This window comes from Vibrio sp. 10N.261.55.A10, assembly GCF_041470825.1.
Lineage (GTDB): Bacteria > Pseudomonadota > Gammaproteobacteria > Enterobacterales > Vibrionaceae > Vibrio > Vibrio crassostreae_C.
Window position 1 is genome coordinate 1 of record NZ_JBFRNC010000042.1, and the last position, 57,319, is coordinate 57,319.

Sequence of the window (57,319 nt, forward strand, 5' to 3'; positions counted from 1 at the left end):
CGTGGCACTGCAATTGACCAACTTGGTGAAGGGCAAAGCTTAACCGATACGATTACAGTCCATTCAAAAGATGGTACAACACACGATATTGTCATCACCATTCACGGCAGTAACGACAGACCTTACTGTTCATCTGAAGTGGTGCTTGCAAATGGCAGTGAAGATACACGCCAAACCTTAACCACCGCGCAACTATTAGCGAATACCGTCGATGTGGATGCCAATGACGCCGGTAAACTAACCATTGAAAACCTGCATGCTGACCATGGCTCTATTCTAAACAATGCCGATGGTACGTTTACGTTTACCCCAGAAAAAGACTACAACGGCGCGGTGCACTTTAGCTATGACGTCAAAGATGCACACGGTGGTGTAACACACACCGGCGCAACCACCAACTTAGCTGCGGTTAACGACAACCCTGATGTGACGCCTTTAACCGACAGTGTCAGTGAGGGGGCCGATAATCATCACACCCTCAATCTGCTAGTAGGTGCCACAGACAAAGACGGCGACGCTTTAACCATCAGTCACCTTGAATATGCCATCGATGGTCAACCTCAGTCGGGCCAACTTCCAACGGGCATTACCTTAGATACTGATGGTCATACATTAATTGTTGATGCCACCAATCCCGCATTTAACCATTTGGCCAATGGTCAGTCGCAACAAATCGCTATCACTTATCAAGTAGAAGATGGCCATGGTGGAAGTACGCAACAAACCGCCACGCTTACGATTGCCGGGACAGATGATAAAGCCACACTGGTTTCTAATGTCATTCAGCTCACTGAAACACAAGCGCTGGATAGTGAATTTAAATTCTATAGAGGCCAGCTTCAGCTAATTGACCCTGATAGTGGTGATAACACTCAGTTTGTTTTTAGCGGGAAGTATTTAGGCCAAGGGTTTGAGCCTGGTCACCTTGATGTTTGGCCTAATGGCACTTATCAATTCAGATTAGAAGCTGTTACCAATCGTCATGCGGACGATCTCATTGGTAGCCTACATGCTGGCGAGTCGATGGAGCTCCCCTACGAAATCGAAACCAATGATGGTCAAAAGCTCACCATTATGGTGAAGGTGACCGGTGAAGATAACCAAGCAAAAATTGAAGTAACGCCCTACTCCAGCCTCAATAATCATGTTTACGAAGATCACACTTCCTTTGGCAATACCACTAATCAGCTCAGCAGTGGCGGCACGTTACACGTGATTGACCCCGATCACGACCAAGCCGGTTTTATTGCACAAACCATCACCACCGCCGAAGGTGGTCGGTTCAATATCAACGCAAAGGGCCATTGGTCATACGATATTGACAATGATAAAGTCCAACATTTAGGCGCAGGGGAAAGCTTCCAGCAAACCTTTACCGTTGAATCTATTGATGGCAGTGCTAAAAAAGATATCACAGTGACCGTTCATGGCACCAATGATGCGCCAATTGCCTCGGCTGAAGTGCGTTTAGCGAATGGCTTAGAAGATAGCAAAATTGTCCTCACCCCAGCACTGCTACTTGCTAACACAACTGATATCGATGATAACGATATTGGCAAATTATCCATTGAGAACCTACACGCCGACCATGGTTCGATATTAATTAATGGCGATGGCACCTTTACCTTTACGCCAGAAAAAGACTATAACGGCGATGTCCATTTTAGCTATGACGTCAAAGATGCCCACGGTGGTGTGACCCACACCGGTGCATCAACAACACTCTCGGCAGTTGGCGATGCTGCGATCTTCGCCGGAGATAAAAGCGGTCAAATAACAGAAGATCGCCACGTACAAGGTGATGCCCAACATACGATATTTGTCACTGGCGTGTTGAATGTTATCGATCCTGATGCCGGTGAAGATCATTTTTACGACACTCGTAATGCCCATGCGATCAGTGATCCCTATGGCGGTCATCTGACCATTGGAAAAGCCGGTGATTGGGCTTATTCGGTTCCCAATGCCAATATTCAGCACTTAGCGGCAGGGCAAGTCGAGCAGGTTCAATATGAAGTAACGACCGCTGGTGGTGATAAACAAATTATTACCATCAATGTGCATGGCACTAATGATAAACCAACAGTTTCTGAAGTTATCGCAGGTGCACATAACATTGATGAAGATGCTGCAAATGCGACCTCTGGGCAAATTATTATCAGCGATGTTGATCATAGCGATCAACATTCTGTCAGTATTGATAGCCAACATCAGCCACAGTATGGTTCTGTTACCTATAATAGCAATACACAAACTTGGGTCTACACACTTAATAACAGCAATAGCCATGTTAATGCTTTAAATAATGGTGAACAATTGACCGATAAGTTTTCTCTATTAGTCGATGATGGACACGGGGGCATTACAACTCAAGAAGTTGAAATGCGCATTGATGGACACAGCGATGTTCCACCAATGCCAACCCTAGTTGCCCCTGCAAAAATTACCGGCAGTGCAGGCAATCAGGACCTGCATGCCTCAATCGGAATTCCTCCAATTATTCACCAAGGAACGCCTACGCCAATGACAGGCTGGGGAATATCAGATCACCACGGACACTCTCTCACTGCATTACACGGTCAATTTGGTACTTTGCATGTCAATCCTGCAACCGGAGAGTTGAGTTACGATTACCAACAAACTTCATCAGGCGTCGTTAAGACACATACAGGAGGCTCTTACGGTAGTGGTACAGACGAAACCGACTCGTTTGTTTTAACCCTAGGAGGCGATCAAAACTCACAAGTCGCGGTGCACCTACATTTGCACTCGCAATCCGTCCATGGAAACAGCGGACATCACATTGACCAAACCACACTAACTGGCATGGATTTATCGCCAATCGCTCCACCACCTCCTCCAGCACCCGGCATGAGCCAAGCGGATGAACCGGATGCCTCTTTCAGCACCCCTGATGAAGTTACTCTTAATTTTGATGAGGTGACGGCAAACCTAGAACATACAGCGATAGGCGAACACGAACAGCGTTCTGGTGCCCATGCTTACCTAGACGCTCTGGGTATTAATGCTGACTCGCCGTCTATAGATTCACCGTCACACAATGTACCAGTAGCGCATGATATCGATATCATTTTCAGTGATGCCGAGAGTGCTTATGGGGCTGAGCAAACTGACGATGGTATGAGTGATGGGCTGTCTCACCATACCGATAACCCATCTATTGATGATTCTTTACACCATCATAATGACGTTGACGGACTGCCTGACATAGACCCAAATAACTAGAACATCACCCCTTCGGTTAGATAAAAAAAGGAGCACGGCATGTGCTCCTTTTTTATGCAAGCCAGAGTGGAGGACTTTACCTCTCTCCAAACGCCACGCTAACATTGGTATAAATCGGTTTCCATAAGTATTGGAACACCGACTTCTCGCCAGTTGTGATGTCTACTTCACCCGTCATACCCGGCAGTATGGAAAAGCTTTCAGGGTTATCACGGAAGTAAGGCGTATCAACCGACACTACAACTTCATAATAGATCTCGCCACGTTCGCTTTGACTTGTGGTCGGTGAAATACTCTCTACCGCCCCTTTTAAAGCCCCAAAGCGGCTGTAATCAAACGCATCAATCTTGACTCGAGTGGGCTGCCCAACACTCACAAAACCAATATCTCTTGGGGACAAACGTGCTTTGAAGTCAGCGTTCCCTCCGACAGGCACAATTTCAACTACCGTGCCACCCGGCTGAATAACACCACCATCCTGCGTGCTTGGTATGCTTTGCACCAAGCCTTGTAGCGGTGACACTAACATAGTGTTCGTCAATTTAGCTTGGCTTGAACGAACTCTAGCATTCAATGCTGATAAGTCAGATACGGCTTTAGAACGATCATCGCTCACTTTAGCTTTCGCTTCCGCCAGAAGCTGTATGATTTTTTGGTCATTACTGTCAGCTTGTCTAATCAATACCGACTTCTTACCACGAGCTTCTTCGATTTTCTGTTCGATACTGGCCAATTTTTGTCGCATTTCAAGCACACGTAAACGTGAAATGTTACCCGCTTTATAACCCTTATCCAGTATGTTCAACTCTTGCTTAGTCGCATTTAACTCTTTCTCATAACTCGGCAAGGCCTTTTCTACGCTACGAAGCTGCTCTGCAATTTGCTCGCTCTCTTTCTCAAGCACCACACGCTTTTGGAAGTAGAGGGCTTTTTGCGCGTTCAGCTGCGCTTTTTGCTGGCTGACGATCTCTGGGTAATCGACCTCAAACTCAGCAAGGTTAGGCTCACGTTGCTCAAGCAGCGCATTCATACGTTCCACACTGGCTAGAAGCGTCACTTGTTGGGACTTTAGCTCTTCAAGGGCGGTACGCTGAAAAGTGGCATCAAACTCAACAAGCGGCTGGCCTTTCTCAACCAACTGCCCTTCTTTAACGAGAATTTGCTTTAACTTCCCGCCAATCGCGCTTTGTAATACTTGCTTCTCGCCTTCTGGAATCACAGCACCTTTGGCTTTGGCGATTTCATCAACTTGAGTGACGACAGACCAAGTGGCAAAAGCAATAACACATAAGGCAACCGACCATGTGGCCAGCGCCAATGTACGAGCCGTATTTTGTGATTCAACAAGTTCACCGTAGCGCTTGCCCTTCTCGATAGATTGTTTAGTCATTAGCGACTCCTTGCTTAGACTTTGATTGTTCTTGTTGGGCTGCATTTTGTTGAGCAGACGCCTCTTGAGTTGACGGCTGTAGCTCTTGAGATAACGGTTGCTCAGATAACTGCGGTTCTTGAGAAGCTTGAGGCTCTGAAGGCTGTTCCTGCTTCGAAGACTGCTCCGGCTCTAATGGACCGGCATAAACCACTGCACCTTCATTTAATACCACCACTTTATCGGCAAGCTTGATTAAATCCGGATCGTGGGACGTGTAGATCACCGTTGCTTTTCCTTTTTTCGACTGCACAAACTCACCAAATATACGTTTAGCATTTGGGTGAGCATCAGGCACAGGGTTATCCATTAAGAACATTGGGTAGTCATAAACCAGCGCTTTCGCGTCAATGAGGATCTGCGCGACGCTGCCAGACAACATGTCAAAAAGGCTGTCCGGCTGAATACTGCTGATGGAAGTATCGAGCCCACCTGATAATGTCTCGAACCAACGCTTTCCGCCCACCATTTCAATTGCAGATATCATTTTCTTATCTTCGACTTTGTGACCGTCGTTTAGCCACTCTCGAATACTCAGCGTAAGCAAATCAGGATATGCGGCTCGAATGAAACACCAGTGGCGATAAAGCTGCGGGTCGTATTGAACGAGGTTAACGCCTTCAAGCTCGACCATGCCATTTTGGATAGGCTGCAAGCCAGACAGCACTTCAATTAATGTTGATTTACCGCTCCCAGAAGGGCCGGTAATCGCGACAACTTCACCGGCTTCAATATCAAAACTCACACCATTCAAAGCGGGGCGACTCTGTTTGGGATAGCGCAGCGTCACTTGGTCTAATTTCAAGTTAGGCGCTACCACGGGTAACGGGTGATGCTGGTAACTGAATTCACGCTCAGACGGCTGAGACAAAATACGGTTCACTTGCAGCTTGGATTGATTAAAGCTATTAAAACGCATCGCGCTGTTTGCCAACACCTGAGCAGGACCCGTCACCTTAGATATCAACATCATTGAAGCAATCAAACCACCGGGCGTCATCACTTGTTCAAAAATAAGTCCTATGCCTAACCCCATCACGGCGAGTGTCGAGCCCACACCAATGAAATAGTAAATCGAGGTGTACCGACTCTGGAGAACCGATTGATTAAAGGTCACTGTTGAAGCAAGAAGATTGGCTTTTTTGAAACGTTGAATCCAGTGCTCTGAGAATCCAGCACTGCGAATAAAGGCAAGCTTAGATGACAGCTCATTAGTCATGTTTTGACGATTCGTACCTGCGACTGTCGATTGCATCGAGCGCTTGCTGCTAGAGCGTATCGAGCGTTTTGCTAGCAAGTAATAAAGGATTAAAGAGACGACTGGAACCAGTACCAACCATCCGCCTAAAACTCCTATCGCTAGTACAAAAATTAGAATGAATGGTAGGTCAAATAACGCATTTCCTAATGGCCCCGATAGCACACCTGAAATACGCTCTGACAACATCACTTGGTTTTGCTGACTAGAAGAAGCTGTTTGCTGATTTTGAGCATAGCTATTACGAAGCAGACGCTGCACGAGGGATTGAGAAATCTCGCGGCTGACTCGGTTGGAAACTGAAGCAAACACTCGGCTACGTAATGTTCTCAACCAACCCATCATCACAAACAACAACGCCGCGCCAATGGCGATACCTTGCAACTCATGCCCTGCATCACCACCAATCACATGGTCATAAATCGACATCGTGATGAAGGGAACAGCAAGCGCAAATAAGTTAGTGATAAAGCTGACCAATAACAATTTAGGAATGATGGGGCGAAACGCATGTAACCTTTCACCAACCCAATCAGGAGAGGCCTTCTCTAATGGTGGCCCTTCGATAACAATACAAAACTGAGGGACATCGGTGATGTCGTTATTGGCATTAAAGGCAACAAATTGCTTGGATTCCAAATGACCAGAGACCAGCTCATGTTCACCAAGTACCAGTAAGACCAATTTATGTTCACCAACTTCATCTAGGTTGGCAACCAAGCGATAAGGCAGTGCAAGCCTGTCGAACAAGGCAAACATATCGTCGATTGATTCAATGCCATTTTCATCGACCCATTGATGTGCGAACAACTGGATATTAGCATTAACTTCCAACTGCTTAAGAACGGAAAGGCTCTCGGTTTCTAAATGATTCATCACCTCTTGTCGACCGCTGGTATCTGCACGGTTGTTCGTACCTGAAGGGTTACCAATATCTAAACGATTCATACGACGGCCTCCTGATTGCTCTCGCTGTCGACCGTAATAGCTCGACTTTCCACTGTAATGATTCGAGTAGCAAATTCGCGAAGCTTCGAATGGTAGCTCACCATCAGTATCGTGCGTCCTGCCGTTACTTCTTCTTCCAACACCTTAGCTAGATTCCCAAGGGCGTCTAAATCAAGTGAAGAATCCGGCCTTTCCAACATGATTATGGGTTTATCACTTGCCAATTGAGCCGCGATATTGAGCATTTTCACGTTACCCATACTCAACAAAGAAGCACTCGTATGGCCAATTTGTGTCTCTAGTCCATCGGGTAATCGAGTAATCTCTTTGGTTAAACCCAAACGCTTTGCATAGTCACTGGCGCTTTGCGTTTTCTCAGGGTCAAACCCGCACAAGTTGTCGAGAATAGTACCCGACACCAACTGCCCTTTAACGCCACAGTAGGCAGCAATATTGGTTACGGATGCGATTGAAACTGCAGCTCCGTTAATGAAGCACTCACCCGCTTTTAGATCATCAATACCTGCAATCGACGACAATAAATGACTGTTGGTGTGGCGATCCTCACTCTCTAACAAAACCAACTCACCTTTATTCAGTGTGACATCTGCATGAGAGAGTTCACCATATCTTTCAACGGTCGCTTGCTTGATTTCCAACGTCTCAAAGTCAGATAAGTGGTTCTCAACTTGCTCAGAATCTGAAGATTCCGATAATGATAAGTCACTCAATTTTTCTATTGCCTGATTGGCACTGTGTATTGAATTAAGCTTGATTCTAACCCCAACCAGAGCACTCAAAGGCGCAACCGCTCTGCCAGATAAGATAGAACATGCCGCCAAGCCACCAGTAGTTAACTGACCATCCAACACCCACAAGCTCCCCGTAATTACGAGTAAAACTGACGTGGCTAATGCGGCAAGCTGAATACATTCTTGGGCAAAGGCGTTCTGTTCTTCTTCTCTCGCTTTAGACTGAGAGCGAACGTTATTGAGGGATTTAAACTGATTGAAGATTCGAGACTCAACAGCCTGACGTTTGATTCCTTGAATGGTTTGGCTCAGTAAAATCAAGAACGCTTTTCGCTCCTGCTCATCTTGGGAAGCTTCTTCACTTAAGCTTTTAACGCGAATAGAAGATAACCAAACGATTCCGAGAGTAATCAGCCAAACTGCCAAAGGTATCGCCACCAGCTCACCGCCGATGTAAGCCACCAAGCCCAAGAAGATCAAGGCAAAAGGCAAATCAATAAAGCCTGCAATCACACCACCGGAATACCAATCTTTGACTTTGGATACAGAACCAAGCCCCTCTTCCACGCCGCCAACACCAATGTGGCGGAGATGGCCTGATGAAGCCGTTGTTACTCTTTCAACCAAAGTTTGATAGGTCGCTTTCTCGGTATTGCTGGCCGCGGCTGACAAAAGCCAAGTACGCACAAACCGGATCAATGCTTCCATGGCAACAGCCAACGCTGCACCCGCCAACAACAAAGTGGCAGTACCGTAACTTTGGTTAGGTAAAATACGATCGTAAATTTGCAAAACCGTTAACGGAACGGCGAGAGAGAGAAGATTTATGAGTAAAGAAGGCAGTAGGACTTTTCCTACCACCCCTTTGTTTTTCATTGAACTTGCGGGCATACACAATCCTTATCCATGCTTATGAAATAAGATTGGTACACCATGTTGAGTATTGCAAGGTAACGGACTGATTTAACGTGTTTTTCAATATAAATATGACACAGATCTTTCTACACAAATCTGTGGCTATACCCGTACCTTAAAAACGCACCTTACAAATGCTCCTTACAAACAATTGTCGTAATCCGTTATCGCCTGCTTTAGCTTTGAAAAGTCTGAGTTACATAAATACGGTTTCAGCGCTTCAAATTTATCTGAGGGCCACTCGTATATTTTGAATGACATGAGTTCGTCAATAACGGACTCATCAAAGCGGTATTTGACGACTTTAGCTGGAGAACCACCGACAATACTGTATGGAGCGACGTCTTTAGTCACCACACTATTCGCTGCGACTACAGCGCCTTCGCCAATCGTCACACCGGGCATCACCATCGCTCTCATGCCTAACCAAACCCCATCTTCAATGTGAGTATCGCCTTTGCCAATGTAGGCGTCGTCGATGACATCCATAAATGGATACAGTGAAAACCAATCAACTCTGTGTGTATGGTTGCCACCCATTAAAATCACGACCTCTGCGCCAATACAGACATAATCACCGATATAGAGTTCGTCGATTTCCCATCGAGGCTCCCACTGGCGGCTGACTTCGTCGCCGTGTAAATAGCGCACTACCGATTGTTCAAAACCATTATCCCAGCAATCGCTGTAATAACTGTGTTGACCTTTTACATGAATATTGGGGTTGGTTACGACTTCATGCAGCAACTCGAATTTGGACCAATGCTTCTTTTGCATTTTTACCTCTGAATGATCTATTTAGTTTTATTCGTTAACGATCAAAATGTTCGACTGTGCGAATCCAAGGTACACAAACTAACGCCCTATAAACACAGGGTTCACTGGGATTAATAGTGAGTATCACGCTTAAATCATAGCAATGTCGCTAAAACTAAAGAGGCGTCAGTGGATTCGAGGTTGCTTAAGAAGAGGAAGTAGTTTCAAAGTTTGCTCAGTTTTTATCGATAACTTGGTTGGATAATTTACAGGCGTAGTGTATCTGTTTAGTCGCACCAATTTGACAGGAAGATGTGATTAATAAGGTTTCAAATATCGTTTCGTGGAATACGGCATGAACAAGAGCCTGCGCGATTACACAGGCTCAAACTTAGACTCGCTATAAATTTCGGCTCACGCTTGGAGCTGGGTTCAGCGACTACATTCGAGCAAGCTGTGCTTTTCTGTCTTTATTCACCACACAAAAGTTACCGCGCTTAGTACGACATTTAGAGCATCGTTCGCATTCAACAGGGCTTCTATCCCCTTCCTTCCAACGCTTAACTAAATGGGGTTCAGAAAGCAGCGGTCTTGAAAGCGCGAAGTACTCAATGCCCGTGTTGTTTGCGATGGCTTCAATGGCATCGAAATCCGTCAATCCACCAACCGTGATCACTGGGATATTAACGTCTTGGCTGATCGCGTGACCATACTCATGGAAGTAGCCTTCAGCTTGAATGGTAAAACCATCGTGCGACTCGCCAATCATAGTGTCTGCTTTACCATGAATATTACCTGACACGACAATGCCATCCACGCCCACTTGTTCAAGCTTTTTACAGACAATACGTGTTTCATCGAAGGTGACACCACCTTCAAAAAACTCCGAAGCTGTGAGCTTAACTAAGATAGGGAAATCATCACCCACCAGCTTGCGCGTCGCAGTATAGATCTCTAACAAAAATCTCATGCGGTTTTCTAAGCTACCGCCGTATTCATCTTCACGTTGGTTGTAATAAGGGCTTAGAAATTGGTTAATCAGGTAAGTGTGAGCGGCATGAATTTCAACGCCATCAAAACCTGACTTCTGTGCTCTTAATGACGCTTGAGCAAAGGCATCAACAATGTAGTCGATCTCGTCTTTGGTCATCGCTTTGCCTAGAGTTTGAGTTCCTTTTTCTGGAACCTCACTTGGTGCGTAGATCACTCGCTCGCCAAGATCATGAGTGGTTTTGGTGCCACCATAAGCCAGTTGCATCACGATTTTAGAGTCGTTGTCATGAACAAGTTGAGTCAGCTTTTTGTACTCTTCAATGAATGAGTCGTTATACATCCCCATCATGCCCGCATTCGGTTTTTCTTCTTCAACGATGTTCGCGTAACCCGTCACGATCAGGCCGACTTCGCCTTGAGCCAACTCTTCGTAGATAGCGTACAGTTTATCTGTCATATGCCCATCTTCGGTGGCCATATTTTCCCACGTTGCACTTCTCATGAAGCGGTTCTTTAGTGTCATCTTGCCAATGTGGGTTTCTGTAAACAAAGTGCTCAAGTGTCTTCCTCTCAAAATCGTGTTACGCAAGTTACCCATTAAGCATGGGCACTGATTCAGGCGGATACTACAGAGAATAAGGCAGCGAAAACTTAATCTAGATTAAGAGAGCGGCACTCTCATGTGAGAAAGATATAGAAAGCATCCAAAAGAGATAAAAAAGATTGGAGAAATGGTAACAAAAGAAAGTCGCTAAGTTTTAATAAGCGACTTTGTTCAATTTAATCTGGACTAAGTCAATGGTTCTTACGAGAGGTGTCCACCTGCGAATTTCTGCCTGCTAACAGTTATTTGAACTCATAGGTGTAAGACGCGCCAACACTGTTATTTTCACCGAAATCGTCCTCAGCAAAAATAGTGAAGAAGTTGAATGATTGAGCGTCACTCAACTTGTAGCTAGCACCGACGCCTGCCCAATACCCTGAATAATCATCAGACCCCATTGAACCGCCACCGAAGCCCATGATAGACCATTCATCAGTAATCGTTTTTAAACCAAACGCACCAATGTAGCCACCGTGTGTTGAGCTCGACATCAATACATAGTCAGAACCAACATTATCATCATCGAAAACCGCTACTTCGCCGTCATTATAGCTGTAACCAGCCATAGGGAAGATTTGCCAACCGAACGGCTCAATGTCGAAATAACTCAGTGGTATAAACGTACCAATACTGTAGTTGTTCTTATAAGCATTGTTGTCGTATTCAGAGCGGCTAAAGTTGAAATTGACGATCCCCATAGGCAACAACCATGAACCGCCTACTCGCCACTCTTCACCGTCAGCATTAACACGAGCGTTGATCATTCGCGCTTCATCAAGCCCAATAGACCCAGAGAACTGCAGATCTTCGTTATAAGCAACGCCAGCTTTGGTTACGATTTTAGTCGGATCATCAGGGTGCTTCTCTTCAGCAAAAGCACCCGTTGAAAATAAAGACACTAAAGTAATGATTAGTAGATTACGTAATGTCATTAGAAGGTCGCGCTAACACCAACAAAGTGGATACGGCCATCGAATGAACCGTCAACCATGAATCGGTCCATATCTACTGAACCCAAGTCAGCATATTCGTAGAACACATCAATTAAGATATCATCCCAGTAGGTAGATGCACCCACTGAGTAGCGATACTGCTCACCAACGGGAAGATCAACATACTGCATTGTCGGGTCGTCTTGTGGAGAAGTTTCGTAAGAGAAACCTGCTTTCAAACGCCAGTCTGAGTTAAGTTGGTAATCTGCACCAACTGCAAACTTCCATACATCGTCCCAATCGCGCAATAGTGTTTGATTAATTGGAAGGTTACCATTTTGGTTTGTACCCAAATCTAAAACAGTGCTATCCCATTGACTCCAACGATGAAATTGCACACTAGCTAATAGATCAAGCTGAGTATTAAATGCATAACTCAAACTGGCATCAACAATTTCAGGTACATCTATACCAGTATTTAATGAACGCTGGCCGCCAGTAAATACATTCACATCATTGTTAAATTCATGTTCGAGTTTAGAACGATAACTAGCACCCAATTTAAGCTTGTCTGTCGGTGTGTACATTACGCCAAGGTTATAGCCATAAGCCCAATCAGTGTCTTGCTTAGCTGTAAAAAGAGAGGATGATTGCTGTAATGCAGCCCAACTTAATTGTACACCCGCCCCAACCGACCACTGGTCATTCAGTTGGTAACTCAGTGATGGGTTCACTTGCATTGCAGTAAGAGTGATATCTTCTAGAAGTGCAGCACCCGCCCAATCACTGCCGTAATCAAGGCTAGAGCCGCCAACAGCGCCAAGCGCGATACCAAGGTGTAATTTGTCTGTGACTTGATGAGCGTGGAAGGCACCAAATGACGGCATTACGGAATGAGCTTTACCATCTGGATTACCACCGTTATCTTGATACTTCATTTCAAGATCGAATGCCATGGTGTTGATGGTCGTTTTGCTTTCGCCCATGTGAGACATAGTGGCAGGGTTTGTCCACATCGCCGCTGCAGATCGAGTGTAAACACCATCACCAGCGCCAGTAGTACCAGCGTTGGCAACGACAGCTTCTTGCAAAAACAGGCCACTTGCGAATGCATTTAAGCTCGTAAAAATTGCAGTGGCAGCTAGAGAGTAAGTAAAAGTTTTGTTCATCAGAGCGCTCATTTAGCCTTAGACATTAAATTGCTCTAAGGTTACCGCAAAGCTCAATAAACAAAGGGAATATCCATTATTCCTGTACAAGCGCTATTTAAACTTTCTGGCGACGTAAGGGCGTGGTTTGTCTCGATGAATTTCACGTTGAGCAGCAATCGCCCTGTTCTTACCTAACCCAACCTTTATCTGATACCAAGTTTCGCAGAATACAGCCATGCCCGGGCTTGACCACCAAGTCTTGTTGTAGAGCTTCTTGTTAGCAGCGACGACATCTGGCGACCGATTCGCACACTCAAGTGCCAACGCATAGGCTTCAGCGTAAGGATCTTCGGCAATCTTGGTCACCAACCCATATTCTTTAGCGGTTTCACAGTCGATCACTTTGGCCGTCATCGCCATTTCAAGGGTGTGATCTTTACGCATCAGCTCTCTAAAAGCGATAGCGCCTCCCATGTCTGGAATCAGACCCCACTTTGCTTCCAATATAGAGAAGTTCGCATCCGGGCTAGCAATTCTAAAATCACCCCCACTGACCAATTGCAGGCCGCCTCCCCAACAACGACCATGAATCGCAAAAATGACAGGGCATGGAATATCTCGCCAACCCAATGAAAAGCGTTGTGCAGCGTTAGGCAATGTCGGTAGCCATTTAAACAAGAGCTTCATCGCCCCAGATTTACTGGTTAATAGGGACTTAACATCAAGCCCTGAACAAAAATCAGAACCCTCACCTTTTACTATTACGGCACGAATCTCGGTGTTCTTTTTCAGCTGAGTCACCATGTTATTCACGCCTTGAAACATTGCCATATCAATAGCATTGAGCTTATCGGGTCGATTCAACACAACCGTCGCAATTTGGTTTTTATCGATAGAACAAGTAATACGATCGAGGTTTGGCATGGTGGCTACCTTATCAGTGGTCAGACCTTTAGGTTATACATTTTATTAACATATGCCAAACTTGCACATTAGGAAGCGAGACCTGTGTTGCTTAACGTCTTTCCCTTTACACAAACGACATCAACAAAAAAGCAGTGATGGATCGCTCCATTCACTGCTTTTCATCCGTAGCTTTTATCGCCAATGGCTTTGATTGCCAGTAGCTTTGATTAGCAATGGCTTTCGGTCATGAGCAAAACCTATGTTCTTCGAGATTTCAGTAGCAAGAAGATAAAGTAGCTGCCAGCAATAATGGAAACTAACGTCCCTGCCGCAAGCTGCGCTCGGAACACTACCACTTGCCCTAAGCAGTCAGAAAATAGCATATATTCTGGTAACTTAAACCAAAGCGCTGAACATTAAAAAGGCCATTGAAATTCATCATTTCAATGGCCTTCTCGTTCCTACTAGCCAGGCAGCTAGCTAATTACCTAAGCAACTAACTGAGCTGAGACTCTCTCGCTTCTTGGCTACTGAAACCACGCAAAATGTTAAACAGGGTAATCAATGTGAACAGCATGATAACGAGCGATAAATGCCACGCTTCCCCTAACCCTAACTGAACCAGGCCCATACTCACAATTGAAGACACCACCATCTGCCCGCCACCAGACATCGCAGCCGCCGCGCCAGCGTTCTTCTTATAAGGCAACATCACTAACGCCTGAGCACAAGGTAACGCAATACCATTACCAAGGATCATCAAGAACTGGCCAAGCATGAGATACAAAGGTTCGAGTGGACAGAAGAACAGCCACAAGGCCGCAGCAACGTGCAATACAGGTGTGCATAACAGAGTTTTCTTGTTACCCAGCATAGGGCGAATACGGTTACATAAGCCTGTTCCGCCAAGCATGCCTAATGCTGGAATCACCGCCCACATCGCGTATTCATCTGACGTCATACCAATCTGGTTTTGCATGATAAATGGCATCACCGACACAGTGGTGATCATCAAGCTAAAGTTAAGCCAACCGATACACGCAAAGCTCATAAAATAACGAGAAGTGAGTAGCTCTTTATATTGAGAAACCATTCTCTTAGGCGAAGGGATCGCCGAAACCTGAGTGACGGTTTCCTTAAATTTGAACGCTAACACCACCCAAGCTAATGAGACATAGCCAAGTAGCGAGATAAACACCATGCTCCAGCCAAAATGGAAGTTAATGAATCCACCGATAACGGGCGCGATCAAAGGTGTTATAGACGCAACCATAGCAATGTAAGACATCGCCAAAGGCAAGTCTGCCCCACTGAATCTGTCTCGCGTAGAAGCACGAGCAAGTACCGCGCAACAACCGGTTCCTAAGCCTTGCAGGAATCGCCCCATCACCATGCTAGTAAACGAATGGCTGAAGAAGATGATCATCAATAACCCAAGCATGGCAATCAACAAACCGCTTAGCAGTACCTTCTTGCGTCCCAAAGCATCGGAAATAGGGCCATAAATAAACTGGGAAGGGCCAAAGCCTAATAAATACACACTCACCAAAAGCTGGGCTTGCTCTAGCGAGACATCAAAATCTTTTGCGATCCAAGGCAAAGAAGGAAACACCAAGCCCATACTGAGCTGGCCGATACTGATGACCAAGCACGCAAGTAAGATCGATTTAAAATCAAATCCACGACTCATCGTTTAATAGGTCCGTTCGAAGAAAAATCGTGCGTATCTAACTCACAACATAAAAACTGAGAAAATAGCGAAAATGCTGCTGGTGAGTTGTTCATAATGCTCCGACGGGATCAAATAGAGAAAGGCACAGTAAACATACGTGAGCTTGTATAATCATACAATAGGCGTTCAACTAAATATGTGAATAGTCACTTTTCAGCAACCTCGGCTTTCCGCCAATCGGTCACAAGCGCTAGACTAACACTAGATGCTCATAATCAAGGGATTTCAATGAACACTCATCACCGTATTTTTTCATGTGCTTTGGCGCTGCTTGCCTCTGGTCCTATAACGTCAGCCTTTGCATGGCAGGCAGAGAAGATCACCGACGGACTCGTGATCCCTTGGGGACTGGCTTATGTCAACGATAAGTCCATGTTAGTCACAGAAAAATCAGGCGTCATTAAACATGTCGATTTAAAAACAGGCAATCAAAACACACTGTTCAGGCTGCCCAATGTATGGGCGAAAGGCCAAGGTGGATTATTGGATATCGCACTCTCCCCTTTTGAAAACGGAAAGTTCTACGTCACTTACAGTAAAGACGTCGATGGTGAAGGCGTAACGACACTGGCTTTTGCTAATTACAGCAATAATGAAGTCACCAATTGGACAGATGTGTTTGTATCTAAATCTAGAACGGACACCGGACGTCACTTTGGTAGCCGTATCACCTTTGATGATAGCCACCTGTATTTTTCAATCGGCGACCGTGGTGATCGAGACAACGGCCAAGACACCATGACTCACGCCGGATCAATATTACGACTGAATGCCGATGGAAGCACACCAAGCGATAACCCATTCACGGATAACAACAAAGTGCTCAATGAAATTTGGAGCTTTGGCCATCGTAATCCACAAGGTCTGTATTACGATTTCCCGACTCAAAAGCTTTGGTCGATTGAACACGGCCCTCGCGGTGGTGATGAAATTAACCTAATAAAAGCGGGTGCCAACTATGGGTGGCCTGTCACCTCACACGGAAAAGAGTATTGGGGCCCTATCAGCGTTGGCGAATCGGAAACCAAAGATGGTATTGAAGCGCCAAAAAAAGTCTATGTTCCTTCAATCGCTCCGGGCAGTTTGCTTGTTTACCAAGGAGACAAATACCCAGAGCTGAAAGGCAAACTGCTGGCTGGCGCACTAAAACTTACTCACATCAATATTGTGACAGTCAATGAACAAGGTGAGGCAATCGAGGAAGAACGCATTTTAGAGGACTTGGGCGAAAGGATAAGAGACATCGAAACTTCACCAAACGGAGACATCTTCTTCAGCACTGATAATGGCAACCTGTACCGCTTGAAAAAGTAGCCGAGACCTCGTTCAAGTAAAGGCACTTACCTTACAACGACATTTATAAATATAAGCCGTTAAAAGTGGGCTCAACGCCCAGTTAGCGGCTTTAAATTTGCAAAAATGAATGCGCTAAAACAGTGCATTTACTCCAAATTCGTCATCAATTTCGACCACCTTTTTCACAAAAACTACAACAAATCACCATACAACTGTAACTCCATGATATTTAAGGAATGCAAAGTTTGACTACCCCCAAGTTTCTGCAACCTTTCCCTATGTATTCGATTGACTATCCCCTGATTTGATTTAGACTCGTTCCCGGCTAGAAAGAAAGTTCTTTGTATATAAACATTTCGTTGGATTACTAGTAACCCCGTTGTGTTGTACGCAATAGCAATAAACTTTTCCGCGCTATCAGTGCCACAATTGGCTCAAAATAAAAATTTAATTTTAGGATATCATCATGTCTAACACAGTTACTGGTACAGTAAAATGGTTCAACGAAACTAAAGGCTTCGGCTTCATTCAACAAGAAAACGGCCCAGACGTATTCGCACACTTCTCTGCTATCACTGGCGACGGTTTCAAAACTCTTGCTGAAGGCCAAAAAGTTGAGTTCGTAGTATCTCAAGGTCAAAAAGGCCCACAAGCTGACAGCATCAAAGTACTTTAATTTAGTATTTTAAAGCTTTCTAAAAATAGCCAGCCTCTGCTGGCTATTTTTTTACCCGCTATTCAGAGATTTAAGGTAATATTCCCCTTCACTATTTCTACCTAAGACACCCTCTCAATGGCTCTTAAACCGACAATCTATAAGTTTCACTAAAATACGCCACTCCCCGCCCTACCTAGCACTAGCCACATACACCATTATTTTCAAACACTTAATATAAATAACAACCTAGAAGAACTTTAATAAACTGCTATAATCTCTGAACCTTGGTACACCTTTTGTACCCCTCAAATCACCCTTTTGGTACACCTCAGAGGCATACGTTCATGGCATCTTATAGTATTGAAAAGCGAACTCTAGCGAGCGGTGAATCTCGCTACAAAGCCACCGTTACCGTGAAACATCGAAGCAAAATTGCTCAACGTTTTTCCAAAACTCATAAGAAGAAAACGCTCGCTACTGCCTGGGCAAAAAATGAAGTCCGAAAGATAGACGAAGGTGAAACACAAGACCGTTCTGTGCCCATTGGCCAGCTGCTAGACATGTTCATTGAAAACAAAAACCTCTGGGACAATACTGGCCGATCGAAACAAACCGTATTAAAAATGCTGCGTGATTGTGACATAGCAAAAATCTATTCCGATGAGCTAACCACTAAAGACTTAATTGAGCATTGCCAAGATAGATGCAGTACGGGAACCAAACCCTCTACCGTTTATTCCGACATCTATTTTTTACGTTCAGTATTCAAACGAGCTAAACCTGTATTCAACGTTGCCGCGAACGTGAACACATTCTTAGAAGCAACACCCATTCTTTATGAAATGAAGCTCATCGGTAAATCAGAGAAACGAACAAGACGCCCTACTACCGATGAAATGGACCTGTTAAAAGAAGCACTAGAAGAGCGCGAGCAGCGCAGAGAGAACAAAATCCCCTACTCTATACTTTTGGACTTCAGCATCCTGAGCTGTATGAGGGTAAGCGAAGTGTGTGGTATTCGGTGGGAAGACTTGAACAAAGAACTTAGAACAGTGATTGTACGCGACCGAAAAGACCCACGTAAGAAAGAAGGCAACCACATGGTCGTTCCTCTACTCGGTGAAGCATTCGATATTGTAATGAAGCAAGAGCGTAAGGGAGAGTTGATATTTCCTTACAACCCACGCTCAGTTGGTCGAGGCTTTGTTGAAGTGTGTCAAAAGGTTGGAATTGGAAACCTACGCTATCATGACCTACGCCGTGAAGGTGCAAGCCGCTTGTTCGAAAAAGGCTTTACCATTGAGGAGGTTGCTCAAGTCACGGGTCATAGAAACCTAAATACCTTGTGGCAGGTTTATACCCAGCTGTTCCCACATAAATTACACGAACGTAAAATATAAAAGTGATTAATGGTTTGTAGTGAATATAAAAATATTGACTCGAAGGGACCTATTTGTGCTCACAAATAGAATCCCTTCCCAGTGGTGAACAAAAGCTATTCAACCTATCAAGGTCCTGGACAAAAGCAAGTTGGTCTAAAAGCGCTGACTCTGATTGTTTAGATTAGAAAAAGTATCTTGATACCCTAAACTTAAACACTCGCTATGTGCTTGATCACAACTCTTCGAACTTAATAACATTACCATACCCAAGAATTTTCTCACATTCTTGTCTAGCTTCACTCTCAGTGTAAGCACTAACAGTAACTGTTTTACCATTCTGATCAACTGCAACAAATGTTCTCATTTAGAAATCCCCTCATAGAGCCTGACACTTACCGTAACCTTCTCGACTCGAAGAACGCCTTCAGGGAAATAAATTTCAGCTAAACTTTTAGCTTTTTCAATTGAATTAGCTGAAAAGAGTTTTCGCTCACCTGTTTTCCTACAAGTCGCTTCGAATTTTAGAGTTTCATCACATCTTACCTGTTTTTCATTAAGCAACTGCTGTCTATAGGAGGCCTCGGCTTCATGCTCTTGTTGTGCTTCAATGTTTAATAGCTCAGAAACAGCTTTAGTTGGTTCATGGTCTTGAGATTCATATAAACCTGTAGTGAGTAACTCTAAATGCTTACTTGCTGAAAAATAATCGTCAAATCTGATAGAGTGTTCCGGCTCTTCTTCACTCTTCCACTCTATACGATGGATTCCATCACCAAAACTTTGATATTCATCTAAAAATACGTTTGTCACATCAATATCAAATTGAGAATTTGATAGAGCAAGAAGTTGAATTACTTTGTAACAATCGTCACTCTCATATTTAACGTAGGTTTTTACAACCTTATAATCTAACATTAAAAACTCCATTTCTATCAATAAATTAAGGCACCGGACGCAGTATTGATTAGTGAGCAGCGCCTACAGTTTGACCTAAAAGATTATGCCATAAACACAAAAACTGACCAATCCAAAATCGGCAAACGTTGTAAATCTGCCTTAAACGCCTTATAAGCCCTTGTGGAACTGGTCTGAGTCTAAAACCGACTGTTTATATCCAGCAGCATCAAACGTATAAGTTTGTTCCCAGAAAGTCACAGAAACATCTTTGCCATACTTCTCAGACACTTGAAACTTATTCATTGTTCTGGCGATGGTCTCAAAGTCCTTACCAACTACAATATAGTAACCATCATCATTGCATGCATATCTGTAATCATAAGTAACTGATGAAACAGAAACTTTCATATCAGACCAATCTGTAGATCCAGCACATTGTGTCGATTTGATAAGGAACCGTTGCAACGATTCCCCTTTATTCCAGAAAAAGTCACTAACTACATTAATGTTTTCTAGTGAGGATTGTTTTTGGTCGGTAGCCCAACTGTAAGTAGAAGAAGTTTTATCTATTTGACCGATAACATATGCACCACTACTAAACATTAATGTGAAAGCAGTTATAGCAATGATTCTTTGTTTTGTACTGTACATTTAAGGACCTCCTTTGAATCTAAGAAACAGTATGCCACATAGTATGTATGACCTATAAAGCTTATTAAGGGGTAAATGTGAGTTTCGAAAAGTTAAATCATTTAACTAGGGCTCAATGTAGTGGATGAGCAAACTTAGCCTCATAGCTTGAGTTTTATGATAAGAAAAAGTAAGTAAAAGTGAGCCTTGCAGAAAAGTTAACGTAAAACATAATGGGGCACTTTCGTGCTAGAAAGTACCACGGGTAGAAATTCAACCTGAGCAGTTTTCTGGACAATTCCGTTTTAGAAAATAGGTAATTTAGCAAAGCGTGAATTATTAAACATATGGAAAAAGTCGCTTAGCTTTGTGTCCAGGTTGATTGGAGCAGATCAATGCAGTGCAATCCTCTCATAAATTCGGTGTTGGTATTTTTAAAACACTAAGCTAACTGAATAAGTTATCTATTTGAGGAGTTATCAATAGCTGCTTTTAAGTCGGCAATATCACTCTTTAGGTCAGAGATTTCATTGCGAAGATTTGTGATCACATGCGTGTCTTGCTTTTCAGTGTCTTCTTCTAAGAACCAAGATGCGACAAAACCTGTAAACGTGCCGAATAAGCCTACCCCTGCGGTCATAAGGACAGCCGCAACAATTCTTCCTTCATAGGTCACCGGATAAAAATCGCCATAACCTACTGTCGTAATCGTAACGAAAGCCCACCAAAGCGCATCACCAGCATTAAGGATGTTAGAACCATCGGTACCTTTCTCAAGCTGAAGCATGGCGATAGCACCAAAGATAACAAGTATTACTGACACCGCGGACACTAAAGAAAAAGTACCCTGAGTCTTGTTGCGAAATAAATAGTAAATAATCATTTTCGTTGATCGAACAGCCCTTAATAACCGAAGGACTCTCACCACTCTTACAATTCTTCCGTAACGGAACATGTCAAGCATTGGGATACTAGATAGCAGATCTATCCACCCCCATTTCATAAAAAGTTTTTTACTTTCAGCCCTCTTTAGCCGAATGAAGAAATCAGCAAGAAACACCAAACATATAATGTTGTCGGTAATTGCAAATATTTCAGTCACATAGTGTGGTAGCTTGAATATGCTCTCAGCAAACAATGCCACTAATACGTATATTGAGAGAACCAAAGTAAAGAATTGAAAGGGACCAAAATCAATGGCCTCCTTTTCTATTGATTTATTTATCATTTGCTTAACCAATAAAAAAGGCGACCCTGAGGTCGCCTTTGCTTTTCTAAATCACCGCCTTCATGACAGTGGTAATAACTTTCCCGATTACCGCGAACTCGTCGAGTTTCTCCTCATTCACGATAAACGAATCATATTCTTCTTTATTGTCTGAGATGACGTTATAGCCCTCAGCCATGATGTCGTACTTCAGGCGTTTTATGTAAACGTGCTTACCAATGCGAACAACATATACACCATGCTTTACTGGATGATCGAGTTCTCGGGTATCGACTAATACTTCATCACCGTCACTCAAAGTGTCTTCCATTGAGTCACCGTGGCAAATGATGATACGAGCATCTTCTTCTGTCAGGCCGAAACGTTTTAACCATAAGCAAGGCAGGAATTCGGTTCTAAGTTGGTACTCGGTATCGTTTTGAGCACCAAACCCACAAGAAGCATAAACGTTGTACACAGGTACAGCGCACATATCGCCTATTTGGGAAGTGGCTTTCACAGACTTAACATTCGAAATCTCTGTGACATTCTCATCGGTATTGCGAGAAGTTCGGCTAGCAACTTGCTGGTTAGTATGCCCGCTACCAATATCCACTTGCCCTACTGACATATCTACTGAAGTCGAAACTACGCTAGGTGCTGATACGGTTAATAGATATTCAGCCTCATCAAGATCCGTGACGTATTTCTCAATTACCTGCTTTTTAACATCAGGGTGAAAGTTGGAAATATGGTATTCAAGAGCCCTACTACCACTAGCAGACTTCCTGCTTAACCAATTGTTTCTCTTAGCTTTTTGACTAACCCCGGTAGCAGAATTTGCCATTCCATCTAGCCCGACTAACTCAACACTCAAATACCATTCTTTCATACAAACACTTTATAACGTTTGACAAACAGCAATCGATAGTGGGAATATATTCACACAAACAAACGATTACAAACAAGGATTATCTTCGATTGTTAGCAGACTCGCGAAGATAAACACGGATTAACTAAGAACTATAGCATGTCATTGCTGTAGTGGAAATGAGGCTAACCCTATGAATACTCAATATGCGTTGCATGCTGTATTTGGCTCCCCAGTAGTAAAACTTTCTGAGATCTCTGAACAATATTTTGGAATGAAGTACGCGACAGCCAAAGGCAAAGTAAGTGCTAATGAATTCCCTATCCCTACCTTTCGACTCCATGAAGAAACAGAAACGAACAAAGGCACTAAAGCTCCACTGTTTGTTTCTATTGATGATTTGGCTTTCTACATTGACCGTAAGCAAGCTGAAGCTAAGCGCGAGTGGGAATCTGTCTATGGCAAGTTTGGTCACCACTAAATAGCGACATCTTTTCATCTAACCACTTTTCTTATGTTTCATAGTGAGTATCAGACATGGAAGTGAACCAGACAATGTGCGTCTTTTTAGCGGATGTACAAGAACAGTACAACGAAGCATGCAGCTTGTTTCGAGCACGACACCGTAACGAGCTAACAGAAATAGCCAAAGCTTGTGGCCTTAGGTCAAACATGTTGCGCAACAAGCTGAATATCGAGCAACCGCACGTACTTTCTTTACCTGAAATGATGGCAATTTCTAAAGCTACGGATGACTACGTAATTTTAGAAGTTGTACTTCGCCAGTTAGGGCTAGTGACCGCTCATATTCCTGAAGGTGAAAGAGAAACGTTTATTAAACGTGCTCTAGACAACTCTGTGATTGCAGGAGAGATCTCTCAGCTCGCGTTAGACACGGCAGGCCAAAGAGCCCTGCCTCGATCAACTCGAAACTCAATTATCAAAACGGCACAAGCTGGCATTAGCAACTTGGTGCTACTCATCAACGACCTAGAAGACCGCACAAGTGGTGCACACCCTTTCTTATGTATGGGTGTGGACTTGATAGCCAACGGTGCGCCTTTACCTGGTCTTACTTAACTTTCTACAGGGGTGTAGTTATGGGTAACAAATCCACTTATTTAATTCAGATACTGACTGAATCGTTCAGTCAAATCGCTGATCGTTTTCACGCTAGCAGTGAAGATCAACAGCACGAAATTCTCATTCAGTTAGATGCTATCGCCAAGAAACAGACGTTAGTCGAATCACATAGAGCTCAAGCAGAAGTGCTAGCCGATATGAAAGAAGCGATGCAAGGCGATCGTGCTCGCGTGTTCTTCTCGCATTCGTTCGTCAGTTGGTATCGCTCTGGTCAAAGTGAAAAAGCAAAACCTCAACTGCATCACTGGTCGCAGCTCGATATGAGCAATCGCCGCCTGTACCTAGAAATGTTAGGACTACGCGACTTGGGCCGTTGGGATGATGAAGCGTTATACCAGTTCGAACAGTACTGCTTAGAAGTAATCGGAGGTTAGGCATGAAAACACAATCAATCAATATCCAAATTACCACTGTTGATGAAGCGCTTCATTGGCAGAACGTAGCGACTCTTAACATCAATAAGTTCCGCTCTAACCCTGTTGAAGGGCAAGAGAACTATCAAAGCAATCTAATACGCATGTGGAATGATGTGCATGCGCAAGCTGGCTTAGCGCTTATTGCAATGCAAGAAGTAGAGGTGGCGTGATGGAATATTTTGCCCTTCGTTTATTTGGTGATGGCGCTATGAAGCGTCACCCCGAAACTTTTGAACCAGAAGCTACTCAATTGGGTGATTTTGATTCTTTGGCAGATGCCGTCAAGCAAGCTTGCGTTCAGCTAAATTGCAACACCGTTGGTAATGAACGTTCTGGCGTTCTTAGCCAAGGTGAAGGCGCTGGCGGTTTTATGGTTGTGGATACACAGGAGCTAGCAGCGGTATGAGTTTTTACAAGCAAGCGCAAAAACAGGCAGTAGCAATAAAAATTGGTGATCGCTTCTTCTGTGGTTTTGGGAAGAAGCAGCGAGTTCAAACAGCTTGGAGTCTTGCAGGGGCAAATCTGTATTTAAGTGCTTATGACGACAAGATAAAAGAGATTCTCGTTACGTTAGAAGAAAAGAAGAAGAAACCAGAAGTGATATTTGTTGAGGTGGCAGCATGAGTGATGTGACTTTTAGACCTGCTAAATCGACGGCTGACTTGCCTATCACTTCTCCAATACACAAGCCCTGCCCTGATATGGCGGGAATGGAGAACCCAGATCCAAAGAAACGAGAGCGAGCGCGCTTTTTAGTGTCGAAGTTGCGCGAAAAACACGGCATTAAAAAGCGTGTTAAGAGCAACTCTCAGCCGATGAATTATGTATGTAGTGAAAAAGGGTGTGTTGATCCTTGGGGTTCAGTAAGTAATGCGAACCCAGGGGATGTGAAGCAATAAGCGATGAAGATTGAAACTCTGTACCATGTGGCCGGAGCCGTCCGGCCCATTGATGAAGTTAAAATTGCTAATGCCAGCTATGAAGCTGGTTTTTTAGGTTCCAAAATTCCTCACTACACAGAATACGAACAACAATTGCTCGATTCTGGTGTGGTTAAATCTCTTCCTGTTTACGACCGTGTTTTTAATCAAAAATCAAAGCACGTTACAGATGTTAAGTTGGCAACTGAACATTTCAAAAGGCTAAATTCAAACTCCAAACCCGACCGCGAAGCGGCGGCCGAAAGGCCGGAGACACTAGGCTTGTCCAAGGGCGCAAAAGTCCGACACGAGAAAAAGCGCTTAAAGTTGGCTCGAATCAACAAGCGTATAAGGGTTATCGGGCAGCCCATTGGCACTAAGACGGAGCTTGATAGCCGAATGGGCCATGAAAGCTTTGATGCGCTATACGCAAGTACAGAGCGAAATACCGCGCGAGTTTTACCATTGAAGCATGAGAAAAGGCCCCCTTTCGAGAGGAAGCTATCACCAATCTCTCTTCAACTGCAAAAACGAGACTGGTCAGGGCAAATGCGCGCTCAAATTGTTACCCAGACGCCTGCAGGAAATGCACCCGAGGCTAATTCGGGTACTCGTTATACGGAAAAGCTAACACCAAAGAGCGTTTCGAACATGTTCGAGAGTGGTGCCTATGTTGCTCAATGCCATGAAGGGTTTACGACATTTCTGACTTTGACTTTTACACCGGCACAACGTCACGCCATTTTTGGCGCAATGGATGAAGGCATCGATGCTGACGGCCCGTTCACTCCAGTCGAGTTTGAACGAGATACCGGTGATCTTATTCCTGGCAAAGACGGCCTGTATACACAGTTACCAAAACAACCATTCAAAATCATTAAACCACTTGATACCAGTATTGGGCGCGAAACTTCCCGCTTTCTCGATGGCAGCAAAAAGATGTTTCACCGAGGTTGGTACACGGAAGGTGGTGACTACGTTCCTGGACAGTTCAAGGCGAAGCCTTCGCCCTTTGGTCCTGATAGAGAAAAAGCTGATTTTCATTATATGTGGGTAGCCGAAAGCCCAATGAATGAAGATGGCGAACCCAACCCGCACGTTCACTTATTGTTGAATTGGACGGTCGATAAAAAGCATTTCAAAGACTGGGCTAAACGTTTGGAGTCGCTATGGGGTCATGGCATGGCTCACATCGAAAGAATTAGACAGCCGAAAGCAGCCAGCACTTATCTCATTAAAGCGGTGGGCTACGCGGCCAAAGGTAATAACGCTGACCAAGGTTTAATTAAGGGGAATCGTTACAGCATAGCAAGAGTCTCACGTGCACCAAGTTGGGAAACTCTTGCCTCGTTTGAAGCTGACAATATTACTGCTGTTATCCGTGAATTGGGTTACAAGCTTGAGCAGTGGAAAAAGCCTTTGCTGCGAACTATCTCACGTATCAATAAGCAAAAAGCTCAAACCGTGAAAGCGTCGAGTATCGCCAAGCAACAAGGCAAGCCTGAAGAACACCTGAAAAAACTGCAGTCGCGAATTATTCGCTTAGAACATGCGGCCAAGAAAACCACGCAAGAAATGAAGTCACGCCAAATGCATGCTTCTAGTGGTAACCGGTTCTCGATAACTTTTGACGGCGACGAAGCCAAAGAACGGATGGACAACTTCTTGATGTGGGCAGCTGGTGCTAGAGGTTGGTCGATGACTTGTCGTGATATCGATTGTAGCGATTTAAAGCAAGAAGCAGATGAAACTTATCAAGCGCAATATCACCACTTCTTAGAACGGCGGGCTTATTGGCGATCGGTTCTTGGTGAACCTTACATACCCGAAGAACCCGATGAGGATGAAGTGAGTTATTGGCAAAGTGCCAAAGCAGATTATTTGGAAGGGAGATTACAATAATGCTAATGCCATGCCCAACATGCGGATGCAAAACCCGAATTGTTACTTCACAAGAAATGTCAAACGAGACACGGAAAGCCTACTGGCAGTGCCTCAATTTTAACTGTGGCGTTCGCTTTCATACGCTTACTTCTGTCGAGGGGATTATCGACTCAGTTGGAGTGCCGCCAGATCCTAAGCTACAGCCCGAGCTGTGCAAAGGTGATGTGAACCAAATCGATATCTTTGAATCAGAACAGCCAAGCACTTAAAACAAGCAGGCTAGACTACGGGTATTTTGTATATATGAACCTTATTCCTAAAAAGCGCCTTGATGCTTTGCTTGAAGTGATCTCAAAAAGAGATATGCCAGAACAAACTCGCAAAGCCGTGAAGCTAGTGTTCGAGTCTGGCTATTCTTACGAGCTGGCTTCACTAAGAACTGGCGTATCAAGCAAGCGTGTTTCATTGGCCGTGCGCAAGCTGAACCAAATGGATGAGAAGTTACTGAAGGCTTATAGGGTGTGATGATGAATAGAAGAAGTTGATGTAATAGTAGTATGGCTTATCTAAAAAAGTGAGAAAATCTCGAATTTTCAATTGTGTATAGTTTTTTTTATCTATAAATTACAGAACACTAGGTTAATACAAAATTAAGAATATAGATGGATAATGAACAAGAGTGGTCACTGACCGGGTTTTTAGATGAACTTAAACGTATTCACGAAACTATGCCTGACCGCCGTTTTGTCTTCATATTAGGTGCTGGTGCTTCTATTGAGTCTAATGTTAAAGGAGCTGCTTCTCTTGCCAAGGAATGGATGAAGATTATCTTTCGTCGTAATAACAATGAAGATGAGTATGATAATTGGTTGCAGGGTAACCCCTTACAGATAAAGGACTGGGACGCAAATAATTTGGCTGCTCATTATCCACAAATATTCAGTTTCTGCTTCAATGGTGATCATGAGTCCGGATACGCAGAGTTAGAAAAAGCAATTGATCAGGGCAGCCCTAGTTTTGGCTATGCAGTGTTAGCTTGGGTACTCGCTCAAGACCGTCATAATATGGTCGTAACTACCAATTTTGATAACCTAGTGGCTGATTCTATGTATATCTATGGAGGTAAAACACCTCTAGTTATAGGACATGAAAGCTTGGCAAGCTACCTAAAGCCTATGTCGCGTCGCCCTATGATTGCAAAAATCCATAGAGATCTTTTTACAGACCCAATCAATGATGAGAAAGGTGTTGGGGAGTTAAAATCTGATTGGGTAGATGCATTGAAGAATATATTCAGCTTCTATACTCCCGTCTTTATTGGCTATGGTGGTAATGATGGTAGCTTGATGAACTTCCTAAAAAACCTCGAAACTAACGACATTAGCGGCCGTCCATTTTGGTGTTATTACGAAAAAGGTGACAAACCAAACGAGGATATTAAAGAATTGATGCTAAAACATAAGGGGGTACTAGTTCCTACCCCTGGTTTTGATCAACTTATGTTTAAGATCGGTTCTACGTGGGGTTATGAAAGAGGTACACAACGTGGAGCAGTGGCAGCTCATACAACAAAAATGCTGGACACGCTAGACCAAAAGATCCAAGAAGTTTATAACGATAGTCCGACAGAAATACGAGAGAAGCTAAGAGAAGTAAACTCTCAAGAAGAAAAAAGTTGGTTAGACTGGGAGTTTGAAGCTGACGAAAAGAAATCTGACCAAGAAAAATTAGAAGTTTATAAGCAAGCTCTACTTATACTCCCTACCTCTTACCAACTGTTGAATAACTACGCTAATTTACTTATGGATCTCGACATGGATGACGAGGCTGAGAAAAGTTTTTCCGACGCACTAAAGATAGAGCCCGAAAACGCTTGGGTACTAGGCAATTATGCCGGTTTGCTCGAAAAATTAAATAGAGATGAAGAAGCTGAGAAATATTACAAAAATTCACTAGCTGCTGATTCTGTACATATCAACACTATTGGGAATTATGCAAATTTACTCCACAAGTTAGATAGACTTGACGAAGCTGAACAATATTATAAAAAAGCACTAGCGGTTGACCCTAATAACTCCAATAACCTTGGAAATTACGCTAACTTTCTGGCCCTGTGCGGTAGAGTTGAAGAAGCCAAAAAATATTATCTAAAAAGCTTAGAAATCGATCCTGACAGCCCGTATCATTCGGAAAATTATAATAACTTTTTAGCAAGGCTGAACAAAGACACATAACGAACAAAAACGATCTCGGACGATCTCTAAATCCCCTATCTAAAACAGCCCTCGATGTAGATACATCGGGGGCTGTGTTCCAATACAACTACCGAAATAAAATGCGGTTCTAAGATCGCATAATTGCAGTGTGGAATTTTGGTGTGGAGGGGTGGGTGAGTCCGAACAGGGCCTGAGCGCCCTACTCCATCACTAATCTTATTCTCGCTGCCTAATTCTGATTTTCTTCTGTAGTTGGTGGCTTTTTGATGTGGGAACGACAGTACGAGCACGCTAGATGGAATGGGCTTAAGCTCAATATCCTCTCGACCGCCTTTGATGGTGGTAAGCGCTTGCAAGTCAGCGAAATCCCCTACTCTGACCTACCGCACATCAAAGTCATGGGAACAAAAGCCCGAACTTACACGATTGAAGCGGTGTTCGTTGGCTCCAGCTCCCTGGCCGATGCTAATGCCCTCATCGAAAACCTAGAAGCAAAACCAACTGGCGAGCTAGAGCATCCTTGGTTGGGTGAGCTGCCGCTTGTCTTTGAAGACGTATCACAAAGCATCAGTACCAAGAAAGGCTTGGTCACGCTGAGTCTGAAGTTTGCTCGCGCTGGCTCTTCCCCATCAATCAATGCACCGACTTCAGTTCGTACAAAAACGCAGGCCAACATAGTCGAGAGCTTATCGAAACGTTCTTTCGTAAAAGAAGTAAACGGCTTGGATGTATCAGACATTCACAGGGTTCAAAGTGATGTCACCAGCGCATTGAACGTGTTGGTCGACATCACCAACCGTTTGAACCTCGAAGATGAAAACCTTCAAGACATTAACTACGCCATCAATAAAGCATTCTCGGCAGTGAGTAGCCTCAGCACCAACCCAACTGAGTTCGCCGATCTGTTTTCTACGTCAGTGGATGCGGTAGCCGATGGTGTTCAAGCTGAACCAAGCTCAAGTAATGAAGCGGTAGACAACTCGCGCAGTGCTCAAGCTTTGCTGTTAAATGAAGTGAAACCGGACACGCCAACTCAGCACCATAATGTGCAAATGGTGACGGGCGCAGTGAAGATGAACAAAGACATCACACACCTAGAGAAAGGCGACCGCTTTGATATCACGCAGTCGGATAAGCAGCCTGAAACCATCAAGAATGATCTATCTACTTTGATTGTTGGTATCGATGAGCGCATCAAAGACACCACCAAAGTGTCGACGCTTGAAAGCATTGAACTGTTCGACGCAGTCACGACATTAAAAAGCAATGTAAAAGTTCAGCAAGATAAGGTAGTCAGCGGTACCGCATCTCATAGAACGGTGCAATCACCACGCTTTCAATCCGCGCTGACGATTGCGCACGATGAGTTCACTCAAGAAAAAGTCATCACTAAAATGAATGCACTGCAGCACCCGCTCTTCATTCGTGGTGACATTGCCGTGAGGGATGTGTCATGAACACGCTAACTATGCACATTGATGGCAAGCCGCGCACCTTTTATCAAGCAAACCTCAACTACTCCATTGAACAGCTGGCCCACACGTTCAGTTGCTCAATTGAGCCGGTGAGTATTGAAAGCCCGTTATCGGTCGAGTTCTTCCTTAACGATAAATCTATTCTGATTGGTCAGATTGATGGTGTGGACTCCAATACTGATTCAAGCGCTCACGCTGTTTCCATTTCTGGCCGTTCGAAGAGTGCCAACATGATTGATTCACGCATCACTATGGATGCGCTTTATAACTTGAACGTCGAAGAACTACTTCGCCATGTCGCCAAGCCATTTGGTTTGAAAGTGAAAAGCCTGGTGAAGAGTATGCCGGTCATCCCTGAGTTTCAGATAAATGCCGAATCACCGGTAGAGAACCTAGCGCAGCTCATTCGAGAGCAAGGCTTGATGTTGGTTGAGCGCAATGGCGTGTTGATCATTGAAAACACCGCGCATGCAACTATCAGCAACATCGGTCTAGAAACGGGCAACAACATCGACAGCCTGAACATCAAACGCACCTTCAATCAGCAATTTCACACCATTGATGTGCAAGGCCAGTGGGATGACGCAAGCGCACAGGTCGTCAATCCAAACGTCGATAGCTCACGCACCATGGTGATCACCAGTGACCAATTACAAAACCGTGAAGCTTGCCTGTCTCGTGCTAAATATGAGCGCAACCTCGCCATTGCTCGAAGCCTGACAGCATCAAGCATGATTGCCGACATATTCCCTGAGTTGGCCATTGATGGATTAAACCGAGTGATTCGAGTCGCTGACCAAGAGCAAAGCTTCAGTGAGATGTTGGTGATCAAGTCGCTTGGCCTATCAGTGTCTGAAGGCTCTACAGAAACATCGGTTGAGCTGTTTAGGCCGTTTAAGGAGCAAAGCTATGTCTAGTGCTCTGCAGCAGCAACAGCGATTAATGGCCAGAATCAAAAACGTAATTGGTACCGGCACTGTCACAGGGGCAACCACAGGCCGATTACAAATCAAAACCGCGACAGGCCGAACCAACGACAAGATAAAACGCGTGCACAACTACGGGTTTATGAGCCATCCATTACCAGGGTCGAAAACTTACAACCTGTTCATTGGTGGAACCACATCTCGCGGCATTACCGTGAACGTAGAAGACGAACGTCACCAAATAGAGTTACAGCCTGGTGAAGTCGCGATACTTGATGACAAAGGCAATCTTGTTCATTTCACGCAGCAAGGCATCAAGATAAACGCCTGCGCAAAGTTAGAAGTGATATCGGCGCAAGAAACCACAGTGAACGCAACGGCTGTGAACGTTACCGCACCTAAGTCCACGTTTTCTGGTGATGTAGAAATCGGCGGTAATCTGAAAGTCACCAAGAACGCTGATGTCACCGGTTCTGTGGGTGGCGCGTCCGGTACGTTCGGCGGTGTCAAAGTTGAAAAGCATGACCACGACTACACAGACGATGGGACAACAAGAACCACCAAGGGGCCAAACAAAGGATGAGCCATTTCAATTTAACCGCCCTGACGGCACCACTCAGCTCTATAGAGGGATTAACCCACGCCGTTCTGCAGAGTGTTTATAACTACGCCGAATCCACTCAAAACGATCGCGCCCGTATGACAAGTAATGAGCGTGGCGGCACTTGGAGCAATGAGTTGATAAACGTGGTCGGCTCTCGTGATTGGACGCTCAAACGAGCAAAGCTTACAGACGAAACGCTCAGCCTCGCTAAACGGTTTTGTGAAGAGTCGCTCGCTTGGCTCATTACAGACGGCCACGCTAAAGCGGTTGAGGTTTCAGTATGGCGAGAGAAGCCAAATCAGATGGGTCGTAATGTGATGATCACCTTAGCCGATGGCTCTCAGTTTGATGTTCCACTTTCAAAGGTTAACCAATGAGTACACAACGAAGCCTAGACAGTTTAATTGCTCGCGCAGAAGCCAATCTGGTATCTGAAACAGGGCAAAACAACCCCGCAACCAAAGCGATAGCCGCGGCCATTGCTGGTGTCAGCTATGGACAATATGGTTATCAAGATTTGCTGTTCAGGCAACTGCACCCTGAAACCTGCTCTGAAGAGTGGTTATACCTACACGCCAATCGTCATAAAGCCCCTCGATTGCTGCCCACGTTCGCAACGGGTCGAGTCCAGTTCACTGAACTTGGTGGCACGGTGGTGATCAAAAAAGGCACCCGTCTAACGCATGCTAACTACGAGTACGAAACCACCAAAGAACAATACAGCAACGTCCCCGTTGATGTTATTGCACTTGAATCTGGCGTAGATATTAATCTTTCCGAAGGTGCAGTGCTTACGTTAAGCGAAGGACTAAGCGGTATTGACCCAAACCGTGTGCTTTCACTTGGCATTGGCGGAGGCGCCAATATCGAAGAATTAGAACACTGGCGAGCGCGTGTCATCGTGGCATTTGAAAAGAACGAGCTGATTGGCAAAGCGGCAGATTACGAAGTGTGGGCGGTATCGGCTCACTCAGATGTGGATTTTGCTTGGGCGCTTGATAACACCCCACAACGAGGCATGGTTGAAGTGTATATCGGTGCGCGAGAAAACAATCCTACTTTAAGCGCCGAAGTGGTCAAATTGGTGCAAAGCACGTTTGAACAAAATCGGCTTGCAGGTTGCCACCCATTGGCTCACCTACCAGAGCAAGCGCCAATCAATATCGAGATCCAAGGCATTGAAGACCAAGTGGTACGAGACCATGTGGTCACTGCACTCGAAAACTTAGTGAAAGAGAAAATGGGCAACATCGATCCGACAACCCAAAAGCCGGAATCCATCACCAATACCGAAATTGTTTTAACTATCTCTACCGTGACCAACAACTTTATTGTTCGCTCTCCGGTTGGAGAAGTCGCCATTAACAACAATCAGATACATGTATTAGGAGGTGTGACGTGGACACCTCCGACTTAATTATTGAATACAGTGCCGGTGATTTTGAAGGCGCCTATCGAGGGTTATTACCCAAAGGCGAATATTGGCAAGACACCGAGAACCTAGAGCTGGCCAACACCATCAAAGGCATGGCCAAAGACTTCAAGCAAACCCATGACGAGATTGAACTGTCTCTATTGACTGAGTTTGAAGAGCAACAATTTGGTTGGAAAGTGTCGGACTATCAAAGTTTGTTAAACACTACAGCTGGCCAGCAAAGTGGAATGGTGTTTGATGAAGTCAGCCATCCCAACCTTATTTATGGTTCTTTGTACGATTCGTTTCGTCACTTAAGTATTCAAGCTTGGCAAGCATTTGAAAAGTACCGCTTACCACACACTGAAGTGGCTTGGGTGTATCACTCAGCTTTTATTGTTCACCACCAAATGGCGAACTATCGACATATTAGAAACCTGCACAAATACGAGGTAACACAATGAGTTTATTGATTACTGATGCGGGTATCGCGGCTTCAATTCGAGCTGGCGAGCTTGGCATTAGTTACAAAATAGCAGAAATCAGTATTGGCACTGAGGGCTATGCGCCTACGGCAGACCAAACCGACCTGCGCAATGAAGTGCAACGCAAAGCCATTACTCGCGGAGAGGTTACGGCGTTAGGTCGCCTGCATTTCGAAACCGTGTGGGATGGTTCTGAAGCCTTTGAAGGTAAGGAGCTCGGTTACTGGCTCGATGACGGAACCCTTTTCGCCGTTGATAGCCGTGATGGTGAAGTCATTACTTATAAGCGAAAAGATACGGTTGTTATCGAAGCATGTGAGATTAATTTAGCCGCGTCCACCATTGATAACATCTCTGTAGAGTTACTTGAGGCTTATAGTGCTACAGAAGATCGTTCGGGTATTGCCAAAATAGCACGAGATACTGATATAGACGCTGGTATTGATGATAGTGCGTTTTTAACGATAAAAAAGTTGCTTCAACGGACAGCAACTAATGTTAGAGCTGGGGTGGTTCAGTTGACTGATGAGACTAATTCTTCATCCCGCCTTTTGGCCGCTTCAGCCAATGGGCTTAAAGCAGCCTATGATCTAGCCGCTAGTAAAATGAGCCAGCAAACTGCTGATGAGCGTTACCAACAAAAGAATGCGAAAGCAACCATGACCACCAATGATGGGTATGGAAATGCTAGCTCAACTTATAACCACGCGAGCGGTACGCCTGTTATTGATGGTTCCTCATATCGTTTCGAAACATCCGTCGATCTCGACTCTGCTTCGGCACATTTTTCAATGGCCTCAAATGTGACTGCTGGCGTCGCAATAACATTGACAAGAATATATTCACTGACCATGAGTGCTTTCGATGTAAAGGTTAACTTGTTAGAAAAAGGACAACGAGTTTACAGCCCCAATAATAAACCACCTATGATTGGCGAGGGTCAAAGCATTAAGCCTGTCGCGAGGCAAAGCAACGTGGTTTATACGAATAACACCGGGCGTTCTATATATGTCTTTGCAAGAGTATATTCCGTTGATTCTCACGCTTATCTTGATTTTTACATTGATGGCAAGTTGGTTGCAGCAAACGGTAATACCGCGATAAACGGAATGAAAGCATCGGTTAGTGCTCTTGTCCCCAAGGGTTCAACATACAAAATTCATGCGCAATCTGGAACGCTTTACGTTCACGAAATCAGAGAATAATTATGAAAAACACCCATTACTACCTTGATGTTGACGGACAAATATACGACGCAGAAACGTGTCGATTTAAACAAGGAATGAAGACGCTGACTTGGGAAGAAGCTGAGCTATATACAACCATTCCTCAAGAACGTTTAGAAAAGGAACGACGTTGGCAAAAATCTGAACTAAATAAGGTAGAGAGATTAGTGTCTGATTATAAGCAGGACAATGATATCCCTCTAATTTACTCTGAGTTGCGAATTTCTTCATTAACCGAAGGGGATTACTATTCTCTACTTGGTGATAGAAAGCTCCTTACTGAATACCTGGTTCAATCAGACTTCCCTGATTGCGGTCGCCCTATTCTTTCTGGCCTTACCGCTTAAATATCAATCTAACGCCAAAGCCCAGCCATTGCGCTGGGTTTTCTCTTCCTGCCCTCTGAACTTCTATATCTCGACACTAGAAATGCCATCAGTCCCCTTTAAAACTCAACGAGATACACTGCTTATGGGGGAACTAATCATCTAGCCATAAGAGAGAAACCAATGAATGAATCAGAGGCAAAGGCACTCGTCGTATCACTACTCGATGTCACTGGCCTAAAGAAAATCTTAGCCTCCGTTAGTGCAACCCTAATCAGTTTTGGCGTGAATGACGCACTCCAAATTTTGTCTGTTGCGGTCGGTATTGGCGCAGGCATTATGGCTATTCGTCACTACGCGATTGCAACCAAGCTCAGCCAAGCGCAGTTGGACAAGTTGAACTCAAAAAAAGAGGGTTCAGCTTGAGCATAAAAACCAAAGCAGTACAGACTGTGGTGTGCTCTGTTGCCTCCGTTCTTGCCATTGTTTTTACCATTGATTCAGAGCTTACTACCAGTGAGCAAGGCCTCAGCCATGTCGCGAATGAAGAAGGTTGTAGACTCAAACCCTACCAATGCAGTGCCGATGTGTGGACTGCGGGACTTGGTCATACAAGCGGTGTTACACCACAGATAGTGTTAACCGAGCAACAAGCTGCTGAGTATTTTGTTGAAGATATCTCAGCTGCCGAACAAGTGGTAAACAAACACATCAACCAAACCGCTAGCCAGGGCGAATACGACATGATGGTGAGCTTTGTCTTTAACCTTGGCGCCGGTAATTTCACGCGCTCTACCTTACTGAAGAAGTTTAACCAAGGTGATCATCAAGGCGCTTGTAACGAGTACCCAAGATGGGTGTTTGTGAATGGTAAAGACTGCCGACTCAAGCAAAGCAACTGTGCCGGTATTCCTAAACGCCGAACCAAAGAACAACAAGTTTGTTTGAATGGGTGGTGATCATGCTAAACCAATATCTAACTTTGTTTAAAGCCATCGCCTTTGCTGCTGCTCTTAGCGGTGTCGCTTATTGTTCGTATGACTACGGCGTAACCACCACTGAGGTCAAAGCCTTAAAAGCGCAAAATGTCCTATGGGACAAAGTAGAGCAAAAACAAAACGAGGCTTTTCAGCTCGCCGTGAAGCTTGCTAACCAAAAGCCTGATATTCGAATTGAGTTTCGAGAGATAGAAAAAGAGGTGATCAAGTATGCTCAAAAGAACATTGATAAGCAGTGCGTTGTTAACGATCCTGACTGGATGCACATCCGTGCCCAATCAGTGCGAGCGCATAATCGAGCAATCGGTATTCAGCAACCCTCCACCGTCCCTGATGGTGCCGCCACAACCGCTACAGGTTACGAGCGAGACGCCGAAGTCTTAGCGGAAGATGTGGCGAACCTGCAAACCTGTGCTGAGAATGCTCAGAAGCTTTTAGACCTTCAAACCTGGATAAAAGCTCTATTGCTCAAAAATAAATGATATCTCATCATCTTAATTTTTAAGAGTAAAGTTTGTAAGGCGGTGCAGTTGGTTGCGAAGTGAACTGAGTTAACAAAAACTGCCAGAGTTATTAAATTAACACGCAATATGAAATGTATTGTCTATACTTGATCACTTATGAGTATACCCATTATTCTTATAAGGTTCTGGAATGAAAACTGTTAGCCTAATAGTTGTTTTTTTCTCGTTTAATGTACTTGCAGACAACTTAGACCACTGCAATTCACTTATTGAGCATGGAGTAACAAACGTTACACGTCATATGAGTGCTGAACACTCTATTGCCTACAAGTGGCATAGTAACTGCGGACAAGACTTTAATAGTTCTTCTGACAGTTCAGTCAAAAAAGCAAGTATTAGCATTTTTGGATACGGTAGTGGTGGTGGTGATTCTAACAGCTCACACATGAGAAGCAGACTCAAGCAGTGGTGCGACAATAACTCTGAATTCGCTTCTTCACGCCAAAAGTTATTTGAAGAAGCGAGAACAATCAGTGAACCTGCATTAGATGCTTGGAACCAATGCCAAAACATTGCTAAAAAGGGCATCAAGATAACCCCATCAGTGCAAGGTGAAAATGATGAATTTATTCATTTTACCGTTGACTCAACCTCAGATGGAACTCATTTGTTTTACGGTGTAACCCAAGCTGGATATTCTTGTACTATTGAAAATAAAGATGGTTCAGAATTAGCTTCAGATAAAATCAATAAGGGCGCTGACGAGTTTTTCGTAATGACAAAATCCAAGCCAACTATCGACAATTCAAATATACATATTAGTTGTCGTAGAAGTCCCCCTGATATATCAGAAGTTAATGGTGTTGGGACATTGAAATATACTCAAGGACATATAAGCGTTATGACAAGTGGGCCTGCACTCCCAATAACAATCCCCAAAATCGTAGAGTCATACAATGTCACGCCTCCTAAATCAGTCCTTGCCTTTGCATCGGCTTCTTGTCCTCACGGTTGGATCGAATATGAACCCGCTTACGGTAGATTTATCCGAGGTGTTGACAAGTCGGGAAGTAACATCGATCCAGAAGGCTCTAGAGAGTATGGGCATATACAAAATGACACTTTAAAATCGCACTCACACCCACACGAAGATATCTATTGGATGGAAGCATGGGGTAAGCAAAATCATGCGCTCAAAAACACCGTAGGCGATTCTGGGGGAGATGGCGACAACGAGCCATACATTTACAACTCCAAAACCTCAAATACTGGAGATGAAGAAACCAGACCTAAAAATGTTGCTTTATTGTACTGTATGAAAAAATAAGTGTGACAAATATTGAGCAGACCAATATTTTTGTTTAAGCATGGTAATTTCAATCACTTAATCCTAGTCTGCTTTTTATTAACCTTAACTAAATGACTTCCAACTTTATATATTTTTTAGGGGCTATTACTTGGAACTCAACGAAGTCATTCAATTCTTGCATCATATCAATCAGTGGCAGTAGTTCGTTCTTGTGGAACAGCCAATCGACCTTGTTCAAGTCGAGTGACGTAATACTCTCGCGTCGAATGCTCATCAACTCGATTGGCACACGGTGAACCGAAAGCACCTCGTTCATGGTTTGGTTCTTTACTTCTTTGTAAGAGTCTTTGGCTTCCACCTGACCAATTGGTTTAAGCTCTGGGGCTTTGGTGTCTTTACCTTTGGCATTCACAAACAGGTTTTTAAACGCCATGCCTTCTTGAGCCTGCAGTTGTTTTTTGATGGCCTTTTCTTGTTTCTCGGTCATGGTTGGCTCATTCATATACAGCAAGTAACCTGCATGGTTACCGTTACGGTAGTACTGACGACGAAACAAGGTGGCATCATCGTTTAGCCAGATAGAGGTCAAAGAGCTAATGTGACTCGGCAAACCATACAGCTCTTGCGCTACATCGTAATCGCCCAAATGAAACACTTGGCCTTTCTTGTAGTCGATGCGCCCATCATCATCGTAAGCTCTTGGCTTGTACGTCCAACCTAAGTCTTCACGTCTACGCATATACAAAGCAGGTATGTGTTTGAGCTTAATAGGCTCACCCAGTCCTCCATAGCCTCGAATGACCTGTAAGTAGGCATTGCCAAAGGTTAAGTAGTCTTGAATAAAGCGCTTTGCATCTTGGCGTGAAAGTAATCCACTCAGCGCAATGGCATGCATTAACGTATTGCGCTTAAACTCAATCGCACTCGAATGCATCGGGTTCGTGCGCAGTGCCTTGGCTAAGGTATCGAGCGCAATCGGTGGTTCGTATAAACCATCAACCAACGCCACTTCTAAATAGCTCAGAATGTCGCTGTTCATCACGCTCACGGGGTTAGAAAATTCAATCTCTATCACTTGGCCTCTCCAAAATTAGGCTAGAAGAACTCGACACTGGTGTTGGTGTCATTGTTTATATCAATCGGCTCCCAACGCATTACATGCATCGAAGCCCAAGCTAAATCGGCATGAGAGCCAATTTTGCTGCGGTTAGAAACAAAGGTAATTTGGTTACTCACCTTAGTGGTTTGCTGGCGAATCATTAAGAACGAGTGAACGAGATCATCCCATTCCGCTTCAAACTGTAAGCGGCCGCTGTTAATGATTTCTCTCGACTTGTAGGCCATCAGTCGTTTCACTTCAGGTGAGTAATCCAGCTCGACCAGAGCTGGGTAAAACTTACGAACCAGCTCAGCGGTAGCCGAGCCTACGCCACTGGTATCCATGGCCATGTACACCACATTGTATTTCTCAGTAATGCCGCGAATGGTGTCGGCTTGTTGCTCATAGCTGGAGCCTTTAAGGCGAACCCGCTCAATAAATCGGAACACGCCGCCTTTACGTCTAGGCTTTAACGCCACCACTAAGCCTGCATCATCCGAGCTCTCACCCGTACCACCACCTCTTGGGTCATAGCCGACTAAAACTTCTGCGTTACCCACGGGTCTTGCTTTCTCGTGGTCGACATCTTTCCAAAGTGAACTGTCTGCCTTACACGCCAGTAGTGCTTTCAGTGAGAAGAATGAAGCGCTGTCGTCCAAAAACTTACAACGCAATAGATTGTCGAAAATCTCTTTAACCGGATATTTACGCTTGAGCTTATCCATGTTGAAGAAGGTCGCGCCTTTCTTAATCGCATCATCCACCGTGATCATTTGACGGAAGATAAAATCAACACCCAAAGCACCGGCTTTTAGCGCCTTGTGGCTAATATCAATGCCGTGCTCTTTCTTGCCTTGCCATTTCGGGTAGGCTTCATGGGCCATAGTGGAAGGTGTCGAAATGTAAGTGGTACGGAACTGCGATTGCATCGACATACCGCCAGCGTAATTATCTAAATCTGCAAAGCCGGGGATCCAGAACACCTCATCCCAATACATGTGGCCGTTAAAGCCTTGAGAGGTCGCTACGTTGGTGGACATAAAACCGAGGTTCGCGCCGTTGCTGAGCTCGATATCGTCCTTACCTTTTAGGTCAACTTCACCAATCTCTAGCGCAAACTTACGAATGTAGTTTTTGAAGATATAAGACTGCTTTTTCGACGCAGAGATAAACACCTGGTTGTCGCCAGTCAGCACCGCATCTTCAAACGCTTCAAAGGCAAAATAGAACGTAAGACCAATCTGCCGCGACTTAAGATAAAAGCGCACTTCATTGATCTCATCGTTTTGCTTATGGCCATGAATGTCCTTTTGGTATTCGAAGAAGGTTTTCTCTCGATACTCGTCCAACATCTCTTTGGTGATGTGGGATACATCGTTCTTCGTCTTATTTGGCTTGCGACCACGCTTATTCTCGCCATCACTTCGGCCAGCTGGTCGGTTGCGCCTTTGCTCAGCTTCATCACGTTTAAATTGCTGTTCGAGCAACATCTTGAGCTCACGCTCTTGGCTCTCAAGTTTTTGGTCAACCCACATCAAGTAAGCAATGCGTTGTCTCATCATTAATTCGACGGGCGCGTCATCCCTCAGCGTTTTCCAATCAAACTGAGTTATCCATTTTTGAACCGTGCGTGTGGCTACGCTAACCGTTTCTGCAATTTCAGCAGGCTTACGTTGGCGTAAAAACAGTCCCAAAGCTTTCGTTTGGTCGGCGGTATAGAGCGGTTCGCTAACAACATTATTTTCCATGTTTGCATAGTGCTACAGCGCCGGTGATTACTCAGCTTGAACGATTTCTATATCAAGTGTTTAGAACTAGGACAAATACAAAAAGGCGGAAGCATTGGGTAAATTGGAATCATCGAATTTAGGAGAGTTTAGGCATGTTCCAATCAGAGCTAATTTGTATTTTACAGGCAGGAGCAACCATTGATGGTCGAGTCATTGAGCAAAAAATCATTGATGAGATTGCAGAAACTTATAGCCCAGACGTTTATACAGCTCGAATTAATGCAGACCACTACCCGTGGAGCAATAAGTACGGCTCTGTCCTCTCTGTCGAAAAGAAAGAAGACAAGCTATTCGCCGTACTGAAACCAAACTCAATGCTTTTACGTATGGCTGAGCAAGGACAGCTTTTACATACCTCATGTGAGTTCTATGAAAAGTTTGCAGATACAGGGAAAGCTTACCTGACCGGATTGGCCCTGACTGATGAGCCAGCATCGTTAGGTACGACGCAGATTCAATTGTCGGCCAACAGCAAAGATAAAGCGTGCGTCCCAACGAACTTTCAAATTACTCCAGAACAACTCTCGAAAGACACCGAGGAAGAAGCCTCGATGTTCCATACATTTAAACGCTGGCTTAAGGGCGAAGGTGAACTTGAGCAGCTCTCACAACAACAGGAAGAAGACGACATGAGTAAAGAACTTGAAGAGCTACTCAAGCAAAGCATTGAGCAAGGTAAAGAAAATCAGCAACAACTCAGCCAGTTAAATGAACAAGTTGAAAAGTTGAACACCAATGGTAAGCCGCCGGAGCAACCTGCTGAAGCTGAAGACAGTACGGATGTCACCGAACTAAAAGACCAGGTAGAGACACTGTCTTCACAGGTAGAAAACCTAACCGGTCAAATTGAAAAATTCAGCAAATTGACCGATGAAGAGCAGCGCAAGTTAGCCGGTGAAGGTAATGACGAAGAGCGCTACTTATAGGCTTCGACACGCCCTCAACCCATAACGAATTGAATTAGGTAAGAACATGCAAAAGCAGACCAAAATAAAACTCAGCGCCTACGTGAAAGCCGTGGCAGCGCAAAACGATGTAGATGATGCAACCGAGAAGTTTAACGTGAGCCCGAATGGTACTCAGCGCATTATCGCGGCTATCCGTGAAAGCAACTGGTTCCTAGGCAAAATCAACATCATCTCAGTGAAAAATCAAAAAGGTGAATCCATTGGTCTTGGCGCTACGGGCATGATTGCCAGTCGTACCGATACATCGGGTTCGGGCAAACGTACACCGAAAGATCACTCAAGCATGGGGGCGATGCCTTACATGTGTGAGCAAACAAACTTTGATACCGCGCTTCGTTACGCAAAACTGGACGCGTGGGCGCACCATAAAAACTTCAACGCCTTGATCAGTAAAGCAACCCGAGAGCAGATTGACGCCAATAAAATCACCATTGGTTGGTATGGCGTAAGTGTCGCTAAAAATACCGATGCTAGCGCTAATCCGAACGGTGAAGATGTGAATAAAGGTTGGTTCCAAGCCATGCGTGATCATAACGAAGATCGCTTAATCACCACGGGACAAAAAGCGGATGGTGAAATTCGTATCGGTGAAGGTGGTGACTTCATCAACCTAGACCTAGCCGTGCTTGAAACGAAAAACCTACTGCATGATGCCTGTGAAAATGACTCAAACCTTGTGGCCATCATCGGCTCTGACTTGCTTGCTTATGACAAAGCCAAGTTCTACGAAGCGCACGGTAATACGCCAAGCGAAAAAGGCAAAATTCAAGAGCTGCAAGTCATCGGTACCTATGGCGGTCTGCCTGCAGTGAAAGTACCAGGTTTCCCATCGACGGGCATCATGGTGACCAGTTACGACAACTTATCCATCTACATTCAAGAAGGTTCAGTTCGCCGCTCTGCAGGTAAGAAGAACGATGAAAAAGACCAAATTGAAAACTTCGAGTCGATGAACATGGCTTACGTGCTCGAAGAAGTTGGTAAAGCCGCAGCCATTGAATTCAAAAATGTGAAGCTTTGGATTAACGGTGCTTGGCATTAAGCCAACCGCTAGAAACTAACACCCCCTCAATGCAGGCTCTATTGCTGTTTCAGGTGCGCTTTGGTGCTAACTGTTATTCGCGATTGTCGGCCTGCATTCCCTAACCCTGTAAGGATAAGTCATGGAATTTGTCGGTGATAAAAACGAGCGCTATGAATCTGAGTTGCCAACCACGGCTAAATATCCAGCCCTGAAGATTTCAGAGTTTCAGTCTCTGTTCCATTTCCAAAGCAATGAAACAGAGGCAGGCATTCTGCACCACGCTACGGTGTCACGCATTAAAGTGCATTCTGAGTTGAAAGACACCTTAATGCCTTTTGCAAGTTTGACGGCGTTATCTCAAGAGCGCTTTGGTGATGATGACTCGGCCGAAACACTTTATAAGCAGGCCGTATTCGCACTGACCGCCGCTCAACTGATTAGCGTGCAAATGAGTGGTGACGCCACCGCCGAAGCGGCAGACCGACAAGAAGCGCTCACTAGTAAGAAAGAAGAGTGTGAAGTGCAGTACCGCCAAGCCATAGACATCTTGATCCACGCAGAAGAAACCTACTGCTTTGAGAGGGTGTAATGAAAGCGCTGAAAAGCTTAACTGACCTATTCAAAAGCCATGTAACCGATGCGGCCAAAATGGATGTGTGGGCGGAGGATGGCGCCTTATTTTGTGGTCAGGGTGCCGATGTCGATGGGTTTGAAATTGAATATACCGCCATCGTTTTCTTACAAAGCGCCAAGTTAGAGCCACAAGTGTTGTTTATGCAATTAGTCAGCTGGCTCAACAAGTACGACCCAGAGCGAGCGGAAAAAGGCTTGCCTATGCCGACGTTCGCGCTAGAGCCTCTCGATAAAGGTGCGTTTGATCTCAAGTTGAAAATTGATATTCGTGAAGAGTTCAATCTTCAAGAAAACGAACAAGGCAATTGGAAGCAAGGTGATACCCGTTATGAATGTATCAGTGGCTTTGAAGCGCGAGCCGATGAAGACCAACTTGGTGAATTGGTCTACTTTGTCGGCCACTTAGATGATTTGCCATGAGTGAATTAACACTCGCGACGCCTGAGCAACTGACTCAAGTTGTGGAAAGCTTAGTGCTGACGGCCAGTGATAAGTTTGAGCTGAATAAGCGCATGGCCAACCGAGCACGGCAGTTCTTTCGTCAGCAAATTCGAGCTCAGCGAGATATAGACAATAACCCGTACCAAAGCCGAACGCGGCGAAAGGCAACCCAACTATGGGATGGCACTCAAGCGCAGAACACCGTGAACAATAAAAACATGTTGCTGGGTTTTGGCCAGGCGTTAAGAACTCATGTGACAGAAGATAGCTTTGAGGTTGGTCTAAAAGGCGTCGTAGGTCGCATTGGCCAAGAGCACAACCAAGGCGCTCAAGTGTCATTTACGACTCGTGTTAATGGTCACTACAACAGTAAAACAGGTCAATGGACAGGTGGCGTGAAAACCAAACGCAATTACCAAATGCCCAAACGAACCTTCATTGGTTGGACGCCTGCTCTAGAGCGAGAGTTACTCGCCATGGCAGCGGAACACTTTGCACTAGAGGATGCAACGTAATGGATAAACAAGCAGTAGAGAAAACGGCGCTACCCACTTTCAAGATTAAGCCAGCGAAAACAGGCTTAATCGTGAAAGACCCTACAACCCGAGAGCCACTGAAAGCGGCAGGTGAAGATAAACCTCGTAACGCTTACTGGCTACGTCGACTCGCTGAAAAAAGTATCGTGGTCATCGATAAAACAGCCAAGCCCACAGCCCAAAAGGAAACTAAATAATGAGTATTGGTTTTGCTGAAGTACCCAGCACCGCTCGCGTTCCCGGTGTCTACATTGAAATTGATAATAGCCTGGCAAACAGCGCAGAAGACTTGCAAGTTATCTTGGCTATAGGTAATGCGGTCAGTGACGCAACGGTCGCGCCAAACAAAGTCACGCTTTGTATGGATGAGACGATTGCGGCAGCTTCGTTTGGTGCCAATAGCGACTTAGTGGAAATGATCACCTATTTCCGTAAACAAGATAAGACCATGCCTATCTTTGCAGTCAGTGTTGAAGATAGTGATACCGCAAGCGCCTTAGCCGCATTGGGTGACGTTCAATACCACCACATCATGTGCTCATTGAACGACAGCACCACCATTCGTGAGTTAGGGGCTTTTCTTGAAGAGCGATATGGCGCATTAGAGCAAGTACCAGGCATCGCGTATCTACCTAAGAAAGGCACACACGCAGAGCTCATCACCTTTGCACCAACAAGCAATTGCGCGTTAATCAACTTTCTGCCCATCAATAACTTGGGGGATTCTGCAGAAGCGCCATTGTCTGACGCGGCAGCGATTGGCGCATGGGTTGGTCAAATCGCCCCGTCATTGGCCATCGACCCTTGTAGGCCCCTGCAAACGCTCAAGTTAAACGGTGTTTACTCATTGGCAGCACAAGAGTGGGACTGGGCTGAACGTAACCTCTTTTTGTATGAAGGGTTAAGTACCTACACGGTGAACTCAGCGAATGAAGTGTTAGTCGAGCGCGCCGTTACCGCTTACACCGAAAACGCAGCTGGCGTAACGGACAACAGTTACCTTGATGTCATGACGCCGGCAACCGCCATGTATTTTCGTCAGAAACAGCGTTCGTTGATCTTAAGTGTCTACCCTCGCCATAAAGTCGCGAAAGACGGAACCAAGTTCGCCAAAGGTCAGCCGATCGTGACGCCGACCATGTTCAAAGCCAGGTTGTTGACCTTGTATCGAGATTTGGAATACCAAGGCATCGTGCAAGATTTCGATGGCTACAAAAAGTCGCTCATTGTCGAGCTCGATGAAACCAACAAGCAGCGCGTCAACTACCAAGATTCACCGCAGTTCGTGAACGGTTTGATTATCGTTGCAGGTAAAATTCAATTTAGGAAGTAAGTCATGGGAACAAAAATTACTAGCCGTGCTGTCCTTAACGCAGGCTCACTGGGGCGCCTTCCCATCAAAGAAGGGGCGGAATATGGCCTTGGCAACATGAAGCGCGAAACCATAATGGGTGACGATGGCCCTTTGGGTTTCTCTGAACAATTCTCGGATGCGCCTTTCATCAAATGCACCATCATTCACGCTCAAGACACCGATGAGAAAGCCATTGCTGATTTTGTGGGTGAAGACATCACCTTAGAAACGAACACAAACCGCGCTTACACCCTGAAAGGCGCATGGACAGTCGACCCGCTTACCGTTGCGGTAAAAGATGGCCAGCTTGAAGTGCTCTTTAACGGTGACGAGCTCATCCCACAGTGAGGAGAAAGAACATGTTATCCATACTGATGAAACGAGAGGCTCAGAAGGCAAAGCCAGAACCGGTTAAAGCCTTTGAAGCTATCGACAGTGTTGACTCTATAAACGAGTCAACAGTAAGCCAAGCCGTTCGCACCGCTTTTGTTGATAGACCCTGGGAAGAAACGCAACTCGTGTTTAAGCAAGACCAAAGCTACTTGCGCACCTTGTCTGGTTCGAAAGAGAAAGATCCGTACAAGCAAGAACTCATTAACAAGTACCGACCATTGGTTGAAAAGCTACTGGACACCCACAAAGGCGACTACGGCAACCTCGATGTGATGTGGTGCTTTTATATGTGGCACTTTGACCTTGGCCAGTTTGAAGAGATCCACGATGACTTTCGAGCGGCCATCGATGGCGGATTAGAAACACCGGCTAATTTCAAAGTGAATGGTCAAACAGGGTTTTGTGATTACGTCTTTAAGTACACGCACAAAGCGCATACCGAAAAGAAAGCGTACAAGCGTGAATACCTACTCAAAGCCGTGAGTGACTTACTAGCTGGCGAACTTGCTACTAACGCCCCACTCAAAGTGAAGATGTTCCGCCTAGTCGGTGATTGGCACTTTGAAGCAGGCGACAAAGAAAAGGCGCACAACCTGTTTGAGCTAGTGATGAAGCTAGATCCACAAAAAGGCGGCGTGAAGAAGAAACTAGAAGCATTACAAAAGGAGCTTGGTTATGACCAACCCCATTAAAGACGAGTCACAAGTCAAGGTCGCTGAACTGGCCTCGCCAATTGAAAAAGACGGCAAAGCGTTGACGCATATTGATATCAGCAAGCCACACTCTGGGCATTTGCGCGGGTTAAGCTTGATAGATGTGTGCGGAATGAAGTTTGACGCGGGACAAACCCTATTACCTCGAATCTCTTGCTTGAACGAGCGTGACATTATCAATATGCCTCCAGAGAACTGGGCGCCATTGCTCACGACGCTTGCCTCTTTTTTCGTCGCGACGGAATAGTAATAGATCGAGTTGAAGACTATTACGCAGATATCGCCCTTGTGTTTCATTGGCCCCCAAGCGAAATAGACAAACTCAGCTACGACGATCTATTACTGTTTCGAGAGCTGGCCAGACAAAGGCACGAACAAACACCACAAGAGAGCGAATGAGCTCTCTTTTTTTGTATCAACAAAAGGCTATCCAGAATGAAAATGAAACTGTCTGTTCTCATGGATATGAAAGATAAAACTTCAGCTGTTCTCAAAGGGATGAGTGGCGAGAGTGACTATTACGCCAAGTCCATCAAAAAGGTACAGAAGACACAGGCTGATGACTCTGCAGCAATGGGGATGATTGATTCTTTAAAAACGTCACGAACAGCAATGGACAAGAACGCCATTGCTGTTGATGCAGTCAGCGAAAAGCTTGAGGAGTTAAAAGTAAAAGCAGCAGGCGTTGAATCCCCAAGCGCTGCGCTCACGGAGAAAATCACAAAGCAGCAAGCTAAGCTGAGCAAACTGAACACTGAGCAAGAGGGTTACAAATCCCATTTAGAGAAGCTCGATACCCAGTTAAAAAAGACAGGAGTAAATACAGGGAATCTTGATGATGAGTACGACCGACTGAATCGAAGTTACAAGAAGCACGGTAAGGAAATTGGCAGGCTTAGTAAGCGTTATACCACCTTACAAAGAGTCATGAGCCCGATTCAAAAGCTGAACCGTTCCATCAAATTTCCAAAGGTCGGCGCTGCAGCGGCAGGAAAAGGAGCCGCGCTGTTAAGTGGTTTGAGCTTTGCTGGGTTAGTAACACAAGTGAACGGTGCAGCAGGTGAAATGGACAACTTGGCAAAGACATCAGCTAACCTAAAATTACCTATTGAAGAACTTCAAGCCATGCAATCCCAAGCTGAACATGCCGGGGTAAGCTCTGATGCACTGTCTAACTCGATGCTTCGCTTTACCAAGCGACTTGGCGTGTTGCAACAAACGGGTTCAGGTGCGTTAGGCTCTTACCTCAAGAAGAGTGAGAACGCGCTGCATAAAGACTTACAGGGCGCGAAAGACACTAAGCAGGCTTATGAGATGCTCCTTGAAGAGTTCTCTCAGCTTGAAACGCCACAAGAGCAAATGGCTTTTGCGGACGCGGCCTTTGGACAAGACGGTCGCAAAATGCTGATCATGTTACGTGAAGGCACAGAAGGGTTAACAGCAGCAAGAAAAGAACTCAATGCACTGGGTGGCGGTGCGACTGCAGAAGATGCGGCGAAAGCTGAAGCCTACAACGATGCTCTGCAAAAAATCGAAGAAAGCGTTCGCTCTATGAAGTTTGCAGCACTTGCACCCATCATGGAAAAAGCAACCAAAGCATTCACCCAGTTTTCTGAGAAGTTTAAGAACGCAGCCTGGCGAACCGATTTTATCGAAAAGCTTATTCAAACCGTAGACGGCCTTTATCAAGGTTTTGAACTGCTAGGTAAAGGGCTTATTTGGTTAGCGCAAAACTTCAAAGGGATTCTGGCGACGGTCGCCATTCTAAAAGTGGCGTTGATTGCTTTGAATGCTGCCGTTTTAGCAAACCCAATCGGGCTCATGGTGGCCGCTGTTGCCGCTGCAGTAATCGCGATTACTTATTTAATCGATAAGTTCATTGGCTTAGATAAAGTCATTAAATGGATTGGTGATGGCATTGGCTGGTTGTGGGATAAATTCAAAGCGCTAATCAACAAACTGCCAGATGCACTTATCCCTGACGGGTGGAAAATTCAAACCGATGAAGCTGGCCAAGAAGTCGATAACTTAGCCGCTAAACTCAATCGTATCGAAGATAAGAGTGCCACACTTGGAATCACGACCAATGAAACCCAAAACCGAACGGAGCGAACCCAAACTGAGCGAGGTTACCACGCTTATCAAACCGGAGGGATTCAGCCTCTTAAGGGAAACACAGCGTATAGCCCATTGGGCAACCAAACCGTGAAAAGTAAATCTGAAGTGTCATTGACCATCAAATCAGATAAGCCCGTTGCGATTGAGAAAGCGCAAAGTGAAAAAGGCACCGACTTAAATTTGGATGTGGGGAATATGGCGACAAGCTTTTAGCTTTCTTTGTTGAACTTCTTGCTCACGCCCAATGGTAGGGTGTGAGTTCTGAGTTCATGTTTGAGCTATACGACAAAGTCTCTTAGTGAGCACAGGCTCTTGCAAAAACGAGTCAACGCATTTCTGCCCTAAAATGAATTGCGCTAAAGTATTGGTGAAATTAATAATCCTGACGATCCAGTGTGTGTTTAGGATAACTCTGGGAGAATTTTCACAAACACCCACCCCAAACGAGTTTTCCAACCCTTATATACCAACAATCCATGGAGGTCTTATGAAATTCAAGCAACACACATCCCCCATATTACTTCGCCATTACAAATCTAAACTTTCATCACTCAACTGGACTGAGATGATAAATTTCTCTAATCAGTCGCGATGTAATGATATAAGAGATGCTGTAATTGCTAGTCGACTTCGTATCTCAAATCGAAAGCTGCATAAACAGACGAGTCTTATAGCGAGAAAAATTGATAACACGCAGATGGAATTAGTCACTATTACTATCGGGGCTAATGTTGGTATAGATTCATACAATTACCTCCTCAATCTTTTTGGTATAAAGGACTGCCGAGTGATGGTTGTTGTTTTCTGTACGTGACACGATAGACGTTCAATGGATAGAGTATTAGGCACGTTAAAATAAAGATACCGTCGCAATTCCAGTTGCGTTATGCATTATTACTGAGACTAAAAACACAGCTTGCACTGAGGTGTGGTAGGAGATTTTATGGCAACACTGAAAGAGATTGAGAACCTGATTGCACACTTTAGCTCAACTTATCGTAGAGCTGAACTCCCCCAGATACGCGGAAGCGGGTTGTATAGTTTATCTTCGGATCAAAATAAAGTTCTTAACGCGGAATCTCATTGGCCTGAAACTTGGCCAAATAACGATGAGCGTGGTGTATATGCAATACTCTCAGATCATGAAGTACTCTACATTGGTAAAGCATCGCTACAAAATTTAGGTTATCGATTAAGCCATTACTTTAGCTATAGCGCAGACCGAAAATCAGCAATACCAAAGCCTGGACATAAATGGAGTAAAACACCAACAGGAATAGTAACTTGGGCTGTTCCTAAAGAGCTATTTTTTGAAGCTTCGGCATTAGAAGAGTTCCTTATATCTAGATTAAAAGAAAGGCTGCCAGACAATACAGTTGGAACCGCGAAGTGAGAAGCCCACTCGGCGCTTCATCATGACAGTTTCCATGATCTAGCAATATAATATTTGATTAAGTCGGTTAACAGATTTGTTCTTTAGCCACGACGAACTGACTTGCTAAGTTTTAATCTCGCGAAGCCACTAAAACGTTTTTTGCTAAAACCTTCTTAGGTTCGCCGAACTAACTATCACGAATCTCTAGAGCAGACCAAATTAATCTAATCCATGTAGTGATTAGCGATACAGCAATGTTCAGTAGCTTTCTTCCGAAATACTTTTTGGATTCACACAACGCATTGATACTGGTTGAGTTTTATAATGAATGACATCAACATAGACGGAATACAAACATGGAATAATTCAGGCTATAACGCGTTATGTTTATTGTCTGAACAAGGAGGATAATTTGAACCTGAGAACTATTGTTATCATTGTTTTGGTTACTGTTTTAGCCGGGTGTGCAGCTAAAGGCCCAAACGAAGAGCTTCAGATGAGCAATGAATGTTATCAAAATACTGTTGACGAAAGGATATCTAAATTCACTAATAATTTTACTAGTGACGACTTGAAAGACTTAACTTTTGCTTTAAGGAAACATTACTTAAAAGTATCCCATGCAATGCTTCTAAAACAGCGAGCAAATGATATCTCAGATCCATTTGGTGGTATTCCTGCATCCTTTGAATTAGAAGCAGCTCAAGAAAGCGTGATTAGTAGCCTTAAACCAATCTACATGATTCTTAACCGTAATTCAGTTCCACAATTTGTATCTACGCATGTACAGCAGCAAATGAAAGACGGTTTGGCTATTTGCTATGGGGAATAATAAAAATAAGGATTAAGGTATTGGGTAGCTGACACTAAATCCTGACTATTGAGCAAGCCCGTTGGGATGCATTTTCACCTCAAAAGTATTCCTTTCAAATTAGAACCTAGGTATCTCCTAGTGTAGTGGGAATAATGCAACTTGCTTCAACAAAAGCCCTTATCCATTTGAATAAGGGCTTTGTATTAGTAAATGCTCGTTCTTTGTTAAGTCACTCGGCTCCCCAAACAGATGTGCTTGCGAATTTTTCAATGCTAGTTCAAGAATAAAGCTAAGTTAATAAGGAGAGCTAGAATGGTCGTTAACCCACCTGAATTAGAACCATTTTTCCATTTCGTCCGTGTATCTATTGTCAGTGCTCTAGGAGGCGATGAAGGGGCATACTGTTCAAACGAAACACTAGAGCAATATATAGACGCAACCAATAACAACATCACCCCATTACTCTACGACTTCTTCGTAAAATTCGATTACCTGTACGCGCTGCAGCAAGCAAACGCGCCACTAAGTACCGAAGAGTCAGAAGTACTACTTTCAGCCCAAGACTTGATTGACGAAGTACACCTTACTGTCATGTGATCCCTTTCTCGTTAGTTCGCCATAAGTGCTTAAAACAATTGGGGTGTACCAAAAGTCTCATCTTGCTAGCTAACTGCCCCACTTCGTTTATACTAAGCGCAACTTATCTATAGGCTGTGATTTCAAAAAACTCATTGGTACACCTATAGTACACCTCATCCGATTGGAACCCTTACATCACATGGCTCTAAAACCCACAATCTACAAGTTTCGTATCTCTTTAACCGATATGAATCGCGACTATTACGACTCTTTCAATCTAACGGTTGCACAACACCCTTCTGAAACAGAACAGCGAATGATGGCTCGAATCATGGCTTTCTGTATCAATGCATCTCCTGAACTTGAGTTCACTAAAGGATTGTCTAGCATTGAAGAACCCGATTTATGGCAGAAGTCGTTAGACGATCAAATCCTAGAATGGGTCGATGTGGGCGAACCCGATCCAGAGCGTGTTAAGAAGGCAACTCGCCTATCTAAATCAGTACGCGTATTCAGCTTCAACACTAAATCAAACGTTTGGTGGGAGCAGAACAAAGGTAAATTCGGCTACCTAAAAGCTCAGATCGTTCGTCTAGACAACGATGGTATTGAGCAGCTAGCAGCCATGACACAACGTACGATGGATCTTTCAGTCATGCTGACGGGTAACTCTGCTTTCATTAACAGCGATACTCAATCGGCAGAAGTAACGTGGGAAGAGCTACAGAGTAATGACTGAGCGTCCAACCCCGAATAATTCGCAAACAGCAGCTAGCCAGCTAGAAGAAGCCAAGCAACAAGCCGACGCGCAGCAAGAAATCAAAGCTAAACAACAAGCTAGAACCAAGCTTCACCAGTGTTTAAAAGAAGCAGGTTTAGGTTCAGTCAAAGCGCTCTCGACAGGCTACGAGAAAGAGCTGTCGTCATTTATTGATGAAAACCACGCTCTGTTCAAACACGCTTGCGAGAACAAGCCTGACAACTCTGCACGTCAGACGTTGCTTGGCCTGTTAACCAAGGTACATATCGATGCAAGCTATCGCTTTGAAAGCTATAAAGAAGCGAATGAGACGATGCAAAATGTATTCGATAATACTGTGGGCACTGAGCACAGTGACAAGTTTCAAAACTCTAACGCTCAACAGTTAAAACTAGTCACGCATTTGTGGTTGTTCATTCAAGGACGACTAGGAATGGATTACAGCCTAGCCAATGATCACGCAGCTGTAGCCGCTACGCTATTGTCTCGTATATCGAGAAGCAGTGATGATGAGATTCGCGTAGAGTTCATGGCCAGTTTTTACGATGGTTTGAACATCTATCAAGCCGAGAACAAGCCATCAGGTATTGTTCACCACTTAAAGCGTTTGTTTAACCTTTCTTAAGCACTCCCACCAGCGACTGATTCTAGTTACGCTCTATATGCTTTCAACAAACGTTAAGATATAGAGCGTGCTTTTTCTGCTTGGCCGCAACAGATTCCCTATTACGTTCATTCCTCACTTTAGGGAATGGCGAAAGTGAATAAGTCGCTCATTCTTCACTTTAGGGAATAACAGCATTCTCAGCCATTACAGTTGACTTCATTGCAGGCGTAAAAAAGCCCCGCATAAAGCGAGGCTTAGAATATTTTCAACGAACTTCAATTTACAAAGGCTAAATCACGTGCATCCAATAACGAAAAGTATTAACGCAGGCCGTGTAAGAATTCGTGGCGCGTTGCTGGGTTTGATCTGAAGATACCGCCCAGAGCTGTTGTTGTCGTTTCGCTAGTCGCGTCCATTACACCGCGTGATTTCACGCAGTAGTGAACCGCATCCATGGTGACAGCAACGTCATCAGTTTCGAGTAGCGTTTGCAGTGCAACAAGGATCTGCTGCGTCATACGTTCTTGAACTTGTGGGCGCTGAGCAAAGAATCGAACAATACGGTTAATCTTTGAAAGGCCGATGATTTTCCCACGAGGGATATAAGCGACCGCAGTCTTACCATCAATCGTCACTAAGTGGTGCTCACAAGTACTGGTCACGGTAATGTCTTTTACTCGTACCATCTCACGAACGCCCATCTTGTTTTCGATTACCGTAATTTTAGGGAAATTGGCGTAATCCAAACCAGAGAAAATTTCATCCACGTACATTTTAGCAATACGTTGCGGTGTTTCTTCCAGACTATCGTCCGTAAGATCAAGTTCAAGGAGAGTGAGAATCTCACGCATATGGTGTTCGATTCGTTCCTTTTTCTCTTCTCGGCTAACCTGGTTTGGACTCATTGGTGTCTCTAAACCACGGCTTGCTAGCGCATCTTTAACCAACTTCGCTGATTCGCTAAGACCTGACATTGAACTTCCTCTTTTATTACCCCTTCTGGATGGCAAACAAGGATACTCGGAATTTTGAATAAATACACCCATATTTTAAGGGAGGTCATTATTTACGGGGCTTAAACTGTGCTAGAGTGGCTAGAATTTCGTTGGCGAACCAGGTGTTCTGATCATTATTTAACCACCATTGCCAACCACAAAACCAAAACAATAACGATCAAAGGATTTCAATTATGGGCTGTTGCGACGCTCCGGGCTTGATGCCAATTGAAGAAGCACTAGATAAGCTGCTATCGCCAATTCAACCTATTCGAACGACCTTATCACTGCCATTGGCAGAAGCATTGGGTTACGTACTTGCTGAAGATATTCTATCCCCTATTTTCGTACCTCCTTTTGATAACTCAGCAATGGACGGCTATGCACTGCGCTTAGCAGACCTAGAGAACAGTAAAGTGCTGCCTTTAGCGGGCAAGTCCTTTGCAGGTCAACCTTTTGAAGGTGAATGGCCAGCAAACACCTGTATTCGCATTATGACTGGCGCAAAGATCCCGGAAGGTTGTGACGTCGTAATCATGCAAGAAAACACTGCTGAAACTGACGCTGGCATTGAGATTCAGCAAGACGACATCAAGCTGAACAATAACATTCGCCCTACCGGTGACGACATCAAGCAAGGCGATATCGTTCTTAGCCGTGGCGAACGTTTAACACCTCGTGACATTCCAATGATTGCTTCGCTCGGTGTGAGTCATGTAACTGTGGCACACAAACCTAAAGTCGCTTTCTTCTCTACTGGCGATGAGCTCAAGCCATTAGGTCAGCCTCTTGAAGATGGTCAGATCTACGACAGCAACCGCTACGGTATCAAACCGCTGATTGAAGCGTTTGGTTGTGAAGCGATTGACCTAGGCATCATCCCTGATTGCCCTGCAACGCTTAAAGAAACCTTCGAGAAAGCTCAAGAACTCGCGGATGTTGTTGTGACTTCTGGCGGTGTGAGTGTGGGTGAAGCGGATTACACCAAAGATATTTTGGAAGAACTCGGCCAAATCGGCTTCTGGAAGCTAGCTATCAAACCAGGTAAACCGTTCGCATTTGGTGAGTTGGATAACGCTTGGTTCTGTGGCCTACCGGGTAACCCAGTGTCTGCAATGATGACTATGTATGTGTTAGTTCAACCTATGCTGGCTAAACTTGCCGGTCACACTGCGTGGACAGCACCAGAATCGATTCCTGCGATCACTAAATCTGCATTCAAAAAAGGCCCAGGCCGTACTGATTATCAACGTGGTATTTACTCGATTGAAAACGGTAAGTTTGTAGTAGAAACAACAGGTAACCAAAGCTCTGGCGCTTTCCGCTCAATGAGCTTAGCAAACTGCTTTGTGGTACTAGAGCGCGAACGTGGCCGTGTTGAAGTCGGTGAAACGGTTCAGATTCAACTGTTTAACTCCACGCTTTACTAACGAGGCTTGCTGATGGAAATACTGTCTGACGCAGAGATGCTTCGTTACAATCGCCAGATCATTCTCAAACAGTTTGATTTTGAAGGTCAAGAAGCGCTGAAACAGAGTTCAATCTTAGTGTTAGGTGCGGGTGGTTTAGGCTGTGCCTCTGCTCAATACCTTGCGACTGCGGGCATTGGTAAGCTAATGCTGATCGACGACGATGTTGTCGAGCTTTCAAATTTGCAGCGACAAGTACTTCACACCGATACTGATATTGGTAAGAAGAAGGTCGATTCTGCCGCTGAATCTTTGCAGGTATTGAACCCGCATCTGACGATTGAAACTGTCGAACACAGGCTTGATGACGAGGCACTTGGCAAGTTAATTGAAGCACACTCGCTTGTTCTTGATGCCAGTGACAACGTCGAAACGCGCAATCAGTTGAACCGCTTATGTTACGCATCAAAAACGCCTCTAGTATCGGGCGCTGCGATTCGCATGGAAGGTCAGATTAGCGTATTCACTTATCAAGATGAAAATGCACCTTGCTACCAGTGCTTGAGCGCTCTATTCGGCAACGCTGCTCTAAGCTGTGTTGAAGCCGGTGTGATGGCACCTGTTGTTGGCATGGTTGGCGCGGCTCAGGCTTTGGAAGCTATCAAGGTTATTGCCGGGTTTGGACAACCAAAGCAAGGCAAGCTTTTGATTCTCGATGCCATGTCTCACAGCTGGCGTGAAATGAATTTAATGAAGATGCCTAATTGTTCGGTGTGTGGTAAGTAATAAAAAGAGCCAAAGCCCATTGAGTTGGCTTTGGCTCGTTACCCTAATACGTTGTTAATGATTAGAAGTATATTCAGAAGCGACGTAATCTAGCTCCTTTTGCTCTGCGAGCATCTCAACTACAATTTCAGGTAGTGATGGAACCCCATGAAGAAAACCTTGTTGGTTAAAGCCGCCTAGAGCTTCCAGAAATGCACAGGTGTCTTTATTTTCAACACCCTCATAGATAATACGTGCGTTTTTTACCGAAACGAGCTTCTTAACTTCATCGATTTTTTGCATGTAATCAATGTTATGGCAAAGTCCCCATGTAATGGTTTTATCTATTTTTATCTCACTAATAGGCAGTTTGACAATACGTTCAATATTCGATGCTTCCATCCCAAAGTCATCTATAGAGATCTCAAAACCATTCAACCTTAGCCGTAAAATATTTGCCAACAATTCTTTTTCAATATTGCCTGAAAGCCCCTTTTCAGTCAGCTCTACAACGATAGTATGCTCAATACCTTGCTTATAGATCTCGAGTAGATTATCGACAACAGATTCATCAGTC

The 57,319-nt window shown here is 44.6% G+C and carries 63 protein-coding genes (1 of these 63 cut by a window edge); 46 read left to right on the forward strand and 17 right to left on the reverse strand.

Features of this window, described 5'->3' with window-relative positions:
- A partial coding sequence (locus AB4274_RS13475) for a VCBS domain-containing protein (RefSeq protein ID WP_372112276.1) occupies positions 1-3,246 on the forward strand: 3,246 nt, incomplete at its 5' end.
- Between the two features lie 76 nt (positions 3,247-3,322).
- Here the strand turns inward: AB4274_RS13475 and AB4274_RS13480 are convergent.
- From AB4274_RS13480 to AB4274_RS13520, 9 genes are all read right to left on the reverse strand, one after another.
- Positions 3,323-4,636: an HlyD family type I secretion periplasmic adaptor subunit gene (locus AB4274_RS13480; protein ID WP_372112278.1), complete on the reverse strand. Its 1,314-nt coding sequence runs from the start codon at positions 4,634-4,636 to the stop codon at positions 3,323-3,325.
- Positions 4,629-6,881 carry an ABC transporter transmembrane domain-containing protein gene (locus tag AB4274_RS13485; RefSeq protein ID WP_372112280.1) on the reverse strand — a complete coding sequence of 751 codons (2,253 nt, stop codon included), beginning with the start codon at positions 6,879-6,881 and terminating at the stop codon, positions 4,629-4,631. The genes AB4274_RS13480 and AB4274_RS13485 overlap by 8 nt, the downstream gene beginning before the upstream one ends.
- Positions 6,878-8,524 carry an ABC transporter transmembrane domain-containing protein gene (locus AB4274_RS13490; RefSeq protein WP_372112282.1) on the reverse strand — a complete coding sequence of 549 codons (1,647 nt, stop codon included), beginning with the start codon at positions 8,522-8,524 and terminating at the stop codon, positions 6,878-6,880. The genes AB4274_RS13485 and AB4274_RS13490 overlap by 4 nt, the downstream gene beginning before the upstream one ends.
- Before the next feature lie 165 nt (positions 8,525-8,689).
- Complete coding sequence (locus AB4274_RS13495) at positions 8,690-9,325, reverse strand: CatB-related O-acetyltransferase (protein ID WP_017082045.1); 636 nt, start codon at positions 9,323-9,325, stop codon at positions 8,690-8,692.
- A 418-nt stretch (positions 9,326-9,743) separates the two neighbouring features.
- On the reverse strand, positions 9,744-10,856 hold the full coding sequence (locus AB4274_RS13500; RefSeq protein ID WP_372112285.1) for an NADH:flavin oxidoreductase: 1,113 nt from the start codon (positions 10,854-10,856) through the stop codon (positions 9,744-9,746).
- A gap of 287 nt (positions 10,857-11,143) precedes the next feature.
- On the reverse strand, positions 11,144-11,833 hold the full coding sequence (locus tag AB4274_RS13505; protein ID WP_372112286.1) for a hypothetical protein: 690 nt from the start codon (positions 11,831-11,833) through the stop codon (positions 11,144-11,146).
- On the reverse strand, positions 11,833-13,002 hold the full coding sequence (locus tag AB4274_RS13510) for an OmpP1/FadL family transporter (protein WP_372112288.1): 1,170 nt from the start codon (positions 13,000-13,002) through the stop codon (positions 11,833-11,835). Before AB4274_RS13510 ends, AB4274_RS13505 begins: the two co-directional genes overlap by 1 nt.
- Before the next feature lie 93 nt (positions 13,003-13,095).
- Positions 13,096-13,908, reverse strand: coding sequence for a crotonase/enoyl-CoA hydratase family protein (locus AB4274_RS13515; RefSeq protein ID WP_017061730.1), 813 nt, complete (start codon positions 13,906-13,908; stop codon positions 13,096-13,098).
- 478 nt (positions 13,909-14,386) lie between these two features.
- A complete protein-coding gene (locus AB4274_RS13520; RefSeq protein WP_372112290.1) occupies positions 14,387-15,580 on the reverse strand; it encodes a multidrug effflux MFS transporter in 1,194 nt (397 codons plus the stop codon).
- Positions 15,581-15,850: 270 nt separating this feature from the next.
- Between AB4274_RS13520 and AB4274_RS13525 the strand changes: the two genes are divergently transcribed.
- From AB4274_RS13525 to AB4274_RS13535, 3 genes are all read left to right on the forward strand, one after another.
- Positions 15,851-16,936: a PQQ-dependent sugar dehydrogenase gene (locus AB4274_RS13525; protein WP_372112292.1), complete on the forward strand. Its 1,086-nt coding sequence runs from the start codon at positions 15,851-15,853 to the stop codon at positions 16,934-16,936.
- A 448-nt stretch (positions 16,937-17,384) separates the two neighbouring features.
- Entirely contained in the window at positions 17,385-17,594 is a 210-nt protein-coding gene (locus tag AB4274_RS13530) for a cold-shock protein (protein ID WP_010430417.1), read from the forward strand.
- Positions 17,595-17,920: 326 nt separating this feature from the next.
- Positions 17,921-18,976: a tyrosine-type recombinase/integrase gene (locus AB4274_RS13535; RefSeq protein ID WP_372112294.1), complete on the forward strand. Its 1,056-nt coding sequence runs from the start codon at positions 17,921-17,923 to the stop codon at positions 18,974-18,976.
- Between the two features lie 342 nt (positions 18,977-19,318).
- Here the strand turns inward: AB4274_RS13535 and AB4274_RS13540 are convergent, their stop codons facing one another.
- From AB4274_RS13540 to AB4274_RS13555, 4 genes are all read right to left on the reverse strand, one after another.
- The gene (locus tag AB4274_RS13540) at positions 19,319-19,873 is read right to left on the reverse strand and encodes a hypothetical protein (RefSeq protein WP_372041918.1); all 555 of its coding nucleotides are present in this window, start codon (positions 19,871-19,873) and stop codon (positions 19,319-19,321) included.
- Positions 19,874-20,023: 150 nt separating this feature from the next.
- Positions 20,024-20,506 carry a hypothetical protein gene (locus AB4274_RS13545; RefSeq protein ID WP_372041917.1) on the reverse strand — a complete coding sequence of 161 codons (483 nt, stop codon included), beginning with the start codon at positions 20,504-20,506 and terminating at the stop codon, positions 20,024-20,026.
- A gap of 439 nt (positions 20,507-20,945) precedes the next feature.
- Positions 20,946-21,713 (reverse strand): potassium channel family protein, encoded by a 768-nt coding sequence (locus AB4274_RS13550; protein WP_372112297.1) that lies wholly within the window; start codon positions 21,711-21,713, stop codon positions 20,946-20,948.
- 46 nt (positions 21,714-21,759) lie between these two features.
- The gene (locus tag AB4274_RS13555) at positions 21,760-22,584 is read right to left on the reverse strand and encodes a S24 family peptidase (RefSeq protein WP_372112299.1); all 825 of its coding nucleotides are present in this window, start codon (positions 22,582-22,584) and stop codon (positions 21,760-21,762) included.
- A gap of 172 nt (positions 22,585-22,756) precedes the next feature.
- Between AB4274_RS13555 and AB4274_RS13560 the strand changes: the two genes are divergently transcribed.
- The 23 genes from AB4274_RS13560 to AB4274_RS13670 all read left to right on the forward strand — a co-directional run bounded on the left by AB4274_RS13560 (position 22,757) and on the right by AB4274_RS13670 (position 38,387).
- Positions 22,757-23,044: a pyocin activator PrtN family protein gene (locus tag AB4274_RS13560; RefSeq protein ID WP_017109436.1), complete on the forward strand. Its 288-nt coding sequence runs from the start codon at positions 22,757-22,759 to the stop codon at positions 23,042-23,044.
- Between the two features lie 56 nt (positions 23,045-23,100).
- A complete protein-coding gene (locus AB4274_RS13565) occupies positions 23,101-23,643 on the forward strand; it encodes a phage regulatory CII family protein (RefSeq protein ID WP_372112301.1) in 543 nt (180 codons plus the stop codon).
- A gap of 20 nt (positions 23,644-23,663) precedes the next feature.
- Positions 23,664-24,080, forward strand: a complete 417-nt coding sequence (locus tag AB4274_RS13570) for a hypothetical protein (protein ID WP_102291323.1) — start codon at positions 23,664-23,666, stop codon at positions 24,078-24,080.
- 2 nt (positions 24,081-24,082) lie between these two features.
- Entirely contained in the window at positions 24,083-24,292 is a 210-nt protein-coding gene (locus tag AB4274_RS13575; protein WP_102291324.1) for a hypothetical protein, read from the forward strand.
- The gene (locus AB4274_RS13580; RefSeq protein WP_372112303.1) at positions 24,292-24,528 is read left to right on the forward strand and encodes a hypothetical protein; all 237 of its coding nucleotides are present in this window, start codon (positions 24,292-24,294) and stop codon (positions 24,526-24,528) included. The genes AB4274_RS13575 and AB4274_RS13580 overlap by 1 nt, the downstream gene beginning before the upstream one ends.
- The gene (locus tag AB4274_RS13585) at positions 24,525-24,746 is read left to right on the forward strand and encodes a hypothetical protein (protein WP_372112305.1); all 222 of its coding nucleotides are present in this window, start codon (positions 24,525-24,527) and stop codon (positions 24,744-24,746) included. Before AB4274_RS13580 ends, AB4274_RS13585 begins: the two co-directional genes overlap by 4 nt.
- Positions 24,743-25,021, forward strand: a complete 279-nt coding sequence (locus tag AB4274_RS13590) for a hypothetical protein (RefSeq protein WP_372112307.1) — start codon at positions 24,743-24,745, stop codon at positions 25,019-25,021. The genes AB4274_RS13585 and AB4274_RS13590 overlap by 4 nt, the downstream gene beginning before the upstream one ends.
- A gap of 3 nt (positions 25,022-25,024) precedes the next feature.
- Complete coding sequence (locus AB4274_RS13595; protein WP_372112309.1) at positions 25,025-26,944, forward strand: hypothetical protein; 1,920 nt, start codon at positions 25,025-25,027, stop codon at positions 26,942-26,944.
- The gene (locus tag AB4274_RS13600; RefSeq protein ID WP_372112311.1) at positions 26,944-27,195 is read left to right on the forward strand and encodes an ogr/Delta-like zinc finger family protein; all 252 of its coding nucleotides are present in this window, start codon (positions 26,944-26,946) and stop codon (positions 27,193-27,195) included. The genes AB4274_RS13595 and AB4274_RS13600 overlap by 1 nt, the downstream gene beginning before the upstream one ends.
- A gap of 34 nt (positions 27,196-27,229) precedes the next feature.
- Positions 27,230-27,451 carry a hypothetical protein gene (locus AB4274_RS13605; protein WP_372112313.1) on the forward strand — a complete coding sequence of 74 codons (222 nt, stop codon included), beginning with the start codon at positions 27,230-27,232 and terminating at the stop codon, positions 27,449-27,451.
- A gap of 137 nt (positions 27,452-27,588) precedes the next feature.
- Positions 27,589-29,160, forward strand: coding sequence for a tetratricopeptide repeat protein (locus tag AB4274_RS13610; protein ID WP_372112314.1), 1,572 nt, complete (start codon positions 27,589-27,591; stop codon positions 29,158-29,160).
- 248 nt (positions 29,161-29,408) lie between these two features.
- Complete coding sequence (locus AB4274_RS13615; protein ID WP_372112316.1) at positions 29,409-30,599, forward strand: DNA circularization N-terminal domain-containing protein; 1,191 nt, start codon at positions 29,409-29,411, stop codon at positions 30,597-30,599.
- A complete protein-coding gene (locus tag AB4274_RS13620; RefSeq protein WP_372112317.1) occupies positions 30,596-31,534 on the forward strand; it encodes a phage tail protein in 939 nt (312 codons plus the stop codon). Before AB4274_RS13615 ends, AB4274_RS13620 begins: the two co-directional genes overlap by 4 nt.
- Entirely contained in the window at positions 31,527-32,126 is a 600-nt protein-coding gene (locus tag AB4274_RS13625; protein WP_372112319.1) for a phage baseplate assembly protein V, read from the forward strand. The genes AB4274_RS13620 and AB4274_RS13625 overlap by 8 nt, the downstream gene beginning before the upstream one ends.
- The gene (locus AB4274_RS13630; RefSeq protein WP_372112321.1) at positions 32,123-32,524 is read left to right on the forward strand and encodes a phage GP46 family protein; all 402 of its coding nucleotides are present in this window, start codon (positions 32,123-32,125) and stop codon (positions 32,522-32,524) included. Before AB4274_RS13625 ends, AB4274_RS13630 begins: the two co-directional genes overlap by 4 nt.
- A complete protein-coding gene (locus AB4274_RS13635) occupies positions 32,521-33,564 on the forward strand; it encodes a baseplate J/gp47 family protein (RefSeq protein ID WP_372112323.1) in 1,044 nt (347 codons plus the stop codon). The genes AB4274_RS13630 and AB4274_RS13635 overlap by 4 nt, the downstream gene beginning before the upstream one ends.
- A complete protein-coding gene (locus tag AB4274_RS13640) occupies positions 33,546-34,025 on the forward strand; it encodes a hypothetical protein (RefSeq protein ID WP_372112324.1) in 480 nt (159 codons plus the stop codon). Before AB4274_RS13635 ends, AB4274_RS13640 begins: the two co-directional genes overlap by 19 nt.
- Positions 34,022-35,251 carry a tail fiber protein gene (locus tag AB4274_RS13645; RefSeq protein WP_372112326.1) on the forward strand — a complete coding sequence of 410 codons (1,230 nt, stop codon included), beginning with the start codon at positions 34,022-34,024 and terminating at the stop codon, positions 35,249-35,251. The genes AB4274_RS13640 and AB4274_RS13645 overlap by 4 nt, the downstream gene beginning before the upstream one ends.
- Positions 35,252-35,253: 2 nt before the next feature.
- Positions 35,254-35,619: a hypothetical protein gene (locus AB4274_RS13650; RefSeq protein WP_372112328.1), complete on the forward strand. Its 366-nt coding sequence runs from the start codon at positions 35,254-35,256 to the stop codon at positions 35,617-35,619.
- A 162-nt stretch (positions 35,620-35,781) separates the two neighbouring features.
- Positions 35,782-36,024 (forward strand): hypothetical protein, encoded by a 243-nt coding sequence (locus tag AB4274_RS13655; protein ID WP_102371042.1) that lies wholly within the window; start codon positions 35,782-35,784, stop codon positions 36,022-36,024.
- A complete protein-coding gene (locus AB4274_RS13660; protein ID WP_108208235.1) occupies positions 36,021-36,557 on the forward strand; it encodes a lysozyme in 537 nt (178 codons plus the stop codon). The genes AB4274_RS13655 and AB4274_RS13660 overlap by 4 nt, the downstream gene beginning before the upstream one ends.
- Positions 36,558-36,559: 2 nt before the next feature.
- Positions 36,560-37,078, forward strand: coding sequence for a hypothetical protein (locus AB4274_RS13665; RefSeq protein ID WP_372112330.1), 519 nt, complete (start codon positions 36,560-36,562; stop codon positions 37,076-37,078).
- 172 nt (positions 37,079-37,250) lie between these two features.
- Complete coding sequence (locus AB4274_RS13670; protein ID WP_017109416.1) at positions 37,251-38,387, forward strand: hypothetical protein; 1,137 nt, start codon at positions 37,251-37,253, stop codon at positions 38,385-38,387.
- Positions 38,388-38,475: 88 nt separating this feature from the next.
- Here the strand turns inward: AB4274_RS13670 and AB4274_RS13675 are convergent, their stop codons facing one another.
- Together AB4274_RS13675 and AB4274_RS13680 are read right to left on the reverse strand one after the other, a co-directional pair.
- The gene (locus AB4274_RS13675; protein ID WP_372112332.1) at positions 38,476-39,444 is read right to left on the reverse strand and encodes a phage portal protein; all 969 of its coding nucleotides are present in this window, start codon (positions 39,442-39,444) and stop codon (positions 38,476-38,478) included.
- A 20-nt stretch (positions 39,445-39,464) separates the two neighbouring features.
- The gene (locus AB4274_RS13680; RefSeq protein WP_372112334.1) at positions 39,465-41,216 is read right to left on the reverse strand and encodes a terminase large subunit domain-containing protein; all 1,752 of its coding nucleotides are present in this window, start codon (positions 41,214-41,216) and stop codon (positions 39,465-39,467) included.
- 134 nt (positions 41,217-41,350) lie between these two features.
- Between AB4274_RS13680 and AB4274_RS13685 the strand changes: the two genes are divergently transcribed.
- The 17 genes from AB4274_RS13685 (at position 41,351) to AB4274_RS13765 (ending at position 53,591) form a co-directional block, all read left to right on the forward strand.
- Entirely contained in the window at positions 41,351-42,184 is an 834-nt protein-coding gene (locus AB4274_RS13685) for a GPO family capsid scaffolding protein (protein ID WP_372112336.1), read from the forward strand.
- A gap of 46 nt (positions 42,185-42,230) precedes the next feature.
- Positions 42,231-43,268 (forward strand): phage major capsid protein, P2 family, encoded by a 1,038-nt coding sequence (locus AB4274_RS13690; protein ID WP_372112337.1) that lies wholly within the window; start codon positions 42,231-42,233, stop codon positions 43,266-43,268.
- 121 nt (positions 43,269-43,389) lie between these two features.
- Positions 43,390-43,839 (forward strand): head completion/stabilization protein, encoded by a 450-nt coding sequence (locus tag AB4274_RS13695; RefSeq protein ID WP_372112339.1) that lies wholly within the window; start codon positions 43,390-43,392, stop codon positions 43,837-43,839.
- A complete protein-coding gene (locus AB4274_RS13700) occupies positions 43,839-44,303 on the forward strand; it encodes a phage tail protein (protein WP_372112341.1) in 465 nt (154 codons plus the stop codon). Before AB4274_RS13695 ends, AB4274_RS13700 begins: the two co-directional genes overlap by 1 nt.
- Positions 44,300-44,839 carry a phage virion morphogenesis protein gene (locus AB4274_RS13705; protein WP_372112343.1) on the forward strand — a complete coding sequence of 180 codons (540 nt, stop codon included), beginning with the start codon at positions 44,300-44,302 and terminating at the stop codon, positions 44,837-44,839. Before AB4274_RS13700 ends, AB4274_RS13705 begins: the two co-directional genes overlap by 4 nt.
- Positions 44,839-45,057 carry a DUF2635 domain-containing protein gene (locus tag AB4274_RS13710; RefSeq protein WP_372112345.1) on the forward strand — a complete coding sequence of 73 codons (219 nt, stop codon included), beginning with the start codon at positions 44,839-44,841 and terminating at the stop codon, positions 45,055-45,057. The genes AB4274_RS13705 and AB4274_RS13710 overlap by 1 nt, the downstream gene beginning before the upstream one ends.
- Positions 45,057-46,193, forward strand: coding sequence for a phage tail sheath subtilisin-like domain-containing protein (locus AB4274_RS13715; protein WP_372112347.1), 1,137 nt, complete (start codon positions 45,057-45,059; stop codon positions 46,191-46,193). Before AB4274_RS13710 ends, AB4274_RS13715 begins: the two co-directional genes overlap by 1 nt.
- Positions 46,194-46,196: 3 nt before the next feature.
- A complete protein-coding gene (locus AB4274_RS13720) occupies positions 46,197-46,562 on the forward strand; it encodes a phage tail tube protein (RefSeq protein WP_017109406.1) in 366 nt (121 codons plus the stop codon).
- 11 nt (positions 46,563-46,573) lie between these two features.
- Positions 46,574-47,299, forward strand: coding sequence for a phage terminase small subunit (gpM, locus tag AB4274_RS13725; RefSeq protein ID WP_372112349.1), 726 nt, complete (start codon positions 46,574-46,576; stop codon positions 47,297-47,299).
- Positions 47,283-47,567 (forward strand): phage tail assembly protein, encoded by a 285-nt coding sequence (locus AB4274_RS13730; RefSeq protein ID WP_102550667.1) that lies wholly within the window; start codon positions 47,283-47,285, stop codon positions 47,565-47,567. The genes gpM and AB4274_RS13730 overlap by 17 nt, the downstream gene beginning before the upstream one ends.
- Before the next feature lie 32 nt (positions 47,568-47,599).
- A complete protein-coding gene (locus AB4274_RS13735) occupies positions 47,600-47,719 on the forward strand; it encodes a GpE family phage tail protein (protein ID WP_258182968.1) in 120 nt (39 codons plus the stop codon).
- Between the two features lie 36 nt (positions 47,720-47,755).
- Entirely contained in the window at positions 47,756-49,651 is a 1,896-nt protein-coding gene (locus AB4274_RS13740; RefSeq protein WP_372112351.1) for a hypothetical protein, read from the forward strand.
- Positions 49,652-50,381: 730 nt separating this feature from the next.
- Positions 50,382-50,831, forward strand: coding sequence for a hypothetical protein (locus AB4274_RS13745; RefSeq protein ID WP_372112353.1), 450 nt, complete (start codon positions 50,382-50,384; stop codon positions 50,829-50,831).
- A 394-nt stretch (positions 50,832-51,225) separates the two neighbouring features.
- On the forward strand, positions 51,226-51,645 hold the full coding sequence (locus AB4274_RS13750; protein ID WP_372112355.1) for a hypothetical protein: 420 nt from the start codon (positions 51,226-51,228) through the stop codon (positions 51,643-51,645).
- A 294-nt stretch (positions 51,646-51,939) separates the two neighbouring features.
- A complete protein-coding gene (locus tag AB4274_RS13755; RefSeq protein ID WP_372112357.1) occupies positions 51,940-52,224 on the forward strand; it encodes a hypothetical protein in 285 nt (94 codons plus the stop codon).
- A 181-nt stretch (positions 52,225-52,405) separates the two neighbouring features.
- Positions 52,406-52,945 (forward strand): YaeQ family protein, encoded by a 540-nt coding sequence (locus tag AB4274_RS13760; RefSeq protein WP_017061727.1) that lies wholly within the window; start codon positions 52,406-52,408, stop codon positions 52,943-52,945.
- The gene (locus tag AB4274_RS13765; RefSeq protein WP_241910572.1) at positions 52,938-53,591 is read left to right on the forward strand and encodes a hypothetical protein; all 654 of its coding nucleotides are present in this window, start codon (positions 52,938-52,940) and stop codon (positions 53,589-53,591) included. The genes AB4274_RS13760 and AB4274_RS13765 overlap by 8 nt, the downstream gene beginning before the upstream one ends.
- 302 nt (positions 53,592-53,893) lie before the next feature.
- Here AB4274_RS13765 and folE read toward each other — a convergent pair whose 3' ends face one another.
- Positions 53,894-54,547: a GTP cyclohydrolase I FolE gene (folE, locus tag AB4274_RS13770; RefSeq protein ID WP_017061725.1), complete on the reverse strand. Its 654-nt coding sequence runs from the start codon at positions 54,545-54,547 to the stop codon at positions 53,894-53,896.
- Positions 54,548-54,762: 215 nt separating this feature from the next.
- On the opposite strand from folE, the gene moeA reads away from it, so the two are divergent.
- Together moeA and moeB are read left to right on the forward strand one after the other, a co-directional pair.
- Positions 54,763-55,998, forward strand: coding sequence for a molybdopterin molybdotransferase MoeA (moeA, locus tag AB4274_RS13775; RefSeq protein WP_372112358.1), 1,236 nt, complete (start codon positions 54,763-54,765; stop codon positions 55,996-55,998).
- A 12-nt stretch (positions 55,999-56,010) separates the two neighbouring features.
- Positions 56,011-56,763 (forward strand): molybdopterin-synthase adenylyltransferase MoeB, encoded by a 753-nt coding sequence (gene moeB / locus AB4274_RS13780; RefSeq protein WP_372112360.1) that lies wholly within the window; start codon positions 56,011-56,013, stop codon positions 56,761-56,763.
- 54 nt (positions 56,764-56,817) lie between these two features.
- Here moeB and AB4274_RS13785 read toward each other — a convergent pair whose 3' ends face one another.
- A protein-coding gene (locus AB4274_RS13785) for an EAL domain-containing protein (RefSeq protein WP_017061722.1) crosses the window boundary here: on the reverse strand, positions 56,818-57,319 show its 3' portion. It continues 701 nt past the right edge of the window; only the last 502 of its 1,203 coding nucleotides appear in the window; its start codon lies beyond the right edge, outside the window — the gene reads right to left on this strand; its stop codon occupies positions 56,818-56,820.

Excerpts from the sequence above, each read along its gene's own strand:
- AB4274_RS13495 (WP_017082045.1), bottom strand. The coding sequence starts at position 9,325 with ATGCAAAAGAAGCATTGGTCCAAATTCGAGTTGCTGCATGAAGTCGTA.
- AB4274_RS13625 (WP_372112319.1), top strand. The coding sequence starts at position 31,527 with ATGTCTAGTGCTCTGCAGCAGCAACAGCGATTAATGGCCAGAATCAAA.
- AB4274_RS13670 (WP_017109416.1), top strand. The coding sequence starts at position 37,251 with ATGAAAACTGTTAGCCTAATAGTTGTTTTTTTCTCGTTTAATGTACTT.
- AB4274_RS13545 (WP_372041917.1), bottom strand. The coding sequence starts at position 20,506 with ATGTACAGTACAAAACAAAGAATCATTGCTATAACTGCTTTCACATTA.
- AB4274_RS13745 (WP_372112353.1), top strand. The coding sequence starts at position 50,382 with ATGGCAACACTGAAAGAGATTGAGAACCTGATTGCACACTTTAGCTCA.
- folE (WP_017061725.1), bottom strand. The coding sequence starts at position 54,547 with ATGTCAGGTCTTAGCGAATCAGCGAAGTTGGTTAAAGATGCGCTAGCA.
- AB4274_RS13665 (WP_372112330.1), top strand. The coding sequence starts at position 36,560 with ATGCTAAACCAATATCTAACTTTGTTTAAAGCCATCGCCTTTGCTGCT.
- AB4274_RS13565 (WP_372112301.1), top strand. The coding sequence starts at position 23,101 with ATGGAAGTGAACCAGACAATGTGCGTCTTTTTAGCGGATGTACAAGAA.
- AB4274_RS13590 (WP_372112307.1), top strand. The coding sequence starts at position 24,743 with ATGAGTGATGTGACTTTTAGACCTGCTAAATCGACGGCTGACTTGCCT.
- AB4274_RS13585 (WP_372112305.1), top strand. The coding sequence starts at position 24,525 with ATGAGTTTTTACAAGCAAGCGCAAAAACAGGCAGTAGCAATAAAAATT.
- AB4274_RS13535 (WP_372112294.1), top strand. The coding sequence starts at position 17,921 with ATGGCATCTTATAGTATTGAAAAGCGAACTCTAGCGAGCGGTGAATCT.
- AB4274_RS13570 (WP_102291323.1), top strand. The coding sequence starts at position 23,664 with ATGGGTAACAAATCCACTTATTTAATTCAGATACTGACTGAATCGTTC.
- gpM (WP_372112349.1), top strand. The coding sequence starts at position 46,574 with ATGTTATCCATACTGATGAAACGAGAGGCTCAGAAGGCAAAGCCAGAA.
- moeA (WP_372112358.1), top strand. The coding sequence starts at position 54,763 with ATGGGCTGTTGCGACGCTCCGGGCTTGATGCCAATTGAAGAAGCACTA.
- AB4274_RS13715 (WP_372112347.1), top strand. The coding sequence starts at position 45,057 with ATGAGTATTGGTTTTGCTGAAGTACCCAGCACCGCTCGCGTTCCCGGT.
- AB4274_RS13480 (WP_372112278.1), bottom strand. The coding sequence starts at position 4,636 with ATGACTAAACAATCTATCGAGAAGGGCAAGCGCTACGGTGAACTTGTT.
- AB4274_RS13515 (WP_017061730.1), bottom strand. The coding sequence starts at position 13,908 with ATGCCAAACCTCGATCGTATTACTTGTTCTATCGATAAAAACCAAATT.
- AB4274_RS13550 (WP_372112297.1), bottom strand. The coding sequence starts at position 21,713 with ATGATAAATAAATCAATAGAAAAGGAGGCCATTGATTTTGGTCCCTTT.
- AB4274_RS13520 (WP_372112290.1), bottom strand. The coding sequence starts at position 15,580 with ATGAGTCGTGGATTTGATTTTAAATCGATCTTACTTGCGTGCTTGGTC.
- AB4274_RS13690 (WP_372112337.1), top strand. The coding sequence starts at position 42,231 with ATGCAAAAGCAGACCAAAATAAAACTCAGCGCCTACGTGAAAGCCGTG.
- AB4274_RS13645 (WP_372112326.1), top strand. The coding sequence starts at position 34,022 with ATGAGTTTATTGATTACTGATGCGGGTATCGCGGCTTCAATTCGAGCT.
- AB4274_RS13575 (WP_102291324.1), top strand. The coding sequence starts at position 24,083 with ATGAAAACACAATCAATCAATATCCAAATTACCACTGTTGATGAAGCG.
- AB4274_RS13530 (WP_010430417.1), top strand. The coding sequence starts at position 17,385 with ATGTCTAACACAGTTACTGGTACAGTAAAATGGTTCAACGAAACTAAA.
- AB4274_RS13635 (WP_372112323.1), top strand. The coding sequence starts at position 32,521 with ATGAGTACACAACGAAGCCTAGACAGTTTAATTGCTCGCGCAGAAGCC.
- AB4274_RS13505 (WP_372112286.1), bottom strand. The coding sequence starts at position 11,833 with ATGACATTACGTAATCTACTAATCATTACTTTAGTGTCTTTATTTTCA.
- AB4274_RS13705 (WP_372112343.1), top strand. The coding sequence starts at position 44,300 with ATGAGTGAATTAACACTCGCGACGCCTGAGCAACTGACTCAAGTTGTG.
- AB4274_RS13605 (WP_372112313.1), top strand. The coding sequence starts at position 27,230 with ATGAACCTTATTCCTAAAAAGCGCCTTGATGCTTTGCTTGAAGTGATC.
- AB4274_RS13620 (WP_372112317.1), top strand. The coding sequence starts at position 30,596 with ATGAACACGCTAACTATGCACATTGATGGCAAGCCGCGCACCTTTTAT.
- AB4274_RS13600 (WP_372112311.1), top strand. The coding sequence starts at position 26,944 with ATGCTAATGCCATGCCCAACATGCGGATGCAAAACCCGAATTGTTACT.
- AB4274_RS13720 (WP_017109406.1), top strand. The coding sequence starts at position 46,197 with ATGGGAACAAAAATTACTAGCCGTGCTGTCCTTAACGCAGGCTCACTG.
- AB4274_RS13695 (WP_372112339.1), top strand. The coding sequence starts at position 43,390 with ATGGAATTTGTCGGTGATAAAAACGAGCGCTATGAATCTGAGTTGCCA.
- moeB (WP_372112360.1), top strand. The coding sequence starts at position 56,011 with ATGGAAATACTGTCTGACGCAGAGATGCTTCGTTACAATCGCCAGATC.
- AB4274_RS13765 (WP_241910572.1), top strand. The coding sequence starts at position 52,938 with ATGACTGAGCGTCCAACCCCGAATAATTCGCAAACAGCAGCTAGCCAG.
- AB4274_RS13485 (WP_372112280.1), bottom strand. The coding sequence starts at position 6,881 with ATGAATCGTTTAGATATTGGTAACCCTTCAGGTACGAACAACCGTGCA.
- AB4274_RS13580 (WP_372112303.1), top strand. The coding sequence starts at position 24,292 with ATGGAATATTTTGCCCTTCGTTTATTTGGTGATGGCGCTATGAAGCGT.
- AB4274_RS13650 (WP_372112328.1), top strand. The coding sequence starts at position 35,254 with ATGAAAAACACCCATTACTACCTTGATGTTGACGGACAAATATACGAC.
- AB4274_RS13740 (WP_372112351.1), top strand. The coding sequence starts at position 47,756 with ATGAAAATGAAACTGTCTGTTCTCATGGATATGAAAGATAAAACTTCA.
- AB4274_RS13540 (WP_372041918.1), bottom strand. The coding sequence starts at position 19,873 with ATGTTAGATTATAAGGTTGTAAAAACCTACGTTAAATATGAGAGTGAC.
- AB4274_RS13555 (WP_372112299.1), bottom strand. The coding sequence starts at position 22,584 with ATGAAAGAATGGTATTTGAGTGTTGAGTTAGTCGGGCTAGATGGAATG.
- AB4274_RS13730 (WP_102550667.1), top strand. The coding sequence starts at position 47,283 with ATGACCAACCCCATTAAAGACGAGTCACAAGTCAAGGTCGCTGAACTG.
- AB4274_RS13700 (WP_372112341.1), top strand. The coding sequence starts at position 43,839 with ATGAAAGCGCTGAAAAGCTTAACTGACCTATTCAAAAGCCATGTAACC.
- AB4274_RS13680 (WP_372112334.1), bottom strand. The coding sequence starts at position 41,216 with ATGGAAAATAATGTTGTTAGCGAACCGCTCTATACCGCCGACCAAACG.
- AB4274_RS13610 (WP_372112314.1), top strand. The coding sequence starts at position 27,589 with ATGGATAATGAACAAGAGTGGTCACTGACCGGGTTTTTAGATGAACTT.
- AB4274_RS13760 (WP_017061727.1), top strand. The coding sequence starts at position 52,406 with ATGGCTCTAAAACCCACAATCTACAAGTTTCGTATCTCTTTAACCGAT.
- AB4274_RS13595 (WP_372112309.1), top strand. The coding sequence starts at position 25,025 with ATGAAGATTGAAACTCTGTACCATGTGGCCGGAGCCGTCCGGCCCATT.
- AB4274_RS13755 (WP_372112357.1), top strand. The coding sequence starts at position 51,940 with ATGGTCGTTAACCCACCTGAATTAGAACCATTTTTCCATTTCGTCCGT.
- AB4274_RS13655 (WP_102371042.1), top strand. The coding sequence starts at position 35,782 with ATGAATGAATCAGAGGCAAAGGCACTCGTCGTATCACTACTCGATGTC.
- AB4274_RS13510 (WP_372112288.1), bottom strand. The coding sequence starts at position 13,002 with ATGAACAAAACTTTTACTTACTCTCTAGCTGCCACTGCAATTTTTACG.
- AB4274_RS13685 (WP_372112336.1), top strand. The coding sequence starts at position 41,351 with ATGTTCCAATCAGAGCTAATTTGTATTTTACAGGCAGGAGCAACCATT.
- AB4274_RS13630 (WP_372112321.1), top strand. The coding sequence starts at position 32,123 with ATGAGCCATTTCAATTTAACCGCCCTGACGGCACCACTCAGCTCTATA.
- AB4274_RS13525 (WP_372112292.1), top strand. The coding sequence starts at position 15,851 with ATGAACACTCATCACCGTATTTTTTCATGTGCTTTGGCGCTGCTTGCC.
- AB4274_RS13710 (WP_372112345.1), top strand. The coding sequence starts at position 44,839 with ATGGATAAACAAGCAGTAGAGAAAACGGCGCTACCCACTTTCAAGATT.
- AB4274_RS13615 (WP_372112316.1), top strand. The coding sequence starts at position 29,409 with ATGTGGGAACGACAGTACGAGCACGCTAGATGGAATGGGCTTAAGCTC.
- AB4274_RS13490 (WP_372112282.1), bottom strand. The coding sequence starts at position 8,524 with ATGCCCGCAAGTTCAATGAAAAACAAAGGGGTGGTAGGAAAAGTCCTA.
- AB4274_RS13560 (WP_017109436.1), top strand. The coding sequence starts at position 22,757 with ATGAATACTCAATATGCGTTGCATGCTGTATTTGGCTCCCCAGTAGTA.